At 39.6% G+C, this 57671-nt stretch carries 39 protein-coding genes and 2 tRNA genes (1 of these 41 running past the window's edge); 13 read left to right on the plus strand and 28 right to left on the minus strand.

Going from position 1 to position 57671, the window contains the following annotated elements; genetic code table 11:
• The first annotated feature begins 296 nt into the window (after positions 1-296).
• Both ZA05_RS00215 and ZA05_RS00220 read left to right on the plus strand, forming a co-directional pair.
• Positions 297-1292: a serine hydrolase gene (locus ZA05_RS00215; protein ID WP_082333624.1), complete on the plus strand. Its 996-nt coding sequence runs from the start codon at positions 297-299 to the stop codon at positions 1290-1292.
• Between the two features lie 2 nt (positions 1293-1294).
• Entirely contained in the window at positions 1295-4141 is a 2847-nt protein-coding gene (locus ZA05_RS00220; protein ID WP_053989857.1) for an Npt1/Npt2 family nucleotide transporter, read from the plus strand.
• Here the strand turns inward: ZA05_RS00220 and ZA05_RS00225 are convergent.
• Positions 4138-5388 carry a serine hydrolase gene (locus ZA05_RS00225; RefSeq protein ID WP_053989858.1) on the minus strand — a complete coding sequence of 417 codons (1251 nt, stop codon included), beginning with the start codon at positions 5386-5388 and terminating at the stop codon, positions 4138-4140. The genes ZA05_RS00220 and ZA05_RS00225 overlap by 4 nt on opposite strands.
• Before the next feature lie 3 nt (positions 5389-5391).
• A complete protein-coding gene (locus ZA05_RS00230; RefSeq protein ID WP_053989859.1) occupies positions 5392-8292 on the minus strand; it encodes a PEP/pyruvate-binding domain-containing protein in 2901 nt (966 codons plus the stop codon).
• 262 nt (positions 8293-8554) lie between these two features.
• Between ZA05_RS00230 and ZA05_RS00235 the strand changes: the two genes are divergently transcribed.
• Positions 8555-9304, plus strand: coding sequence for a cyclase family protein (locus tag ZA05_RS00235; protein ID WP_157514469.1), 750 nt, complete (start codon positions 8555-8557; stop codon positions 9302-9304).
• Here ZA05_RS00235 and ZA05_RS00240 read toward each other — a convergent pair.
• The 17 genes from ZA05_RS00240 to mutS form a co-directional block, all read right to left on the minus strand.
• A complete protein-coding gene (locus ZA05_RS00240; protein WP_082333625.1) occupies positions 9301-10131 on the minus strand; it encodes an endonuclease/exonuclease/phosphatase family protein in 831 nt (276 codons plus the stop codon). The genes ZA05_RS00235 and ZA05_RS00240 overlap by 4 nt on opposite strands.
• A complete protein-coding gene (locus ZA05_RS00245) occupies positions 10128-11978 on the minus strand; it encodes a family 43 glycosylhydrolase (protein WP_053989861.1) in 1851 nt (616 codons plus the stop codon). The genes ZA05_RS00240 and ZA05_RS00245 overlap by 4 nt, the downstream gene beginning before the upstream one ends.
• Positions 11979-11981: 3 nt before the next feature.
• Positions 11982-13673: a sulfatase gene (locus ZA05_RS00250; protein ID WP_053989862.1), complete on the minus strand. Its 1692-nt coding sequence runs from the start codon at positions 13671-13673 to the stop codon at positions 11982-11984.
• Entirely contained in the window at positions 13670-14557 is an 888-nt protein-coding gene (locus ZA05_RS00255) for an alpha/beta hydrolase (protein WP_053989863.1), read from the minus strand. The genes ZA05_RS00250 and ZA05_RS00255 overlap by 4 nt, the downstream gene beginning before the upstream one ends.
• Complete coding sequence (locus tag ZA05_RS00260; RefSeq protein ID WP_053989864.1) at positions 14558-17167, minus strand: glycoside hydrolase family 2; 2610 nt, start codon at positions 17165-17167, stop codon at positions 14558-14560.
• Positions 17168-17177: 10 nt separating this feature from the next.
• On the minus strand, positions 17178-19397 hold the full coding sequence (locus ZA05_RS00265) for a glycoside hydrolase family 3 N-terminal domain-containing protein (RefSeq protein WP_197276024.1): 2220 nt from the start codon (positions 19395-19397) through the stop codon (positions 17178-17180).
• 7 nt (positions 19398-19404) lie between these two features.
• Complete coding sequence (gene bglX, locus ZA05_RS00270; RefSeq protein WP_053989865.1) at positions 19405-21732, minus strand: beta-glucosidase BglX; 2328 nt, start codon at positions 21730-21732, stop codon at positions 19405-19407.
• Positions 21733-21734: 2 nt separating this feature from the next.
• Positions 21735-22523 (minus strand): prolyl oligopeptidase family serine peptidase, encoded by a 789-nt coding sequence (locus ZA05_RS00275; protein WP_053989866.1) that lies wholly within the window; start codon positions 22521-22523, stop codon positions 21735-21737.
• Between the two features lie 6 nt (positions 22524-22529).
• On the minus strand, positions 22530-23891 hold the full coding sequence (locus ZA05_RS00280) for a glucoamylase family protein (protein WP_053989867.1): 1362 nt from the start codon (positions 23889-23891) through the stop codon (positions 22530-22532).
• Position 23892: 1 nt separating this feature from the next.
• Complete coding sequence (locus ZA05_RS00285; protein ID WP_053989868.1) at positions 23893-25269, minus strand: glucoamylase family protein; 1377 nt, start codon at positions 25267-25269, stop codon at positions 23893-23895.
• A 129-nt stretch (positions 25270-25398) separates the two neighbouring features.
• Entirely contained in the window at positions 25399-27108 is a 1710-nt protein-coding gene (locus tag ZA05_RS00290) for a LamG domain-containing protein (RefSeq protein ID WP_053989902.1), read from the minus strand.
• Between the two features lie 22 nt (positions 27109-27130).
• Positions 27131-28669 (minus strand): RagB/SusD family nutrient uptake outer membrane protein, encoded by a 1539-nt coding sequence (locus ZA05_RS00295; protein WP_053989869.1) that lies wholly within the window; start codon positions 28667-28669, stop codon positions 27131-27133.
• 11 nt (positions 28670-28680) lie between these two features.
• Complete coding sequence (locus tag ZA05_RS00300) at positions 28681-31704, minus strand: SusC/RagA family TonB-linked outer membrane protein (protein WP_369793821.1); 3024 nt, start codon at positions 31702-31704, stop codon at positions 28681-28683.
• Between the two features lie 227 nt (positions 31705-31931).
• Positions 31932-34727: a LuxR C-terminal-related transcriptional regulator gene (locus tag ZA05_RS00305; protein WP_053989871.1), complete on the minus strand. Its 2796-nt coding sequence runs from the start codon at positions 34725-34727 to the stop codon at positions 31932-31934.
• Between the two features lie 218 nt (positions 34728-34945).
• A tRNA-Leu gene (locus ZA05_RS00310) sits at positions 34946-35029 on the minus strand.
• Between the two features lie 20 nt (positions 35030-35049).
• Positions 35050-35121 (minus strand) — tRNA-Gly (locus ZA05_RS00315).
• 105 nt (positions 35122-35226) lie between these two features.
• Positions 35227-37839, minus strand: a complete 2613-nt coding sequence (gene mutS, locus ZA05_RS00320) for a DNA mismatch repair protein MutS (RefSeq protein WP_053989872.1) — start codon at positions 37837-37839, stop codon at positions 35227-35229.
• A 191-nt stretch (positions 37840-38030) separates the two neighbouring features.
• Between mutS and ZA05_RS00325 the strand changes: the two genes are divergently transcribed.
• The gene (locus ZA05_RS00325; protein WP_053989873.1) at positions 38031-38567 is read left to right on the plus strand and encodes an RNA methyltransferase; all 537 of its coding nucleotides are present in this window, start codon (positions 38031-38033) and stop codon (positions 38565-38567) included.
• Between the two features lie 11 nt (positions 38568-38578).
• On the opposite strand, the gene ZA05_RS00330 is transcribed toward ZA05_RS00325, so the two are convergent.
• Together ZA05_RS00330 and folK are read right to left on the minus strand one after the other, a co-directional pair.
• Complete coding sequence (locus tag ZA05_RS00330) at positions 38579-39061, minus strand: GyrI-like domain-containing protein (protein WP_053989874.1); 483 nt, start codon at positions 39059-39061, stop codon at positions 38579-38581.
• Positions 39048-40181: a 2-amino-4-hydroxy-6-hydroxymethyldihydropteridine diphosphokinase gene (gene folK, locus ZA05_RS00335; RefSeq protein ID WP_053989875.1), complete on the minus strand. Its 1134-nt coding sequence runs from the start codon at positions 40179-40181 to the stop codon at positions 39048-39050. Before folK ends, ZA05_RS00330 begins: the two co-directional genes overlap by 14 nt.
• A gap of 73 nt (positions 40182-40254) precedes the next feature.
• Here folK and ZA05_RS00340 point away from each other — a divergent pair, with 73 nt between their 5' ends.
• The 3 genes from ZA05_RS00340 (at position 40255) to rpsU (ending at position 43999) form a co-directional block, all read left to right on the plus strand.
• The gene (locus ZA05_RS00340) at positions 40255-40959 is read left to right on the plus strand and encodes a queuosine precursor transporter (RefSeq protein WP_053989876.1); all 705 of its coding nucleotides are present in this window, start codon (positions 40255-40257) and stop codon (positions 40957-40959) included.
• A gap of 85 nt (positions 40960-41044) precedes the next feature.
• Positions 41045-43684 (plus strand): AsmA family protein, encoded by a 2640-nt coding sequence (locus ZA05_RS00345; RefSeq protein WP_053989877.1) that lies wholly within the window; start codon positions 41045-41047, stop codon positions 43682-43684.
• 120 nt (positions 43685-43804) lie between these two features.
• Positions 43805-43999, plus strand: coding sequence for a 30S ribosomal protein S21 (gene rpsU / locus ZA05_RS00350; protein WP_053978163.1), 195 nt, complete (start codon positions 43805-43807; stop codon positions 43997-43999).
• Between the two features lie 54 nt (positions 44000-44053).
• Here rpsU and ZA05_RS00355 read toward each other — a convergent pair whose 3' ends face one another.
• Complete coding sequence (locus ZA05_RS00355) at positions 44054-44848, minus strand: DUF2797 domain-containing protein (RefSeq protein WP_053989878.1); 795 nt, start codon at positions 44846-44848, stop codon at positions 44054-44056.
• 48 nt (positions 44849-44896) lie between these two features.
• Here ZA05_RS00355 and ZA05_RS00360 point away from each other — a divergent pair, with 48 nt between their 5' ends.
• Positions 44897-46411, plus strand: coding sequence for a GH3 auxin-responsive promoter family protein (locus ZA05_RS00360; RefSeq protein ID WP_053989879.1), 1515 nt, complete (start codon positions 44897-44899; stop codon positions 46409-46411).
• Between the two features lie 307 nt (positions 46412-46718).
• Here ZA05_RS00360 and clpX read toward each other — a convergent pair whose 3' ends face one another.
• From clpX to ZA05_RS00390, 6 genes are all read right to left on the minus strand, one after another.
• Entirely contained in the window at positions 46719-47951 is a 1233-nt protein-coding gene (gene clpX / locus ZA05_RS00365) for an ATP-dependent Clp protease ATP-binding subunit ClpX (protein WP_053989880.1), read from the minus strand.
• A gap of 36 nt (positions 47952-47987) precedes the next feature.
• Entirely contained in the window at positions 47988-48665 is a 678-nt protein-coding gene (gene clpP, locus ZA05_RS00370; RefSeq protein WP_053989881.1) for an ATP-dependent Clp endopeptidase proteolytic subunit ClpP, read from the minus strand.
• Positions 48666-48800: 135 nt separating this feature from the next.
• The gene (gene tig, locus ZA05_RS00375) at positions 48801-50123 is read right to left on the minus strand and encodes a trigger factor (protein ID WP_053989882.1); all 1323 of its coding nucleotides are present in this window, start codon (positions 50121-50123) and stop codon (positions 48801-48803) included.
• Between the two features lie 80 nt (positions 50124-50203).
• The gene (locus ZA05_RS00380; protein ID WP_053989883.1) at positions 50204-50551 is read right to left on the minus strand and encodes a phage holin family protein; all 348 of its coding nucleotides are present in this window, start codon (positions 50549-50551) and stop codon (positions 50204-50206) included.
• 30 nt (positions 50552-50581) lie between these two features.
• Positions 50582-51346, minus strand: a complete 765-nt coding sequence (locus tag ZA05_RS00385) for an alpha/beta fold hydrolase (protein ID WP_053989884.1) — start codon at positions 51344-51346, stop codon at positions 50582-50584.
• A 30-nt stretch (positions 51347-51376) separates the two neighbouring features.
• A complete protein-coding gene (locus ZA05_RS00390) occupies positions 51377-52090 on the minus strand; it encodes a pyridoxine 5'-phosphate synthase (RefSeq protein WP_053989885.1) in 714 nt (237 codons plus the stop codon).
• Positions 52091-52179: 89 nt separating this feature from the next.
• On the opposite strand from ZA05_RS00390, the gene ZA05_RS00395 reads away from it, so the two are divergent.
• The 5 genes from ZA05_RS00395 to bamA form a co-directional block, all read left to right on the plus strand.
• Positions 52180-52836 carry a CBS domain-containing protein gene (locus tag ZA05_RS00395; RefSeq protein ID WP_053989886.1) on the plus strand — a complete coding sequence of 219 codons (657 nt, stop codon included), beginning with the start codon at positions 52180-52182 and terminating at the stop codon, positions 52834-52836.
• Between the two features lie 3 nt (positions 52837-52839).
• A complete protein-coding gene (locus ZA05_RS00400; RefSeq protein WP_053989887.1) occupies positions 52840-53718 on the plus strand; it encodes an NAD kinase in 879 nt (292 codons plus the stop codon).
• Between the two features lie 99 nt (positions 53719-53817).
• Positions 53818-54507: a DUF6089 family protein gene (locus tag ZA05_RS00405; protein ID WP_053989888.1), complete on the plus strand. Its 690-nt coding sequence runs from the start codon at positions 53818-53820 to the stop codon at positions 54505-54507.
• Between the two features lies 1 nt (position 54508).
• Positions 54509-55249: an isoprenyl transferase gene (locus ZA05_RS00410; protein WP_053989903.1), complete on the plus strand. Its 741-nt coding sequence runs from the start codon at positions 54509-54511 to the stop codon at positions 55247-55249.
• A 10-nt stretch (positions 55250-55259) separates the two neighbouring features.
• Positions 55260-57671, plus strand: the 5' portion of a protein-coding gene (gene bamA, locus ZA05_RS00415) for an outer membrane protein assembly factor BamA (protein ID WP_369793822.1). It continues 156 nt past the right edge of the window; only the first 2412 of its 2568 coding nucleotides appear in the window; it begins with the start codon at positions 55260-55262; its stop codon lies beyond the right edge, outside the window.

A 57671-nucleotide genomic window follows, 5' to 3' on the forward strand; every position in this document is an offset into this window, starting at 1 on the left:
AAACATACCTATTCCAAACATATATTTTAGTGTAAAATTTAACTTTCAACTTAAAAATATCTGAAAGAAACTCCTTAAACGTTAATAATCAAAACTTAAGATTGTTAATAAAATTTCTATATTTTAAATTTTACCAATTATACATTTCCAGCTTCTACAGCCTCTCAATCTGAACAAATTTCATTATCTTAATTCTTGATTTTCAGTAAGCTAATAAACCTCAAAACTTAGTTAAAAAACATACTATTATATTCTTGCCTAAGTAACCTTGAGAGAATCGATAAGCAATAAAAACAATGGATAAATTTTATAACATTCGGCACTATGCAATTATCATTACATTAATTCTCACCATTATTTTAACAATAACATGCAAGCGTTCTGAGCCCGAAACCAATCCAAAACAACAAAAGACTGAAGCTTCTGTAATCCCTCTCTCTGAAACCTCCAACCCATCAGATTATTCCAAATTACCTATCAATATCCCAGAGGAAAAATTCAAACCTTTATTGGCTTTTTACAATCAAAAACTCATTGACAACCTCCAAAAGGAACTCTATAACAATCCACAATGGAAACGCCTTATTGAAAGCAAAAAGATGTCTGTTGGCTTAGTAGACCTCAACAATCCCGAAAAACCGCGTTTTGCCTTTCTTAATGGCGATTTAATGATGTATGCCGCTAGCCTTCCCAAGATTGCAGTGCTATTAGCCACCCAAGATGCCCTTGAAAAAGGGGAACTCGAAGAAACCGATGAGATTTTAAACGATATGCGCCTAATGATTAGCAAATCCAACAATCAGGCAACCACTAGACTTATTGACAAGTTGGGCTTTGACAAAATTGAAAGCGTAGTTCGTGGCCCCAAATACCAACTTTATCATGAAGACAAAGGTGGCGGACTTTGGGTAGGCAAACGTTATGCTGCGTCTGGCCCCACCAACAGAGATCCCTTAAAAAATCTGAGCCATGCAGCTTCCGTAACGCAGGTTTGCCGATTTTACTACATGTTGGTTAATGGGAAATTGGTAACTAGGGAACGATCCAAAAAAATGTTGGACATTATGGAAAACCCCGAATTACATCACAAATTTGTAAATACACTGGACAGAATTGCTCCCAATGCTCGCCTCTTTAGAAAATCGGGAACTTGGCAAAATTGGCACGCCGATTCTATTTTGGTTTGGGGTGAAGAAAGAAAATATATTTTAGTAGCTTTGGTAGAGAACAAATTTGGAGAACAGATTATTAGGGATTTAGTCGTTCCTATTGAAGCTGCCATAAAGATGTAATTATGCCCAATACCAAAGGACTCAAAGCCTACCTACTTCGGGTATTTGATATCAATGAAGACGAACTGCAAAAAACTCTGTTGTTGCAGCTCAACATATTTTTGATTGTTACTACACTTCTCATTGTAAAGCCTACCATTAACTCCATATTTTTATCAGAACTTACGGCCAAAGCACTTCCTATAGGCTATATTCTCACGGCCATATTCGCTGTTGTGGGCTCCTATTTTTATGACAAAGCCCTAGAAAACCTACCGCTTATAAAAATTATCACTCGTACCTTTTTGGGCTCTGTACTTACATTGATTTTGTTTGGGATAGCCTTAAATCTTCATCTAGGATTAAGTTACCTACTTTATATCCCCTATGTGTTTATTGCCATTTATGGGCTGTTAACCACCTCACAATTTTGGCTTTTTGCCAACATGCTGTACAATGCCAGAGAAGCCAAACGCGTTTTTGGGTTTATCGGTGCCGGTGCTATCGCTGGAGGAATTGCAGGAGGGTATATCACCTCCCTACTTTCCTTGTTCATGCCCTCGGAAGACCTTTTATTTGTAGCTGCTGGTTTACTATTTTGCTGTATCCCAATTACTCGCTACCTATGGCGCATTGAAATCATCAAACACCATAGCCGTTTTGTGACTCATAAAACTACCCAAAATGGACAGTCTCCCATAAAACTCATCAAGCAATCTCATTTATTATCTTTACTTGGAATAGTCATTGGTATTAGTGTTATTGTTGCCAAGTTGGTAGATTACCAATACAGTCACTATGCTTCGGAGCTCATTGAAGACCCCGAAGAACTCACTGCTTTTTTTGGATTTTGGCTTTCCACACTCAGTGTTATTTCATTAGTCATTCAATTGTTTTTCACCAAACATATTGTTGGAACTTTCGGCGTTGGAAAATCCCTGCTTTGGCTACCAATGGGCATTCTTTTTGGTTCTATATTATTAGTTTTTATTCCAGAGCTTTGGGTCATTGTCATCATAAAAATTGCCGATGGAAGTTTAAAGCAATCCGTCAACAAAGCTGCCACCGAACTCTTGGTCATCCCTATTCCTATTGACATCAAGAAAAAGACAAAAACCTTTATCGACGTGGTTATTGACAGTATCGCTACTGGGGTTGCAGGTTTTCTACTTATTTTCATTATCAACGGGTTACAATTACATCGTATTTATGTAAGCTTGCTCACCATTGCGTTTATTTGTACTTGGATTTATTTTATATTCAAGGTTCGCAAAGCCTATATTCGGGCCTTTCGAAACCTATTGGACACTTCGCATCCTAAAAGCAACAAAGAGGAAGAGCACAAACCAGAACTTCCCGTTACCTCCATTATCAATAGCATTAAACGGGTGTTTGAACAAGGTACGGAATCTCAGATTTTGCACATGCTGAACAGAACCTTGGAACAACCAGACGAACGATTCTTCACTGCAATTAAAGGCCTTCTTAGCCATTCCTCACCAAAAGTAAAGGCCTTGGCCATCGAGAATCTCTACTTTCTAAAAAAGGAAGACTTATCCTCAACCATTGAACCCTTAATGTATGATCCAGACCAAGAACTGACCACCAATGCCTTAAGATATATCATCCACAAAAACAGGAAGCACCCTAAAGCTGTGTTCGAAAAATATGTGAACAGCGAGGACGAATCCATTAAAAATGCATTATTGGTAAGCCTGTCCTTGGAATTCCAACACAAACAGAAACTCCTTCAAAAATTTGAATTTGAAACATGGCTCAACAAAGCCATTGAGGAACATCAAAACAGTAAGGATCCAGTTTACAAAAAAAACAAAATACTGTCTATCTTGGAAGCTATTGGACATTCCAAACTCAAGAAATATGATTATATCCTTAAAACTGAATTTGACAACGAAGATCCTGAAATTGCCAACGCGGCCATTACAAACTTAGGCAACTTCAAGTCCAGAGATTATATAGAAGCCATTGTATCACAATTATCAAGAAAGGACACTAGAACAACAGCCATGCAGGCTCTAAAGGATTATGGTCCCAATATCATTGAGGTTTTGGTTCAAAAAACACTACACAAAGATTTTTCCATAGACGACGCCCATTTTATTCCTCCAGTAATCGAGTCGTTTGCTTCCCAACAAGCTGTCGATGGGCTCATTGAACTTATTGACACCACCGAACATGCCGTGACCATTGCCGCCATCGAATCGTTACAACATTTGAAATGGAAATATCCTTCCCTAAAGATCAAGGATCAATTTGTGGTTGATAAAATTTTGGACGAATGCCATTTGTACCAAAGCACACTTTCTTCCATACACTCGCAAATCATTCTCGATTTTAAGGAAAAAAACAAGCAGAAAGACCACAGCGCTATTGATGATGCTAGACGTGGGCTTATGCGAATTTTGGAACAGCGCTTAGACCGCCAATTACATCGAATATTTAAATTTTTGGGCATTAAATACCCTCCACATGAAATTGAACCAATTCTGGACATTATCATTAACGGTGAAGAAGAACAGCGCACTAATGCTATTGAATTCTTAGACAATGTTTTGGACATGCACCTTAAAAGAGAATTGATTCCTATTGCCGAATCGGTTATCATTACGGATAAGATTTCAGAAGAAATGATTCAAAAACTCAATCTGACCGTTTACAGTGAATCTGAATGCTACAAGGTATTACTGCAAAGACACGACATTAAAATCAAACATGCTGTCCTCTATTTAATTGAAAAAATAAACCAGAAAAAATTCATTCCCTTAGTAGATATTGTATTGAACGACCAAAGTAAAACCGTACGACAGCAAGCTCAAAATATAAGGGAACAATTGCAAGCCCTTCCCTAATTCCGTATGAGAGCATCTATTTTGGAGGCCAACATCAAATGGTCGTAAGCCGAATTTTTGTTGAGCACATTAGACATCAAACAAACCGCATACCTCGAGCCATCGGGCTGCTCTACTATCGCTACCGAATTCATATAGTTATAGACATTACCTTCGTAATCGCCACAACCTGGATTTTTACTTCTGTCGCATTTATAAAAACTCCCCGATTTATAGTAAACTGCCGCACTGTCCAATTTTTTGGAAGCCGCATAGCGGATACGTCTATCCGTTAAATATAACAGGCGTTTCATCTCCAAACTGGAAGCTTTATCAATAAATGCTCCTTTTTCCAGAGCCACCATGTACTTCATCAAACCAATTGGCGTCCCTATACTCCCCCCAGTTCCCGGAATATAGTTTCCGGCTCCGTTGGTAAAAAATTTCCCCAAACGCCATTCATCTTCCGTGATTCCAATATCCCTCAAGGGTTGGTTGACAATTTTAATCGCTAATTCAGAAAGCTCCTTTTTGGGAGTTTCCTTAAAATAGGTTTCAGCTTCGTCAAACGTCAGTTCTGGATATTTATCTTCAAACACATGCATCAACAAGGCTTCACGCCACACCACACTAGCTGCTCCATTATTGCTCACAGACACCATATTATCCAACCACTCATAAAGGGTAAACACATCTTTTTCTGTCACCTTACGCTTTACCATTTTTTTGGTTTCCAGATTATACACAGGCACCGTATGATGATCATAAACCGCCCAACCGCCTCCTGTAATTTCCTTAGCCTTCATTAGGGCGAGCCGCTTTTCAAAATCGTTGGGGTAGACACGACAAAGTCCTTCAAAAAAAGATGCCAATACTACCAATTTCCCCACACTTCCGGGTTGATAGCCTACAGTTTCTCTATGTTGCGCATAACGAACTGGCTGCCCTTTGGTCATGTCCAGAACCGTCAAGGAATAGTTTTTATCCAAGCCTTTAAAAAGGAAATCGACTTTCTTTTGAAGGGTCGCATCCACCACCGGAACACCTAAAAATTCATCTTTCCGATCCAGTAAATTTAATTTAATAGAATCCATCGGATAAAAAGCCCCCGCAGGAATCCGGGTGCTTTCAATTTCTCCACTTTTTACCCGTTCCCAATACACCAAACGTTTAATTCCAGTACGATTATATCCATCAATGGGATAAAATGAAGACAACGAAAGTCCAACAACAATAATGAGAATACCAATGCCAAATCTTAATTTCATAATTTACAGTTTTGTATGGAGTGAAAGTGTTTTTTGCATATCTACATTAGGTGAAATAGACTCTAAATAAGTAGAGCTCTTGGCTCGTTTATTTTCCACGAATGGCCGCACCTGAAACAACCACAGTTTCCCATCCTTAAAACCCAGTTCAACATCGTACGGTCCTTCAATACCCTTGGCCTCCATTTGCTTTACAAGGGTTTTACTGAACCAATTCACCTGTCTTCGAGTTTCCGGATTTACAATGGGCATTTCAAAAGTGGTGACATGCTCCTCGGTTCCTCCAGTTTGTGGTAGCGATTTATAAAAAGGCTCACGCGAAGGAGCAATCAATCGAGAGCCGCCATTGGACTCAATTGCCCAAGTTTCGGCGGCTTGCCCATCCACAGCTCCACCAACCCCCCTACTAAAAGCCACAGTAATCTCATCGGTTTTTCCAGAAGTGACGCCTTTGGTAATCATTACCCCTGAAAAGTCATTATCCACCCCAGGAATCACTACGATAGAAGGATATACATTTTCCGGATTGGTCAAATATTTTTGGCGCCATTTAAAGCTACGTTCTGTGTAAGGCGACGCCCAAACGGTCTTGATTCCTTGAATGATTTTTTCCTTTTCAAGAACATTGAATAAGGTCAAGTTCAAACCTGCACCCGTAAAACTTTTAAGGTCCTCCATATTGGTATCACTTCTCAAGAACACAGGTACACTGCCCAATTCACCTCCCAAAATAGAAGTAAACGAAGTTTCCAAATTATCCACAAAGCTATCCGTCAAGGGCATTTCTATGATCAAGCTTCTCAGTTGGGCCAATTCCTTCAACTGATACGCTTCAACAACTTTGGCCGATTCCCCCTGCTTGCTCATTTCTCGAGCATTTTCAAAAATACTATTCAAATAGTCCCAGTAGGTCTGATCTTTCCCTGGAATGGTCTGTTTCATATGTTCCAAAAACACCCCAAAAGGAATCACAAATCCATTGACCACATGGTCTGGAAAATTTTGTTTCAGCTCCCCCAAATTGGCTGCTTTCGGCCCACAATAAATTCCAGATGATGTGGCATCCACTTCACTTAAACTCATAGTTGTATTCCGATCCAACTTGATTTTTTCCACAGGCACCGTAATCATTTCATGGCTTTGTTCTGTTTTACTAAACAGCTTTCGTTCATCTTCGGTCATGTCACTTTCCGATTTCATGATCACCGTTCCGGAATTGGAAACCGCGTAAAATACTTTTTCGCCTGCATGTTTCTTAAACGAGGCCACATTGGCACTGGAAACTGCAGCATTGGGAATCCCTAAATTTCTAGCCAATAACTGTACATGAGACACGAGGTTCCCTTCGGAAACATTTAAAATTCCCGCCACTGGTTTTAAATCGGATGGTGGCCTTCCAAACACATAAATATTATTGGGATTGACTTCCATATTTTCAGCAGAACCTTCTACTACCACCAATTCCCCAAAGGCATACCCAGGATTCAATCCATGAATATGACTTTGATTGTTAAGATCCAAAACGCGATTGCTCAAAGAGGAAGCTTCGGTGATAAAATTCCCCAACTTTCCAATACTGTTCCCTAAGTACAAAGCCACTGAACCTCTAATCCGGTCGTCCAAAAATCCATGAGCCAAAGGTTCGAACCCTTCGTAAAGCGACACTACGGGCCCAAATACTGCTGCATTCTTTCCCGTTCCCCATTCCAACTGTTGTCTAGCCGCTACCATAAGATCCTGCAACGCTTCCAAAGTGGCTTCATTATTACTTTTTTCAGAAAGAGATACCTGAAGCTGGTCCCATTCCCACAATTCTGTATAACCCGAAGCAGCCGAAGCCATACTGAGATAACAGATTTTATCGGTCAAGGATTTTAAATCTTCCTCTGGATATTCGGCAATTTGTTTGGTGATCAACAATTCCAATTTTAGGGACAAATCGAATAAGGCCAAACGCCCTTGAGCCGAGGATTCTTCCAATATATGTTCCCTAATGTACCACATGGCATCGGCCGAAGCTTCTATAGTTTCGGCAAAGGGAGCAGCGGCATAACCTTCAATAAAGCCATTGAGATATGAGGCAATATCCTTGTTGGTCACCTCTTGTAAATAGGCTGACAAGGAGGCCACCTGCACCGGTTCAAAAAAACGCTGCATGGTCACAAGCAATTCATCCAAATCTTTTTCTAGACTTGGACTAAGCTTGCTTCCCTGACTCTTTTTGAATGCTTCAACCTTTGCGATATCCGACACTTCTGGCTGACCGTGAATTTTGATTCTTAAATTCATAAAAGGCTCATAAGCATCTGCAACCGCCTTGGATTGACTGCGCATAAGTTGCGCCACATTATCATCGCCGGCATGCGGTACATCTTTTATGGCCTGACGCAAAAAGTAAAAATGCTTTTCAATATAACTATCATTGGCGAGCAGCTCATTAAAAAAAGCCTTTCCCCAAGCCTCTTCATCTTCCGCCTGAATAGCACCTCTATAAAATTGCGCCTTTCGATGGATCCATCCATCATCTACAGATTTCAAGTATTTCTCCAGCATATATTGTTTGATTCTGGAATGGTAATTCTCCTTGTCCCAAAAAGCTCCAACATCGGTAGACGCCAAAATCTGTCCCAAATACACATGGCTTTGCTCTCCCAGAGCCACCACCTCTTCTTTGTATCTAGCATGTTGCACGCCTTCTCCCTCACAAGGCTCCTTAGGCATATTGATGGTGCCATCGTCACAAAACCAACGAATATCCCGATATGGCCCTCTAGCGTCAGCTTTGTAAGCCGAAATCATCGATTTGATTTTGGCATTGTCGACAGAGGAAGTGCTAGAATGCTGAGAAAAACTAAAAATGGGAACACAAAGTAAGAAGAAAAGGAGGGCTTTGAACGGCTTCATAGTGTTTCAATTTGATTTACAACTAATTTAGAAAAAATTTACCATAACTACCTGACACTCTTATAAAAAACAAAATCTTTATATCATCGTTTCTTAAAATCCAACCAACTGAAAATATCACTACCTTTAAGACTCCCCTCCTCGCACCACAACTTAAAAGAACCTCCAAAATGAATTTCAAATGAAAACCCTTTTTTTATTAATGTGTTGCCCTATACTATTTTTTACCTGTAAAAAACAACCGTCAAATGAAATTTCGTCTATGAAAACTGTCACCAAAAGTGATTTCACTCACAAAACCATCGTAGATTTATCACACGACTTTTCGAGGGAAACAGTGTATTGGGTGACTGCTAAGGAATTTGAAAAAGATACGGTGTTTATGGGGCCTACCGACAAGGGATATTTCTATTCCGCTTTCAACATAAGTACCGCTGAACATGGTGGCACCCATATTGACGCTCCCATCCATTTCTCAAAAAGCGGCCAATCGGTGGAAGAATTGCCTTTGGAACACCTTATAGGACCCGCCATTAAAATTGATGTTTCTTCCAAAGCACTTCAAAACCCAGATTATCTAATCAGCATTGAAGACCTGACTGATTGGGAAACCAAAGAAGGGAAGTACATCCCTGACGGCAGCATTGTTCTGCTACAAACAGGATTTTCTAAATATTACCCCAACAAACTGCAGTATTTAGGCACCGAAGAACGTGGCGAAGCCGCGGTTGCCAAACTACATTTCCCCGGACTTTCCCCCGAAGCGGCCGAGTGGTTGGTAACCAACAGAAACATTCACGCCATAGGTATTGACACACCTAGCATCGATTACGGGCAATCTCAATATTTTAAAAGCCATGTCATATTGCTCTCCAAAAACATTCCCGCTTTTGAAAACCTCACCAATTTGAATTTACTCCCTTCACAGGGATTTGAAATCATTGCACTCCCAATGAAAATTAAAGGCGGTAGTGGCGCGCCTTTACGAATTGTAGCGCTTTTGAATCCTTAAGGCAACAACATCTGAACCAATACAGGAAAGTGATCTGAAGGATATTGCAGGTTCCAATTATCACTCAAAACCGCATATTTTTCAACAGTGATATTTTTACTGGTAAAAATAAAATCGATACGCTTGGTCACCGGTTCCTCAAAATGGAATCCATTAAAGGTCCCTTCAGGTCCAAAAGCGACCGTAGCGACAGCTTTGGAATCATTCAAACTTTTTGTAATGTATTGAACACTCTCATGTTCTGATTCCATGTTGAAGTCCCCTGATAGAACTACAGGATAATTGTTTTTATTGAGTTCCTTGATTTTTTCAAGAATCAAAATCGCACTGTTTTTTCTGGCCATTTCCCCAACATGATCAAAATGGGTATTGAACATCCAAAACTTCTGTTTGGTGGTTTTGTTTTCAAATAAAGCGTAAGTGCACACACGATTACACACGGCATCCCATCCCATAGAAACTTTGTCTGGCGTTTGGGACAACCAAAATGTGGAGGATTCCAAGACCTTCAATTTGTCTTTTTTATAGAAAATAGCTGAATATTCACCTTCATCCTTACCGTCATCACGACCAACTCCCACATGATTATAGCCCGGCAACAGGCTTTCCATATCTTTCATTTGATTAGGCATCGCTTCCTGAACTCCTAATACGTCTGGCTCATAAAACTTAAGCTGATTGATAAAAAATGGTTTTCGGTTGGCCCAACTATTTTTGCCTTCTTTAGGATAATCCAACTTAATATTATAGCTCATCACTTTTAAGTCTTGTGCCTGTGCAAAAGTCAGGATGAGTAATCCTAATGCGGTAACTATTTTCTTCATCATTCCACAAATATAACATCTGTTTTTTCTGAAATCCCATTTTCATTAAATGCTTCAATACAGAAATAATAAGGGGTATCACGATCTAAGTTTCTCATAAAATGTTTATTGGTATCGTAAACCAACCATGACTGATACAGCTTATCCGGAGCAATTCCCCAACGGATGTTATAACCTTGTGCACCTTCTACAGGATTCCAAGAAAATGCAGCGTCTCTTCTATCCTTTTCACGCTTTACGGTAAATCCATCTACCTTTTTTGGCGACCCTCCTAATCCCAAACCAAATACCCGAAACTCCGACATTGCGAAATTTGCTCCAGGCACTTCCACATTTTTATAACGTACATACTTTGCCGCAACAGGAGTATCCAATACGATATAAGCGTTGGGCGCATCTATATTGCTATTGCTTCTATTTACAACAGTTTGCCATGTTTCACCATCTTCAGAGACTTCAATACTGAAGCGATGTCTCAGCCCCTCTACACGCGTATAAATACCTGTTTCATAGTCATGGAAATTCAGTTGAAGGGCATAAATTTTCCCTGAGTGCAACATCTCTATTTCTATCCATTGCTGATCATCATTGGCTTCGGCTACCCAAAATGTTTTAGGGTTTTCATCGGTTAGTACTTTGGAAAGAATTGCTTGGTTCGCATTTTTTTCCAGTGCTAATTCCGTTACGGTCACCTCATCATCATTTGAGGTGAATTTCATGATTTGCTTCAAAGACGAGGACACTGTTACGTTTCCTTTATACGACAGTAACATCCAACCATTATGTTGCCCTGCTTTTGTAGGATGATTAGGTGCAAACCTTGGGTAGTCTCCATATTCTGTATTGGAATACATCAACCCTTCATCATCAAAATAAGTTGGAAACATACACAAACGGCGTTCCCATTGGGCATTGGAAGCTAGTGCCATGGTTGCAAAATGCCAGTATTGCCCATTAGTTTGCTTAACAGTAATACCATGCCCTGCTCCATTTGTAAAACCACCAGGTTTAAAACTCATAGGGTTATTCTTCATATAAGTAAATGGGCCAAGCGGTGTATCTCCAATATACACACCATCCGCATAGACATTAAACTGCGTTCCGGGTGCGGCATACTGCAAATAGTATTTTCCGTTGTGTTTGGTCATGGAGGCACCCTCCATATACCCTTCTTTCAAGGTTGGATGAAAATTGTTTTCACCAAAACGTTCCCAACCATGCTCTTCTTCAACCAGGTTGATCAAATCCTTTTTCACTCCCGTTTCCAAAAAACGATCATCCTTGTTCAACATTTTCACATGAAGCGGATACACGTTGGAAGACCCCCAATACAAATAGGTTTTACCATCATCATCGATGAACAATTCCGAATCCTGAATGTTATTGGAAATAGAAGGTGTAGGCGTCCAAGTGCCTTTTTTAGGATCGTCTGTATACAGGATACTGCCGTAACCTGCTGGATCACCTGCAAAATACACCAAGGAATCTTTATAATTAAAGGCAGTTGGCGCATTGCAACCTTCAAAGAACCACTGTTGCGGCTTGATGAAATCCCAATTCACCAAATCCTTGGAATGCCAATACCCAAATGATCGCGTTACGAACATATAGTATTCGCCACGAAATTCAATCACCGCAGGATCGGCTCCAGAACGATAGGATAAATTTCTACTGGAATTGTAAACCATATAGGTATAGTCAATATCCAAGGGATTGCAATAGGTTTGACTTTCTCCCTTTTGTTCATTTTTTTCAATTGGCACAGCTTCCTGAACGGTTTCTTGTTTCTTTTCAGAATTACAGGATACCAACAGCATCAAGGCCAATAACAGTATTCCAATATGTTTCATAGCTTATAATTTTGTATCTTTTTCTGTTATAGGGTCATAGGAAATTCCTGTATTACCTCGTAAACGCTCGAATTGTTTGTAAGCACGCTCCACCTTCTCTTTTGGAGCTTGCTCCAACTCCTTTTCCGTTACTTGATATTGTGCTTCCAATTCCGCTAGGCGCTTTCTTAATTGGGATTCAATGTCGTCGTATTCAGGGTTCTCAATTTGATTGTGAATTTCCTTAGGATCCTCTTCCAAATCATATAATTCCCATGTATCGATATCATCATAAAAATGCATCAGCTTATACCGATTGGTTCGGATGCCATAATGCTTTTTCACCATGTGAAATGCTGGATAATCGTAATAATGATAATAAACAGCATCTCTAAATTCGGTATCTGCTATGGTATTTTCCAATAATGGGCGAAGTGATTTCCCTTGCATATCTTCAGGGATGTCTACCCCTGCATAATCCAAAAATGTCTCGGCAAAATCCAAGTTTTGAGTCAAGGCAGTTATTTCACTCCCTTCCTTAATATGGTCTGGATATTTTACCAATAAGGGCATTGCTAGCGATTCCTCATACATGTAACGCTTATCAAACCAGCCTTTTTCTCCTAGATAAAACCCTTGATCTGTAGTGTAAATCACGATGGTATTTTTATCAAACCCCGTTTCCTTTAAATAATCCAACACACGACCCACACCTTCATCCACGGATGCTATGGTTGCCAAATACTCCTGAAGATAGCGTTGTCCTTTCCATTCAGCCAAGTCTCTTCCCGATAAATGAGCATCGTGAAAAGCATCATTTTTTGCTTGATAAGCCTTATCCCATGCAGCACGTTGCTCTGCTGTCATTCTATCAAAATCTGCCGTCCAAGGGTTCCATGCCAATTCTGGACTTCCCTTTTCCTTGGTCATTTTTAGGTCATGACCTTCATACATATCCTTATAAATGGTTTGCAATTGCAGCTTGGACCCCAAGGAGCCTTCGTGAGCTGTAAAATAGGTGTCGGGCAATGGAAATTGAACAGAATCAAACTTATTGGCATGTCGCAGGGCAGGCATCCAGTTTCGGTGGGGTGCCTTATGTTGCAACATGAGCATAAACGGTTGATTGCTGGCCTTCATTCTGTTTAAATATGCCAAACCTTCTTCGGTGATAATATCTGTGGCATAGCCTTGAATCCTTGTCGTATCAACCCTTTTGGTGTTTTTATTGACTGAAATAAAATCAGGGTTGTAGTAATTGCCTTGATCTGTTAAAATATTCCAATAGTCAAATCCCTCAGGATTCCCGTGCAAATGCCACTTTCCAATAACTGCTGTATTATAACCAGCCTTTTGCAATAGTTTAGGAAATGTTTGTTGGCCGCCATCAAACTGCTCGCCGTTCATTCTGAAACCATTGACATGACTGAATTTCCCTGTCAACACCACTGCCCTACTAGGTCCACAAATGGAATTGGTACAAAAGTTATTTTTAAACAATACCCCCTCTTCGGCAATACGATCGATGTTAGGCGTTGGCGCCAATTGGCTTATGGGATGCCCATACGCACTTATGGCTTGCTCCGCATGATCATCGGCCATGATGTATACAATATTGGGTCTTTTATCTTCTTGGATAAATTCATTTTGCTCTTCCTTTTCCTTACAAGATTGCAGCACGAAAAGAACACAAGCTATATATGTTAAATATCTCATGGTGTTTTGGTTTTAATAATTGTTGTTTGAATGACTTCGTTATTCAAAACTGTACTTTCAAAAAAGGAAAAGACCTTATCGAGATCCTCAAATGGAATGGCGGATATCTCATGCCTTCCGCCTTTAACTATATTGAAATAAAAAGGCGTTTCTAAAGTTTCTAACTTTTCCACAATCACTTCAGCCCCATCCAATAATAGATAGCCAGGTTGTTCAGGAGCGCAATAATGATGTGGCGCAGATGAAAAAGGAACCAAATCGTCATCGGTTCCATGATAAAACACACTGGGAACTGCATTTGATTTTGTGATATACTCAGCATTCATCACAGCGCCCGCACAGGAAAACATCCCTGCAAAAGTGACTGCTTTATAATTTTCCAATCCGTCCGTAAAATACTCTCGCATAAACACTGCATTCAAGGTGGCTTCCGCGCCCGCACTACTGCCCCCGGAAATAATATAATTGGTATTCACATGCAATTTCTCAGCATGATCCACCACATATTTAGCCGCATCGAGATAATCGATAGCCGCCTGTTTGAATACGTTCATTTTCTCCTCTTTAGGACAATCGCAGCCAAACCCTATTTTGGTACCTTTTCTTAACAATCTATAGGAAATGGAAATACCTATGTAGCCATTTTGAGCTGCGTATTCACAAAGCTGGGCATCGTCCTTAAAATCACGCGCGCCACCTACAAAACCTCCCCCATGCATCCATAACAAAGTTGGAAGTTTATCTCCAGATTTGATATTTTTTGGTGTATAAACATCCATTTTTAAAGTATCGTCTCCTTTTATGGCATAGGTATAAGTGTTTTTTACCTGAGCCGAAAACGGTAAAGCGAGCAATAAAAAACAGAATGTGATAAAATGTTTCATTTAGTTTATTTTTTCAATTAACACACCACTAATAACAGGCGTCCCTTCCACAGGATTCAAAGAAACCGTCAAGCCTTGATTATTGTTGATTTCCAAAGTCGAGGTCAATGTAATACCATATTTTTCAGGATAGGTTTGAGCCATATTAAATCCTTTTTCTATTAATTCATCATTTAAATACACATCAAAAACGCGTTGTTGTTTTTGGGTTTCTTCCCTTGATTTCGATAAATTATAAATGTTTTCCGAAGGTTTAATTTGGGGTTCAACAAAGAATAATTTCACTCTGTAATTGCCATTTGAAAGATCCACTTTATAAGAAGAACACCCCTCCAACATAGTTTGAAACAAAGGTTCGGAAGTCGTGTTTCGGATGTTGTGCGGCATACCTTGATTTTTGTCTTTGGTCATCCCATAGGCCTTTCCGTCTACATAACCATATTCACCATTTACATATTCCTGATCAGGAACAAAAGTGATTTGTTGTGCTTCGTCTGTAAAGAAAAAATGAGCTCCCATATTGATTCCAAAACGATCGAAACCTTCAAAATTCAACGAGCTTGCTTTCACCACTTCAATACATTCCACTTCTTCTCTATTTTCTGAAACAACCATTATGCAATTCGTTCCATTTACAAAAGGCATTTCCATGTCAGCAATACCATCCGCAAAAGCAAAATCTTTAAGTTTTTTGTCATTGAGATATACTGTTGCATTTGATTGGTTGCCATATATTTTTACTGGATAGGTGTTTTCTCCAATTAAGGTCAAACCAGATAAATTGGTTGCCGCAATATGTAGAAACGGTTCGGCATCATCTAGCACAGACTTATACCAATAAAAAATATCCTTAGGTGTTCTGTCATACTGTACCAATCCTTTTTGGTTGACATGTGGAATGGCATCACCTCGAAACTCGGAGCCAAAATCGGAAAAATTCCATGCCGTCATCCCTGTCATAAAAGGTCGCTTTTTTATTTGCTGCACATAAGATTGGTGCAATTTCAACTGATAATCTATTGAAAAATCAAACTTTTTTGGGGTCTGTGTGTAAATCCGAACATCGGCTCCTGGACCGTATTCAGACAATAACATGGAGCGCTTTGGAAATCTTCGTTGCTGGTTATCCAAAAAAGTACCTAACCCTTCAATTTCGGCATCGTACCATCCAAAATATAGATTCCAACCCAGAATCATTGGCAAGTCGGCAATACCAGTTTCATTATATACTTCATTCAAATGACAGGCCATAACCGTAAGGTGATTGGGAGCCATATCTCTCGTTAAGTTTTCCAATTGCTGAGCCAGATCCAACGTGATTTTTTTTAGTTGGTTCTTTTCTTCTTCCGAAGATTTTCCGTCGAAAGCCAATCTCAAAAAGATCTCATTCATATACCCAAACATCACTACCGAAGGGAAATTGTAATACTGTTTGATATGCTCCTTTTGCATACTGATAGACGTTTCAAAAAACGCTTTGGAATCCGTAACTTTATTCACAATAGGAATTTCCGTCCAGACCAAAATCCCAAGTTTGTCACACATTTCATATAATTCTCGACTATGAGGATAATGGGCAAACCTAATGACATTTGCCCCCATATTTTTAATGAGCTCGATGTCCTTTTTCTGAAGTTCTAAAGGAACCGCATTTCCATAACCTTTATAATCCTGATGACGATTAACTCCTATAAGTTTGATGGGTTTGCCGTTTAAAAAGAATCCTTTTTCAGAATCTACAGAAACCCAACGAAACCCCACATTGGTCCACTTATAATCCAAGACATTTTCCTGCTCGTCCAATAATGTTAATTTCAAACGGTACAAATACGGAATTTCTGGAGACCACAATTTGGGATTAAAGATCTCGGGCAGTTTTATTTTGAATTCGTTGGAAGTTCCCGAATGCAACTTTAAAGATTCTGTTCTCGACTTAAGATTATTGCCTTCTGAATCCAAAAGTTCCAATTTTAGTTGAACCTGCGTTTTGGCAGTAGCTAAGTTTTCCAAAATAGCGGTTACTTCAATCCCCGCCTTTTCTTCCGAAACATGCTTATAATTCACATAAAATCCATCCGAAGCAAAATCCGTGACACTAAAATGTTGCTTGGGTAACGTAATGAGTTCTACGTCCCTGTAAATACCACCATAAAACGTAAAGTCGGCATCCAAAGGCGGAATGTTTTCATTGTGGGAATTATCAACAACAACTTCAATCAAGTTGTAAGCATCGTAATTTAGAAAGGAGGTAATATTGAAACTAAAGGCTGTATACCCTCCTTTGTGATTGCCTACATTTTTTCCATTCACATATACCGTTGCCTCTTGGTTGACTGCATTAAATTTTAAGTAATGAATCTTTTCATTGTCTTCCGAAGCAATAAAAACCTGCTTTTTATAGTACCCCAAACCTCTTCGGTAGCCAGGCTGGTCATCAAACGCATCCTCCAAATTCCAGGTGTGCGGAATGTTTACCGATTGCCACTCAACCTTATCTTCGGAATATTGCCAACCGCTATTTATCGTTTTGGTTTGCCCAAGAATTTCAACACTACTTCCTATGAGAAAAACCAGAAAAAGAATAATCTTATTTTTAATTGGGATGGGCATGAATCTACTTTCAATCAATTAGTTCAAACTCGTTTTCAAATTTAAAATCCGAGCTCGGGGCAATGGCTATTTCAAACGCTCCAGGCTCCACACCATAAACCATGCCGCTGTTATAAAACTTTAAATCGTCTGTTGAAATCGTAAACGAAACAGTTTGGCTTTCTCCCTTTTTCAAAAAGATTTTTTGAAACCCTTTGAGCTCTTTTACAGGCCTGGTCACGCTTCCTACTTTGTCATGGACATACAATTGTACTATTTCATGACCATCTTTCTTTCCTGTATTTGTAACCATTACCGAAGCCGTAATATTCCCTGAATTGATCAATTTATTGGAACTCAATTTGAAATTGGAATACGTAAACGTTGTATAGCTCAAACCATGTCCAAAAACGAACAAAGGCGAATTTGGAGCATCGATGTAATTACTTTTATAATCTTCGCCCGGGTTGCTTTCGGGAATTGGTCTTCCCGTATTTTTCATGTTGTAGTAAATAGGTACTTGTCCAACATTTCTGGGAAAAGTCACCGTTAATTTTCCCGATGGGTTATAGGTTCCAAACAACACATCTGCTATTCCAGCGCCGCCCATGGTTCCTGGAAACCAAACTTCCAAAATGGCATCCACCAAATCCACTTCATCTGAGAGGTTTATTGGTCTTCCATTCATCAACACCAAAGTGATTTTCTTATTGGGATTGGCTTCTCTGATTTTTCGAATGAGCTGAGGCTGAATTCCAGGAATTTTCAAATTGGTCCTTGAAGCGGCTTCCCCACTCATGTGGTGTCCTTCCCCCATCACCAACACAACTTCATCTGCCTTTTTGGAAACTGAAACTGCCTCTTCAAAACCAGAAGTATCTGCTTTTAAAATCTCACAGCCTTTGGCATACAAAATTTGATTCGGTTTCAAATACTCCGAAATCCCTTCAAAGACACTTACCGCTTTTCCCTGCCTATCACCTTTGGCGGCCCAATTGCCAAGAATATCGTATTCATCCTTTACCAACGGACCTATAAAAGCAATCTTCTTTGTGCTTGTTGAAAGTGGCAAGGCACTATTTTTATTCTGAAGCAACACCGATGAAGCCGCTGCAATTTCTCTGGCTTTGTTTAAAAATTCTGGTTTGTACTTAGTAGTTTCCTCTCGTTGTTCATCAATATATAGATAAGGATCGTCAAAAAGCCCCAATTTAAATTTGGCCAACAAAATACGTCGACACGCATCGTCTATATAAGCTTCGGACACTTTTCCTTCTTCTACCAATTCCTTTAAATAATCCTTATAAACACCTCCCATCATGTCCATATCTACGCCTGCGTTCATACCAATTCTGGCCGCATCCTTATCATCTTTAGCAAATCCATGAGGAACCATTTCGTTGATGGAAGTATAATCGGAAACCACAAAACCTTTAAAGTCCCACTCTCCCCTAAGAATGTCCCTTAAGGTGAATTTATTTCCGGAAGTTGGCACCCCGTTTAATTCGTTGAATGCCGACATAAAGGTTTCAACACCTGCATCTACAGTTGCCTTAAATGGAGGAAGGAACACGTTACGCAACTCCCCTTCTCCCATATTCACCGTATGGTAATCCCGGCCTGCTTGGGCAGCGCCATAGGCCACATAATGCTTGGCACAAGCCAAAATGGTATTGGATTTAGATAAGTCGTCACCTTGATATCCCTTGACATAGGCTTTCGCTATTTCACTTCCCAAAAAGACATCTTCTCCTGCTCCTTCAGAAATGCGCCCCCAACGCGGCTCTCTGGACACATCAACCATAGGCGAAAAAGTCCAATGCAAACCTTCCGCCGAAGCTTCTTCAGCAGCAATACGACAACTTTCTTCAATCAAGTTTAAATCCCAGGTCGCCGACATACCTAAATTAATTGGAAAAATGGTGCGATGCCCATGAATGACATCATAACCAAACAATAATGGAATCCCCAAACGGGATTCTTCCACCGCAACTTTTTGAAGGTCGCGAGTGCCCTTTACTGTAAAAGCATTCAGCATACCGCCCAAGTTACCTTCCCGAATCAACTTCCCATTATCCGTACCAACAATAGGACCTGTTTGGTCCCAACTTCCACCGTACATTACCGTTTGACCTATCTTTTCCTGAAGCGTCATAAGCTTCATTAAGGAGTCTACTTGAGCCTCGTAATTTTGAGAAAAAGCCAAACAAGGCACCATGAACCATGCAATAAACTGTATCTTAAATATCATCTATAAATTATTTTGCCAGTTCAAATTCCTTCATCATCTCTGTTGTTGAATCCGTGCCAACAAACACTTGGAAAGTTCCCGGTTCGGCCACAAAATCCAAATCCGAATTATAGAATTTCAAATCCTCTACAGTTAGTTTGAAGTTTACTGTTTTGGTTTCTCCCTTTTTCAGCTCAATCTTTTGGAAGCCTTTCAATTCCTTAACCGGTCTTGTTACAGACCCAACCAAATCACGGATGTAAAGCTGCACTACTTCCTTTCCATCATAATCTCCAGAGTTGGTTACGTCTACCGAAACGTTCAAAGTTCCATCCATTGCCAGACTTGTTGCACTTATGTTGAAATTACTGTAGTCAAACTTGGTATAACTTAAACCGTAACCAAAAGGATACAATGGTTCATTGCGAACATCTAAATAGTTACTGCGGAATTTTTCAAATTTCCCTTCTTTATTGCTTAAAGGTCGTCCCGTATTTTTATGGTTGTAGAAAATTGGCACCTGACCAACATTCATTGGGAAAGTCGCCGTTAACTTACCTGAAGGGTTCACATCTCCAAACAACACGTCGGAAATTGCCAATCCTGCTTCACTACCAGGGAACCATACATTCAAGATTGCAGGCACTTTTTCATTTTCTTCAACAATTGCCAACGGACGCCCCGTAAAAAGCACCATAACCACAGGCTTTCCTGTTTGCAATAAGGCATCCAACAAATCTCTTTGCACCTGCGGAATTTGAAGGTTCGTCACGCTACTGCTTTCCCCACTCAATTCGGCAGACTCCCCTATAGCAGCCACAATAACATCGGCTTTGGCCGCTACCGCCAGAGCTTCATTTAATAATTCCTTGTCACTTCTATTATCTCGAGGAATTTCCTTCCCAAACATGGTAATGCGTTTTTCATAGTCCACATCATAATCTACATTACTTCCTTTGGCATAGAGAATATTGGCTTGGTCACCAACCACGGTTTTCAGCCCCTCCAAAACGGGATTGGATTTGTCCTGTTTGGTTGCCACACTCCAAGTTCCCGCCATATTAACAGCGGTATTGGCCAAAGGCCCGATAAGGGCAATTGTTCCCGATTTTTTCAGAGGCAATACATTATTGTCGTTTTTAAGGAGTACCATTGATTCGGCAGATACCTTCCTGGCAAAAGCTCTGTTTTGATTGGTGAACACGTCTTTTTTAGGGCGTTCCAAATCGCAATATTTATAGGGATCATCAAACAAACCAAGTTTGAACTTAGCCGTCAAGATGCGCTTTACTGCAGTGTCAATATCTTCCATAGACACTTTCCCTTCATCCAAGGATTTTTTTAGCGTTCCCGATAAGCCTTCACCCACCATATCCATATCGATACCTGCTTTGAGTGCCAAAGCCGAAACTTGCTGTAAATTTCCCATACCATGATCTATCATTTCAGGAATTCCTGTATAATCGGTTACAACAAAACCATTAAAACCCCAATCGTGTCGCAATAAATCGGTCATCAACCACTTATTCCCAGTGGCAGGAATGCCATCAACTTCATTGAATGAAGCCATCACCGACCCTACACCGGCATCTACAGCCGCCTTATAAGGCGGAAAATACTCGTTGTACATGCGAATATGGCTCATATCTACCGTATTGTAATCCCGACCTGCTTCTGGCGCTCCATACAAGGCAAAGTGTTTCACACAGGCCATCATGGTATTGTTCGAAGTTAAATCATCTCCTTGGTACCCTTCTACCATGGCTTTTGCAATTTCACTAGCCAAATAAGGATCTTCTCCATTTCCTTCGGAAACCCTCCCCCAACGTGGATCTCTCGAAATATCCACCATAGGCGAAAAAGTCCAGTTAATCCCATCTGCTGTGGCTTCCTGAGCCGCCATTTGAGCCGTTTTTTTGATCATGTCCATATCCCAAGAGGCTGATAATCCCAATGGAATTGGAAACGTAGTTTCGTAACCGTGAATCACATCCATTCCAAAAATCAACGGGATTTTCAAACGGCTTTTTTCAACCGCAATACGTTGGACTTCCCTTATTTTTTCAACGGACTTAATGTTGAATAAACCTCCGACTTGGCCTTGTTCTATCTTTTGAGCGATATTGGAACTTTGGGCCTGACCCGTGGTAATATCTCCAGAGGAAGGCAAGTTCAATTGCCCTAGTTTTTCTTCCAAGGTCATTAACCCCAAAACAGAATCCACTTGGAATTCAAAAGGGTTCTTCTGGGAGGCATTGAAACTATTTTTAGTTTTAGCTTCCTGTTCGCAACTTAGTAATGACACTACAAAAACTCCCGTCGCAATTGCTTTTAGTGTGGTTGATAATGTTTTCATGGTTAAAGTTTAGATTGAGAAAAAAGCCAAGGCAACAATCCCGGTTCTGCAAATGTGGAATCCCAGCTGTTGTGATTGTCTTTGGCATATAAATTAAAATTAGGTTTGCCGCCATAATTTAAAATGGCGCTCACCATGTCTACTGATAAATGTGGCCTGACCACATCGTCATTGGCCCCGTGAAAAATCCACATAGGCACTTTGGTGGCATAGTATTGAGCCAACTCTGTATTGCCACCACCACAAATGGCAATGGCACCGGCAAACATGTCCGGTTTTCTGGAGAGGATTTCAAAAGTCCCCATTCCACCCATGGAGAGACCTCCTACATAAACCTGTTCTTTTTTGACAAAAGATTTTGAAGTGAATTCATCCATAAGATTTATTACCAAATCCATAGCAGGAGTTGGAGGCGCATCTTTTGGGAATTTTAAACTGATAGGGTACGAACTCCTATCCACATCGGCATTGGCCCAATAACTTTCTTTTGGGCACTGCGGAAAAATGACAATAGCCGGAAAATCTTCTCTATTCTTTTCATTAGCAAACAAAGCACTCCCATGCACCAATTGGGATGTATTGTCACTTCCCCGTTCCCCGGCACCATGTAAAAAAAGCAGCAAAGGATATTGCTTACTTTCCGAAAAATCTTTGGGGTACATGATCCGGTATTTTAAAGTATCATCTCCACGGATAAACAATTGTTTTTGATATAATTCCTGCTGTGCCAATAGGCTTCCTGCAGATAGCAACAAACATAGAAACGCATATACTTTTAATCGATTCTTCATTATATTTTAATAACTAAAGCCCAAAATATTGAGCCCATTTTGTACATCTTCATTTTGCATAAACAAGTCCCAAAGCAAGCCTGTTCTATAATTTTCAATCATGATTATTTGGGGACCTTGGTCTATGGCCAAATACCTCTCGGTTACCCAATTATTGAATTGCGGACTAAAGGCATCATAAAATCCTGCAGGACCAAGTAAATCGTTGGCATAGAAATATTGCATGGCTGCCAGGGATTCCTCTGGAGTATAGGGAATAGAACTTACTGCCGCCGTAGGCGAAATAACACCTGTATCATTTTCTGGATCATGAGCATTATAACCTACAGAACCGTCGGTATTTCTTGAATAACTAGCCGTTAATCCCCAACAATCTGGACCATACTCAGCATAATTACCGGGATTGTCCACACAATGCTCGTAATTTATCAAGCTATGATTGGTATTTAAAGCCCAGTAATTGGCGTACTGATCGGAAAGGTTTCTAGGATCCAAGCCCAAATAGGAATAATGTGCCCAAAATAAGGGTCCCGTTCCCGAACCCACATGATCCAATACGAGAGGAATTCCATAATCAGTCTCAGAAGATACAATAGCCCCATTATTGGCCCAACCTTGGTGGTACACCTCCGCTGAAATAGGATGATCTGGTGAAGCGGCTCCCAATATACAGGCAATTAAAGTTTCGTTATAGCCTACCAATTCCAAGTTGATAGCGAAGTTATGGTTTGGACTCCAATGCCAGTACAAGGCATTCTGTTCCTGAGTGTACCAATCCCACTCTACTCCCTTCCACAAAGCATCTGCCTGATTGGCCAAATTGATTTCTTCTTCAGAACCAGTTTTGAAATACTCCTTGACACAGATTAATCCCTGTACCAAAAAAGCAGTTTCCACGATATCGCCTCCATCGTCCAAACTACTAAAAGGCAAGACATTGCCATTCGTCCCATTAATCCAATGCGACCAGGCTCCGTGAAATCTGTCGGCGGTTTCAAAAAAGTTTAGGATTTGCGTCAATCTTTCAACCCCTTCAGCTCTTGTAATATATCCTCTTTCAATCCCCACCAAAATAGCCATCAAACCAAAGCCACTGCCTCCACTGGTGACGGTATTTTGATCGTTGCCAGGATCGTTGGGATGGTAACGTTCTCTAGCTGCCCCAGAATTACTTTCGGCATAATCCCAAAAATATTTAAAGGTGCGTTCTTGCACCAAATCCAATAACTCATTTTCAGGCAACGGATCTATCACAACGGGATCATCATCTGTGGGATCGTAAGGCTCTTGATAGCCCGGCCCATCATCATTTCCACAGGAAACAATTACCATAAATAGAGTAAATATTTGTAGATAGTATTTGGTCATATCAATGTCCTTCAACGGTAAATTCCAATTTTTTCAAGCCATTTTGGACATCCTTATTCTGCATAAACAATTTCCAAAACAGTCCTGTTCTATAGTTTTCTATCATTACTGGAATAGGGCCTTGGTCTATCGCCAAATACCTTGGCAAATACCAATTATTATCTAAACTGAATGCATCATACGGACCGTATCTCCCGATCAAAGAATCTTGATGCTTGTACATATACCTAAGCATTTTCATACAGGCTTCCGGTGTATATGGAAACGATGACAAAGCTGCGGTTGGTGCGATAACACCCAAGTCGTTACCTGGCCTATGTCCTGCATAACCCTTCATGGAATAACTGGAGGTCAAACCCCACAAGCTATCCCCGTAGCCTTTAAAATTCTTCGGGTTTTCCTTGGCATATTCATGGTGAATAATAGCATGGTTCCGTGTCAATTCCCAATAATCGGCGTATTGATCTTTAAGTCCTCGAGGATCCAGTCCTAAATAAGAATAATGCGCCCAAAATAATGGTCCGATGGCATGGTCATCATGTTCGTAATAGTCAAGCACCAAAGCACGATTGTACATCGAGTCCTTAGAAGTAATGGCTCCACTTCTTGCCCACCCTTTATCATAAACCGATTTGGAAACAGGGTGTGTTGGTGAGGCCGCAGCCAAAACATACATAATCAAACATTCATTATAGCCTCCCACAGGAAAATTCATATCCCAACCAAAATTTGGAGACCAATGCCAGTATAGCACCTCTTCTCCTCCTTTGGTATACCAATCCCATTCCACAGTTCGCCACAAATTGTCAATTTTTGAGGCCAGTTCCTTTTCGCTTTCATTGCCGCCTTTGAAATACTCCGATACTGTGAGCAAACCCTGCACCAAAAAGGCCGTTTCCACCAAATCTCCACCATCATCCTTTTTACTGAACGGTACTACTTTACCCGTTTCACCATTCAACCAATGCGGCCAAGCGCCATGAAAACGATCTGCCTCACTAAGAAAATCAACAATTTTATGATAGCGTTCCAAGGCTTCTTGTCTTGAAATAAATCCACGTTCCACTCCAACCAGTATGGCCATAACTCCAAATCCGCTACCACCAATAGTCACTGTATTTTTTGGAGATGTTGGGTACACATCATCCATATGCAGACGCTCCCTAGCCATTCCAGAATTAGGTTCTGCTCCTTCCCAAAAATATTCAAAGGTTTGCTTTTGAATAGTATCCAAAAGGGCATCATCAGATAAGGCTACTGAAATTTCAGCAGGTTTCTCCTTTGATTCCTCTTTAGTTTCTTTAGCCTCTTTACAATTGAAGACAAGTAGGACAATTGTCAACAACAAAGGTATTTTGATAAACTTTTTTGATTTCATTTTTGTAAACGTTGATTAAGAATTTTAGCGGCATTTTGTTTAGGATTAAAATGCCGCTAAAACCAACTAAACTAACTCAAATAACATGGTCTGATTACAAATTAACCAGAGTGATCAGCTATGATTAATTTAGAGCATACTTTGAATTTCTTCTTGGGACAATTCTTTATCGTAAATTCTCAATTCATCCATTACACTGGTGTCTCCCCAGTGGTCCCAATAACTAAAGGTTGGGCCACCTGCTCCAATATTAAGCTCGGTACAACCAGTCCAGTCCACAGGAGAAGAGAACGTGCTTGTCAATTGTAATTCTCCATTGAAATAAATCTTACTTTCCGTAGGAGAAACGGTAAAGGCAACGTGCACCCATGCTCCATCAGCAACGGCAATGACCCCGCCGTCGTTCCAACTTTCTCCAGACCCAATGCCGACATTCAACTTGATGCGCTGTTCTACATCATTACCTTCTCTAAACAATCTAAATCCTTGCAAACGGTCATCGGCATTTGCCCCCACGGTCAAAATACCAGACCTAGTTGCTGTAGCACTTACTTTATACCAGAAAGTTCCACTGAAAGAGTCTCCAAGTCCAAGCCCCTCAAATGGTACAGCAAGATAACTGTCTTCCATAGTGGTAGTGGCTGCCTGAAAGGCATTGATTCCTTCATAAGATTCTCCAGCGAATCCCGGTGCTCCAACTTCGGTGGCCGTGACATCGCTAACAACATCATTAAAACTTCCATCAAATGGCATATACAATACTTGATCGCTTTGAGCAATCATTGCTATGATTTCATTTTGGGACAACGCCGAACTGAACAATCTCAATTCGTCCATAGCACTGGTATCACCTAAATGATCCCAATAGCTAAATGTTGGACCTCCGGCCCCAATATTAAGCTCGGTACAACCGGTCCAATCTATAGGAGCCGACAAAGTACTTGTTAACTGTAGCACGCCATTAAAGTAAATTTTACTTTCCGTTTCTGAAATGGTAAAGGCTACGTGCACCCATTCTTCATCGGCTACTGCAATCACCCCTCCATCATTCCAACTTTCTCCAGTTCCAGTTCCAACGTTTAATTTAATGCGCTGCTCTACGTCATTACCTTCTCTAAACAATCTAAATCCTTGGAAACGATCATCGGCATTGGCTCCAATGGTCAAAATCCCTGATCTTGTAGCGGTGGCATCCACCTTATACCAAAAAGCTCCACTCATAGTTGTGGACAACTCTAGATCTGCTATTGGAAATGACACGTAATTGTCTTGTGCCGCTGAAGTGGCTGCTTGAAGCGCATCCAAGCCTGCAAAAGACTCTCCCGCAAAACCAGGATCTCCAGTTTCAGTTGCTGCGGTTGAAGACACCAACTCGGTGTAATCACCATCAAAAGGCATATAAAAAATTTCAGTGGCATATATTGGCACGTAAGGAGGTTCCTTTGAAAAATTATGGGTCTGGGTAAAAACATTCCCCACAATGTCGGTGGCAGATACTTCTAAAGTATGCTCGCCTACCTCCACATTATCGTAAACCAATTCTCTGCTCACAATTCTATAATCCGTAAAACTGTCATAAGAGGCTATTTGGCTTCCATCAATGGCAACAGTAATCAAGACTATTTCAATATCATCTTCTGCTACAAACTCAATATCCAAAGAGGAAATTGGCTCAGGATCTGAAATTGAAAATCCATCGGCCGGTTTTACTATAGTCACGGTTGGGGCTCCGGTATCCTCTCCTGGATCTACTTGTGTGATTGGATCAATACCATCGTAACAAGAGAACACCATAAGTATGGCTAATAGCCCTAGGGTATATTTTAGTATTTTTTTCATTGTAAATTCGTTTAAAGTCATTTTAGTTTCCGTTTCCTAATGGTAAGGCATCTACTTGCGCTTGTGGGTAAGGCAATAGTTCCTTATCTGCCGAAAAAGTTCTTCCATCGTAACTCAACTCAGAGTAGTTATCGAGCCTAATCATATCGTAGTAACGGATGCCCCATTCCATAGCTAGTTCAGCAAATTTCTCATCCATAACATCTTGGGATATCACTCCTGACAGAGAAGACAATCCGGCTCTTTCCCTTACTAAATTAACAGCTTGATCTGCAGTCATTCCGTTGCCACTCGCTCCTCTAGTGAGTGCTTCTGCATACATCAACAGCACTTCAGCATATCTGATACAAATCATGTTTTTACCGGCTCCATAACTATTTCTACCTTCAGTTAACTGAACTGATGGCAAATAATGCTTCCCACTGGAAAACAAGGCTCTCGAAAAATCATTAATAACATCTCCGTCTGGCGTTGTATTGGAAATCCAGCTAGGCAAAGTGGCATAGTTGGGATCTTCCATCAGCTCATCCAATCCTCTATCTGTAAACAGCACACTGGTTTGCAAACGCACCTCTTCACCTCTATCCAACATAAATTTGATAAACTTCATACTAGGCTCATAAAATCCCCAACCACTTTCAGCATTCTCTCTTGCCGGGGTCCAGTTTTGTGGGCCAAATGGGGCATACAGGTGATAGGAGGTATCCCCGGTCCCAGAACCATAATCTGAAAACTGCATTTCCAAAAGGCTTTCATCGCTTAACTCCCCAGGTATTTTAAACAACTGATAAAAATCTGGGTACAATGAAAATTTATTGGAATTAATAATTTCACCACAGGCATTAGCAACCTCTTGGTAATTTTCCATTTCCAGATTGGCAATGGCCTTTATGGCATAAGCGGTATATTTTGTTACTCCTCCCTGCACATCATTGCGTTCGTTAGGTCTCATATCTGGCAAAAATGGAATGGCCTCGTCCATCATATCCGAAATGTATTGCATCACCTCTTCTTTAGTCGCCACCCCTTGGGCAATTTCTCCATCAGGCTGAGAAGTGTTGATAATAAATATATCTCCCCATACCTTGGCCAAATTAAGATGGAGCCATCCTCGTAGAACTCTTGTCTCTGCCATATATTGATCCGCTTCATCATAATAACTTTCATCCGCGAAATCTTTATAATTTTGGATCAATTCCGAAGCATTGTTAACACTGGCAATGTCTGAATAATGAAGATTCCAAAGGGAGTTATACATCCAATAGTCTTTGTTATAATTGAAGAGATCAGTCTCTGCAAAATCCTGTTGATCTCCCAAGCCTCCTGCATTCACATCGTCTCCTCGAACAGAAAACAATAAAGGTTCTTCCCAACCTCTGGAATAAAATGCTTGATAAGCTCCAATTAAGGGCAGGATCATATCACTTGAATTTGTGTAATCGACATCCCCTGTATTAAGCTGACCTTCCTGTTCGTCAAGCTTACTGTTACAGCCCTGAAAACCGAACAAGACCAATAGTGCCAAGGCACCTTTTGTTATTAATCCTTTTATATTTTTCATAATGCGATTTTTTAAATTTTTATGTTAAGTCCAATTGTATAGACGGCTGGTATAGGATAGGTCTGTCTGTCCACACCATTGGGTACTTCTGGATCAAAACCATTGTACTTAAAGAATGTAAATGGTCTTTCGGCCGTAAAGGTGATTCTTGTTTCAGGCATGTTTTTGCCCGCCAATTTTTCACCTAATATTGTATATGACAATTGAATATTTTGTATTCTGAAGAAATCCCCGTCCTCTACCCAAAAATTGCTCAGCTTTTGATTCCAGCCTTTTCGCAATCCTTTTGATGATGGATAAGAATTACTGGTACCTTCACCATGCCATCTGTTGATGGCGAGGTCGGCATCCATATTGGTATCCTGGGTAAAGATGATTTCACCTCTTTTACGGTTCAATATCTTATTACCTGTTTGCCCATAGACAGCTACCGACAAATCAAAACCTTTATAGGACACTCCAATATCTCCACCATACATAAAAGACGGTAAGAAAGAGCCAAGAACCACTCGGTCATCATCATCGATAACGCCATTGTTATCCACATCTCGGTAAATTAAGTCTCCTGGTTCCAAGTTATTTTCAACGGCTATTGGATCCGCATCGATCTGTGCCTGATTTTGGTACACCCCAACGGTTTCATAACCAAAAAAGGCCTGAATTGGTTCCCCTACCATAGTTCTTTGACGGAATTCGGCCGATCCCGAATCGATATAGGGATCTGTTAAGCTTCTAGCTTCATTTTTCAACGTAGTGAAATTGGTCCCCACATGAAAACTAAAATCATCATTTACCGCTTGGTCCCAATTCAATGCAATTTCAAACCCTTGGTTTCTAATTACCCCTGAATTTCTCAAAACGTTGGCATTAATAATGGGAACAAATACCGGCATAATGGCATTTTTGGTATCCCTGATATAATAATCGGCATCGAGCGTCAATCTATTATCAAAGGTTCTCAGGTTAATCCCGAAGTTAGTTTCTTCAATAACTTCCCAAGTATTGTTGGTGAAAGTAGAAGTTGAAGTAATACCGGGGGTTTGTACATCGCCAATTGGAATGGAAATATTGGTAATTGTATTAGATCCTGAACTTGCCGCTACATTATCGTTACCAAGTTCTCCCCAACTAGCTCTTAATTTTAAATAGTCAAAAACACCACTATCATTCATAAAGTCCTCTCCAGAAATAACCCATCCTACCCCAATTGAAGGGAAATACCCCCAAGGGTCTTTAGTAAACTTAGAGGATCCATCAGCCCTCATGGTTCCGTATATCAAATATTTGTGTTTGTAGTTATACGCCGCTCTGGCAAAATAAGACACCCCATAAAGTCGTCTCCCTATATCACCATCATCGCCATCTCCGGCCAACACGATAGAACCGTCTTCAGCAAAATTTAAGTACCATGAAGATTCGTATCCAATACCTGTGATATTTTGACCTCTTACATTTAATTTATGACTCGCCTCATCCCTATAAGACGTCCCTGCCATAAGCGTTAAATTATGCTCACCAAAACTATCGTCATAGGTCAAGATATTATCCCAAATTTGATTTGAATAGGTTAATTGGTTTTGCCTAATTGAAGACATGATCTGTACATTGTTACCAAGAGTATATGGTAAATCCACATAGCGTTCATCTAAGGCAGAGAAATCGTGGCTATAACTAGTCTTAAAAGTCAATTTATCTGGTACTATTTCGTATTCGAAATACATATTAGTCAACAACTTTCTAATCTTTAGCTGATTGTTATTGTATCTCATATCCGGAAATGGATTCTGGGTACCGCGATAACCTAACAACTGAGCATTGGCATATCTAGTAGGTGTTGCCTCAGTGTTCTGTTCATCATAAACCGGTAAGATAGGTACTGCAAAATACGCTTTAAACCAAGCCCCATTTTCTGCATTAAATTTAGTGGCATTACTAAAAATAGTGTTTACACCAGTTCTAAAACGGTCTGTAATATTAATGTCCACTTTGGATCTAATATTAAAACGCTCATATTCGTTTTTCATATCCAAGATCCCTTCTTGGGCAAAATAGTTGGTCCCTACGGAATAGGTCACATTTTCGCCACCTCCGCTTACACCAATACTATGGCTGGAAATGGTAGCTGGCCTTAAAATTTCCTTATACCAATCGGTATTGACATTTGGAATGTTAGGGTTGACCCTACTACGACCAAAGCGCTCCATAGCATTCAGAACAAAATCCACATCTGCTTCAGATCCCGATTCGTAAGCCATCGTCACAAACTGTTCGGCATTGGCCATCTTAACCACATTCCTGGCATATTGCACCCCAGTATACCCATCGTATTCAAACTGAGGCTTTCTTTCCTTCACTCCAGATTTGGTAGTAATAATAACCACCCCATTTGCAGCCCTAACCCCATAGATAGCAGACGATGACGCATCCTTTAACACGGTTAAGCTTTCAATATCTTTTGAGTTTAAGAAGTCAATATTACTATAAAACATCCCGTCCACTACATATAAGGGATTGGCATTATTACTGTCGTAACTACCAAGTCCACGTAAACGGATGGTTGGAGAGTCCCCCGGTGAACCGGCACTTACCACCTGTACACCGGCCACCTTTCCCTGCATGGATTGCATCACATTGGCTGCAGGCGTCTTTTCAATTTCTTCCGATTTAACCGTTGATATCGATCCCGTTAAATCAGATTTTTGTTGAGTACCATACCCAACCACAACTACTTCGCTTAGCGACTCTATATCTTCTTCCATAACCACATTAACAACGGTAGCGTCGCCAACAGTTATGGTTATAGTTTTCAGTCCTAGGGAAGAAAATTCAAGTTGTTCGCCTTTTGAGACGTTAATAGTATAGTTTCCATCAAAATCTGTAGTAGCACCTCTAGTAGTTCCCTTAACAATGATGTTAACCCCTATGAGCGGCATCCCATCTTCGGCACTAGTAATTGTACCACTAACCGTGATTTCTTGACAGAAAACTTCAAAAGAAAACAACAAAAAAGTTAGTAGAATAATTTTTGCTTTCATATGCATTTGAATTAGAATTATTAGTTGATTCCAAGGTAAAATGTATTGGGATGATTTATTAAAAACCATTTACATTTTAAATACGTCATTTGGTAGTAGCTAGGGAAGAAATCTTGTTTGACGTATTCTAAATGTACAAATTACTCTTAAAGTTTACTTACGAAAACGTTAAATGAAGTAGTAATGACGTATAAAAAAAGTGCGATTAACGTAATTTAAAGTATGGATTATTTGAAATTCTGTAAAAAATGAGTCAACGAAGTGTCATTCTCTAAATTTAATTTCTTCTTAAGGCGATATCTATGTGTTTCTACGCCCCTTACAGAAATGTTCATTAATGGCGCAATCTCTTTATTGGTTAAATTCATTTTGATGTACGCCGAAAGTTTTAAATCCTTATGTGTAAGCTTTGGGAATTTTGATTTTAATCCATTGAAAAACTCCTCGTGCACCTGATTGAAATTATATTCAAAAATTTTCCATTCATCTTTATGCTCGATTGAATTATCAACCTTTGTAACAATCTTTTTATAAGCGTAATAATTATCAAAGTTCTCCTTATTTTTGGAGAGCTCTTTTTTAATTTCCTGCAGCGTTTCGTTCTTTTTCACTAAAGCCATGGCCGTATTGGCCAATTGCTTGCTTTTCAATTTCAACTCGTTTTGCAGCGACTCATTTTTAAGGTATACAATTTGCTTTTCATTTTCAAGGCTCTTTTTCCTGAGCATCTCTTCCTGTTCCTTTTCAAATTTCAATTGAAGTAATGCTTGCTCCTTTTCGATTTTATTCCTGTGAAGCAAATAAAAAATTACAAGCAGCACCCCAACAAGCAAGGCATATAACACAAACCCCGGAACATCCTTATACCAGGGAGGAAGTATATGCACTTCCAAAACACGAATGGGGGAAGTCTCTTGAAATGCGTTACTGGCCCTTATACCGAGTTTATAGTTTCCATTGGAAAGATTTGACAACTCTAGGATATGACTTTCGATCTTATACCATTTTGAAGCATCCAAATTGAGAAAGGAATATTCAAAAAAATGATTTTCAGACTTTGGCGAAGACACTGTTATAGCAAGATTTTTGTTAAATCCTATTTCAAGAGGCGCAGAAAAATCTACCTCAAGGGCATCCTTATCCACTTCCACACTTTCAATCTGGGGCTGTACCAATTCCCTTCCCACATCAAGCGCATCATCAATCAACATAAAGCCACCATCCAAATTCAGGGCATAGCTAGAATCCGTAATCCTGGAAATATTTTCATGCCCTACTATCAGTCGGTTTTTAAAATAACTACTACTCAAAAACCTATCATCAACCTCATCGTTAAATGACACAAACCTGATGACATCATTTTTGGTTTTTAAAACTAATTTATTGACATCGTCCTCGGAAATTATATAAGCATCTGTCCCAAATCGATCATTCAACAATTTGTAGGGCACAATACTGTCCAATAATGGCTCATATTTCTGCCATCCATCATTGGTCTTAAAACAGATATCATTCTTAATTTTATAAACCCTTACATTGTAATTGGATAAAATCCCTTTACTTTCGTAATTTTCAATAGACGTAATGGTATCATAATCAGCGTCAAACTTCACCTTATACAATCCCTTGTAAGCATGCGCCGCCCAAGCCGTATGCTCATCCTCAAAAACCAAAAACCTGATGGGCATCGTAGTCCTGCCCAAATGTTTAACCTTCCACTGTCCAGATTCCAATCGATACCTTACCAATCCCGTATAAGTACCTTGAATATAATCAGCTTCAGATTCAGGGATTCTTTTTAACCCATAACCTCCTGTAAAATTAGAAACAGGAAGCAATTTCTTATTTTTTACTATGAAGGTCCCTTCATTATGGCCGCAAAAAAGCGCCCCATCCAATTCTTCCAAATCCCAAACCTGACCTTGTGAGCCCTCCACAAACTGCAACTTGTTGTGAGCATCTAAATAAAATAAGCCAGTATTGCTGCCTATATAAATAACATCTTGATAATTTATAACATCATACACACTTCCAAGCCTTCCGGAAACATCATTGAAAAAATAATTGTGACTGCTTAAATCCACCGAAGCCAAGCCACTATCCAATCCTAACCAAAGGATACCCTCTTTATCCAAATGCTGCCTCAAAATGGTGTTATTCTGCAAACCATTTTCCTTATTAATATGAAAAAGGACACGCCCATTGGCATCGGTCATATACACTCCATCCTTAATAGTCCCAAACACCATTCTACCATCCGGTAAGCTATTAAAATCATTTAATTGATGCTGAATAATCGTTTCATTAATGGCAAAGGAGGTTTTAAACAGATGTTTGTTTCGATATAGAAAACAGCCTTTCAATGAAGTCGCAATCAAGAAACCATTTTTATAGGCCTCAATTGTTATGATTTTAGTATCAACCAGCCTTTCATCCTTTAAAAACAGCTTGAGTTCATTATTCTCTAGTACAAAAATCCCATCATTAAGTGTTGCCACAAAAAGTTGACCGTTTACCTCACTGCAGGAAATGACAATAGAGCTAGGATTAATTTTATGGATGGTTCCATCCAATTGAAGAATGTATAAATTCTGAAAGGATTTAAATATTATTTTTCCTTTAAAGGCTACAATTTGCCAGAATTCCTCATTACGTGATATTTGGCCTTTAATTTGATTTGATAAAGAGGTATAAACCAACTGTCCTTTCCCATTAGGCTTCCAATAACCAAATTCCTCATAAGATCCAGTATAAACAACACCCTCATGGGCCAACACCGAACGCACCATGGTTTTATTGGGCAGCTCATTAAGGTTCCACCTAAGGCCATCAAATTCCAAAAGCCCATTATTATTAGCCACATATACCTTTCCTCCTTCGGCTCTGGACACATCCCAATTCTGGTTACCTGCCTTATATTCTGCCAATGAAAAGTTTTGAAAATAGGGCGCATACTGCGCAAAAGAAGAAGTCATAGCCATCCATAAAAACAGCAGACCAAGCTTAAAACAACGTGATTTCATAAAATTCAAAATGACACAAAAAATCACTCAATTTTTAAATAATTCTCAAAAATAAAGTGTTTGCATGCAAGGTAGAAAAAAATTACCGATTTGAATTATCACTTTGCTAATACCAACTTTGAAGGCTCTTTTTGGGGATAACATTCAACTGTAGTACATTTCTAAAAACAAAAAATCCGCAACTTCTTGACAAACAAGCATGTTACGGATTTTTGCAGTACTGAAGGCGGGACTTGAACCCGCACGAACTAATGTTCATTGGATTTTAAGTCCAACGTGTCTACCAATTCCACCACTTCAGCGTAATACCATTATAGTTCAGAGCGAAAGACGGGATTTGAACCCGCGACCCTCACCTTGGCAAGGTGATGCTCTACCCCTGAGCTACTTTCGCAATAAAGCAATTTATTTAAAAGAACGTCTATCTCAATTGCGAGGGCAAATTTAATACAATTCTTAGAATTGCAAAGCCTTTTTCAATAAAAATATTTATTTTTTTTTACGCCTGTTTCTTTTTCAACAACATACGTTTTATATCATTAAGCTTCATCAGGGCTTCTACCGGTGTTAAGGTGTCAATATCGGTGGTTACAATCTCTTCCCTGATCTGCTCCAACAAGGGATCGTCAAGATTAAAAAAGCTCAATTGCATCTCGTCATTGAGGTTTTTCACCTTGTCTGTTAGCTCTTCACTGGAATGGGATTTCTCCAATTGTTTCAGAATTTTATTGGCTCGATGAATGACCTGCTGAGGCATCCCCGCCATTTTAGCTACATGGATTCCGAAACTGTGGGCACTCCCGCCTTCTACAAGCTTTCTCAAGAATAGGACATTATCCTTTAATTCCTTTACAGAAACGTTGAAGTTTTTAATGCGTTCGAAGGTTTCTGCCATTTCATTCAGTTCGTGATAATGGGTAGCGAATAAGGTCTTGGCTCGACTTGGGTGTTCGTGCAAATACTCACTGATGGCCCACGCAATGGAAATACCGTCGTAGGTACTGGTACCGCGCCCAATTTCATCCAACAGCACTAAACTACGATCGGACACATTGTTCAAAATAGAAGCGGTTTCGTTCATCTCTACCATAAAGGTCGATTCCCCCATAGAAATGTTATCACTGGCGCCTACCCTAGTAAAAATCTTATCTGTAAGACCAATATTAGCCGCTTCCGCCGGCACAAAACTTCCTATTTGCGCTAACAGTACAATGAGGGCTGTTTGCCTTAAAATTGCCGACTTACCGGACATGTTTGGCCCCGTAATCATAATAATCTGTTGTTGATCTCGATCCAACAACACATCATTAGCAATATAGGCTTCTCCCGGCGGCAATTGCTGCTCGATAACTGGGTGCCTTCCATTTTTAATATCCAATACATGAGTATCATTCACCTCTGGACGTGTATAGTTGCGCTCCAAAGCCAATTGGGCAAATCCGCACAAGCAATCCAATTGGGCAATCAATGAGGCATTCTTTTGGACAGGCTGAATAAACAAACCAATCCAACTTACGAGTTCCGCAAACAACTGCTGTTCTATGGCCAAAATGCGTTCTTCGGCACCTAAAATTTTAGCTTCGTATTCTTTGAGTTCCTCTGTAATGTAACGCTCGGCATTAACCAAAGTTTGCTTTCTAATCCACTCGGCAGGAACTTTATCTTTATGCGTATTTCTTACTTCGATATAATAGCCAAACACATTGTTGGAAGCAATTTTCAAGGACGTAATCCCAGTACGTTCACTTTCGCGTTCCAACATATTATCCAAATAATCCTTCCCGGAAGTGGACAACTCTCGCAGCTCTTTCAATTCCGCTGAATAATCAGAGGAAATGGAATTTCCCTTCAAAATATTCACAGGTGCTTCTTCATTTAAAGTCGCCTTAATACGTTGACGCAACTCTTCACACATCTGCAAAGCACTACCCAGCTTTTCAAGGGCTGCATTACTGCTTCCTGAAAGCATGGCCCTAATAGGAACAATAGCTTCCAAAGCATTTTTTAGTTGAATGACCTCACGGGGATTGATCTTACCAGTAGCTACTTTGGAAATCAAACGCTCCAAATCGCCAATATGCTTAATATGTCCTTGAACTTTCCCAAGCAACACCGATTCGTCTTTAAGGTGTTCCACCACCTCATGACGTTCCTGTATTTTTCCCAAATCCACCAACGGCAATGCCAACCAGCGTTTGAGTAAGCGCCCTCCCATTGGGGAAATGGTTTTGTCAATCACCTCAACCAAGGTCACCGCATTTTGGTTCGTGGAATGGTAGAGTTCCAGATTCTTAATGGTAAATCGATCCATCCATACATGTTCCTTTTGTGTCACACGCTGAATGGAGGTGATATGCTGTAATTTATGGTGTTGGGTTTCTCCCAAATAATGCAAAATCGCACCCGAAGCCACAATTCCTTCATAGAGATCTTCCACTCCAAACCCTTTTAAGGATTTTGTATTGAAATGTTTCAACAGGGTTTCATTGGCATAATCATCCTTAAACACCCAATCCTCCAAATAGAACGTATGGAAATCTTCTCCAAACACGCTTTTGAATTCGTTGCGTTTTGGCTTGGACACCAATACCTCACTCGGACTAAAATTTTGAAGCAACTTATCTACATACTCGGCATTTCCTTGCGAAATCAGAAACTCTCCCGTAGACACATCCAAAAAGGACACGCCCGTTACATTTCTACCAAAACACACCGCCGCCAAAAAGTTATTGGTTTTGGAATGCAAAATATCATCGTTAAGGGCCACTCCGGGCGTTACCAGTTCGGTAACACCACGTTTTACAATAGTCTTGGTTTGCTTGGGATCTTCCAATTGGTCACAGATGGCCACGCGTTCCCCTGCCTTTACCAATTTGGGCAAATAGGTATTCATGGAATGGTGCGGAAATCCTGCTAGCTCCGTTTCACTTTCACTTCCCGCTCCACGTTTGGTCAAAATAATGTCCAAAATTTTAGCCGCCTTTACGGCATCTTCCCCGAAGGTCTCATAAAAATCTCCAACTCTAAACAACAACAAAGCATCAGGGTATTTGGCCTTGATACTGTTGTACTGCTTCATTAACGGGGTTTCTTTTTTAGCTTTTTTTGCCAAGGGTAAATTGATTTATAAGTATTATTTTTGCCTCATCTGTAAGATTGCTAATTTAGGTATTCTTAAAAGGTTTTTAAAATGGAACCCTTAGAAGTTATTTACATCCTGTTGATAATTTCCATGCGACAAACCCTGCTTGGAACCTAAATAAAACAGCCTTATCCATAGAATTTTGACCCTAAAGTAAGCACATGCGAAAGTTAAAAAATAGCGAATTGGATCGCTTGAGTGTTGAAGAATTCAAAACCTCAGAAAAAACACCACTCATTATCATCTTGGACAACATCAGAAGTTTGAACAACATTGGTTCGGTATTTAGAACCAGTGATGCCTTTTTGGTTGAAAAAATTTACCTCTGCGGCATTACGGCCACACCTCCCCATAAGGACATTCACAAAACAGCTTTGGGTAGTACCGATACAGTAACCTGGGAATATACCAAAGACACTATGGAAGTCGTGGAAAAACTACAAGCTGAAAACGTGAAAGTGGTTTCCATAGAACAAGCTGAAAATGCTGTGATGCTGAATGATTTCACCCCCGAAGCTAATACAAGATATGCTTTGGTATTTGGAAACGAAGTAAAAGGAGTTGCTCAAAAAGTGGTTTCTGCCAGCGACATGGTATTGGAAATTCCGCAGTATGGCACTAAACATTCCTTGAATATTTCCGTGAGTTGTGGTGTAGTGGTTTGGGATGTGTTTAGTAAGTTGAAAGCACTGAAATAAGCGCAAGAAAACTATCCAATAGGAATCCAAATTTCCTCTTCATTTACCTCTTGTCTCGGATTATAAGATGGCGGCAATTTTTCAAAATGCGGCCGGTCATCCACGGCATATCCCAATTGGGGCAGCCATTTTTCAAACACCGATGTCCAAACGGGCGGGTAATTGGCAAGGCTTCCTTTGTAGTGGAACACAAAGTATTTGCCTCCCTTAATTACTAAAGATTCCAAGCCTTCTGGAACGCTATCAAAACTTTCCACCTCAACACCAATCCATTTGTCAAATTGGGTTTGAGGCCTCAGGGTTTCAAAATTAAAATCATTATACACTTGAACCGAAAACGTGGAATCTCCCATTCGGGATGAAATTTCAGCTAGCCTTGGCATCAACAGCCTGCCTAACCTGGCGGTTTCCTGCCCCATGGTTTCAAAGGACACCTTGGTACGCATCCCTACCAACTTCAGGTCCGGTTGTTGTACAATTTTAAATACCATCATTTATTTCTTTTAACAACCAAAGATAATCTTCTCTATTAGCTACAAAATCCCGATCGGTGATATCAATGATCTTAACGTTGAGTTCATTTTGATTCCGCAGAAACTCCAAATACCCCGCATTGATTTTCTCCAAGTATGCATCCTCTATCTGCTGCTCGTAATCACGGCCACGTTTGCGAATATTTTGCTGAAGTCTGTCTATTTTTTGATACAAATAGACATACAGTTCAGGCTTGGCAATATCCTTATACATCAAGTAAAAAAGCTTTCGGTACAGCTTAAATTCATCCTCTACCAAAGTCACTTTTGAAAATATCAAGGATTTAAATACATCATAATCGCTCACAACAAAATCCCGAAACAAATCCAACTGCGACAAATCATCACTGATCTGCTGATAGCGGTCGGCCAAAAACGACATCTCCAAGGCAAAGGCATAGCGCTGTGGTTCTTTGTAAAATTTTGGCAAAAACGGATTGTCTGCAAAGCGTTCCAAAATAAGCTTCGCATTAAAATCTTCAGAGATCATGGTTGCCAAACTGGTTTTACCGGCCCCTATATTTCCTTCAATAGCAATATAGTTTTTAGACGAAAAACCATAAGCCTCCATCGGATTTTGCAAAACAGCGTCAATAGGCTGTACGTCACTATCATCTTCACACAAACCAGTCAAAACCCCAACACTTTGTTGCAAAACTGGATGGATTACTTCCGAAGCAATATCATTCAAGGGTTGCAATACAAATTGACGTAACTGCATGCGCGGATGTGGAATGATCAAACTTTCCGAATCCAATACCAAATCATCAATTAAAATCACATCCAAATCTATCGGCCTGGATGCATACCCCGATTGCCCAGAACGGGTGCGCCCCAACTCTTTTTCAATACTCAATAATTCTTGCATGACCTCCTCTGGAGCCATCTTCGACACCACCGAAATACAGGTATTCAAAAAATCGTCTCCTTCAAATCCCAAAGCAGTTGTATTGTACACTTTAGCAATGCGGTCTACCCTTCCAACACGCTCAAAAATGACATTAATAGCCTTTTGAAGATGTTGAAAACGGTCTCCGGTATTGCTGCCCAATGCAATGTAAAATGTGTGCGCTTTATCCATAATCAGGGTCAAAGTAACTAAAAGAAATATTAATCCTTTATATTTACAAAACGTATTTATCCACAAATAAAATATGACTTTAAAAGACAAACTCGCGGCACAACGCATTTATCTGATATTGGCAGCTTTATTTATCACGTCATTGGTAGTTTCCAACCTCATTTTTCAAAAGTTTTTTTATTGGTACCCACTCAATATCGAGGTGCTCAATACTAAACTTTTTGAAGTATCGGTTGGTATTCTTCCCTACCCAATCACCTTTTTGATTACCGACTTGATCAGCGAGATTTATGGCAAAAAAAGAGCCAACCAAGTGGTACTTACAGGAATTTTTGCGTCGGTATTTTCGTTACTGATTATTTTGGTAGCCAATGCCGTGCCCGCCACGTCATGGTCGCATGTAAATGATGACACGTTTGCCCATGTGTTTGGGAATTCGGCCATTGCCGTTTGCGCTAGTATGCTCGCCTATTTATTTGCCCAATTTATTGACATTCAGGTATACCATTTTTGGAAACGACTTACCAAAGGGAAACACCTTTGGTTGCGCAATAATTTTTCAACTTGGTTTTCGCAGTTCATAGACACCTTCACCATTGTATTTTTGTTGTGCTCGTTCCACATTATTGAATGGAGCAATTTTACAGGCCTGCTGGTGTCAGGCGTTTTGTTCAAAGTCATTGTTGCCTTTTGCGATACACCGCTTTTGTATTTAGGTGTGTACATTATGAAAAAAAGGTTCCAACTTGAGCTAAACGAAGAACTCCAACTGATCTAAACTCCTAAAGTTTTATTAAACATTTCAATCCCCAACCAATCTATAAGCAGATACGTATATATTTACACAAACCTACTCAACACCTATGAAAAAAACATTTAAAATTATTGGAATTACCATTGCTGTAATTATAGCCCTGCTGGTGGCCATCCCATTTTTGTTTCAGTCCCAAATCAAGGACATGATCAAAACTACTTTGAACGACAACCTGAATGCCAAGGTTGAATTTGAAGATGTTAACTTGAGTCTTATTAGTAACTTTCCCAAGGCCCATGTTACTATCGACAACCTTTCCATTACCAATTTGGCACCGTTTGAAGGGGAAACCTTAGCTTCGGTAAAATCTATTGCCTTGAACATGTCCATCATGGAACTTTTTAAGGATTTCGAAACCGAGCCACTTGCCATAAGCAGTTTTAGTATTGATGAGGCTTTAGTAAATATCCTAACCGATAAAGATGGGAACAGCAATTACGACATTGCCAAACCAAGCGACACGCCTTCAACCGAAAACGCTTCCACAGAAAGCAGCGGAAATTTCACTATCGACATACAAGACTACAGTATTGGTAATACCAATTTAAACTATGTGGATGCCTCTTCAAACATGGAAGTAAGCGTAGCCAACCTTAACCACTCGGGAAAAGGACAGTTCTCTGCAGAACGCTCACAATTGGATACTAATACAGACTTATTCATCAACTTCGCTATGGACAGTACCCAATATCTGTCTAACATACACTTGAAACTTGATGCTGTGATTGGTTTGGATTTAGAACAGAACATGTACACGTTTGAAGACAACAAAGGCTACATCAACGCTCTGCCATTGCATTTTGACGGCTATGTAAAACTACTGGAAAACGCACAGGAATTGGATATTACTTTTGAAAATCCAGGATCTTCCTTCAAGGATTTGTTGGCTTTGGTTCCAGAAGCCTATGGTAAAGACTTAAACGGTGTAGAAACCAATGGAGATTTCAAATTATCAGGAATTGTAAAAGGTCAGCTTTCCGAAACCACGATTCCAACCTTGGATATTACCATGATTTCCAACAATGCGTCCTTTAAATATCCTGACCTACCAAAAAGGGTTGAAAACATTCAAATAAATACCACCGTTAAAAACAGTACAGGTAATCCAGACGACACGTATGTTGCCATCGATGCGTTGAATTTTAAGATTGACCAAGACATCTTCAAATCGTCGGCTACCATTAAAAACTTGACCAAAAACATGGCAGTAAACGCCAAGGTAGACGGCACCTTAAACTTAGGAAACCTCTCTAAAGCCTACCCACTGCAATTGGAAGAAGAATTAAGTGGTATCCTAAAAGCCAACATCCAAACGGCTTTCGATATGAATGCTTTGGAAACAAATGCCTACGAACGCATTAAGGCCAATGGAAACTTAAATATTACAGATGTTGTATTTTCTTCGGAAAGCATGCTGAACCCTGTAGAAATTGCAAAGGCAGACCTGTCATTTTCTCCTCAAAGTGTTTCCTTAAATACCTTTGATGCCAAGACCGGCAACTCCGATTTCAAGGCCTCCGGAACTCTTAATAATTTTATGGGCTTTGTATTTAGCGATAAGACACTTCAAGGGAATTTCAATTTGAGCTCCAACAAATTTGTGGTGAACGATTTTATGACGGAAGACACTTCTGTTGAAACGGAAACCCAAACAAAATCACAAACTACCGAAACCTTAAAAATTCCAGACTTTTTGGATTGTAAAATTTCTGCACAGGCCAATACTGTAGTGTATGACAACCTGAACCTTAAAAACGTTAAAGGAACCTTGACCATTAAAGACCAACAGGCGATTTTGTCTGATATGAGCAGTGATATTTTCCAGGGTAAATTGGCAATTGACGGAACGGTCTCTACCAAAGCGGAGACACCAACCTTCGATTTCAAATTGGGCGCTTCCAATTTTGATATTGCACAATCCTTTAATGATCTACAATTGTTTCAGGCATTGGCTCCAATTGCAAAAGCATTACAAGGCCAGATGAATTCCAGCATCAATCTTTCTGGAGCGCTTAACAGCGACTTGGCTCCAGACTTGAATTCCGTAAGGGGAAATGCCGCCATGGAACTTTTGACCTCTAAAATAGAACCAAAAGAAGGCCCTGTGATGAACAAGTTGAAAGATGAAATGTCCTTTATAGATTTCGACAAATTGGATTTAAAGGATCTTAAGACCAAATTGGAGTTTGCAGATGGAAAAGTAAACGTAAAACCTTTCCATATTAAATATGAAGACATTGACATTGAAGTTTCCGGATCACACGGATTTGACATGTCTTTAGCCTACAACACGGTCTTTAATGTCCCTGCGAAATATTTGGGAAGCGATGTGAACAAACTACTTGCCAAAATGGACTACAAGGATGTTAAAAACATGACCGTTCCTGTTTCGGCCAATATTGGAGGGACTTATGCAAATCCAAAAATCTCAACGGATTTGACGAGTGCTGCTTCCAATTTGACTCAACAGTTAATTGAAATGCAAAAGAACAAACTCATCAATTCAGGATCCGATCAAGTAAAAGACCTATTAGGCGGTTTGATGGGAGGCAATTCCAAAGAAGAAACTCCAGATAGTTCCAGTAATGCTACAGGCGACAGCAGCAAAACAGAGGAAGCCATTTCCGAAGGGATTAAGGATGTTCTAGGAGGATTGTTTGGTAAGAAAAAAGACAAAGATAGCAACTAACAAAATCGCTGATTTTAAACTATTTAAATTATTCTCAATATAAATTACATAAAGTTTCACATTTTTATTTGCATAGTTCAATTAAAAAATTACATTGTGGGTTAATAAATTTAAATATCTATGATAAAAATTGTAATTAAAGAAGGCGAAAGTATTGAACGTGCATTGAAGCGATACAAGCGTAAGCACAGAAATGTCAAGGTGATGCAAAACTTAAGAGAGGGGCAATTTTTCACAAAACCGTCTGTAAGAAGACGACGTGAAATTCAAAAAGCTTCTTATATCCAAAACTTAAGAGACCAAGAAGATATTTAATATATAAAGGGCTACCATATGGTAGCCCTTATATTTTCACTTAATTTCTTTCGGTTACTTTATAGTGATATCCACAACAAGCCCTTCATTAGCACGGACATTAAACACGGTTTGATCTTCAAAAATGAGGTATTGGCCCTTAATTCCTAAAAGTTTTCCCGTGTAGGAAGGCGTTTTTCCCAAATTCAAGCTTTTAGGCTTTAACGGATATTGCACCACAGGAAACTCAAGTTCTGTTTCTGTATTGGATTCTATAATATACTCTCTTGCTTCTTCAGGAACAAAAGGCAACAAGCGTTCGCGCCATTCTACCAAGTTTTCATCCACCACCTCATTTTTAAGCATCGTACGCCAATTGGTTTTATCGGACACATGATCCTTTAAGGCAACTTCTGTAATTCCTGCCAAATATCTATTGGGCACTTCCACAATTTCAATAGCCTCATGTGCCCCCTGGTCGATCCATCTTGTAGGCACTTGTGTCTTACGAGTCACTCCCACTTTAACACTGCTGGAGTTGGCCAAATACACAATATGAGGTTGCAGCTGAACTTTCTTTTCATATTCCAAATCACGGTCCTCTTTATCCAAATGCGCCGTACTCAATTCTGGCCTCATTATCCAATCTGCCGCTTGGGGTACTTCAAAAAAGCAACTTTTACAAAATCCCTGTCTATAAATTGGCTTATCCAAGCCACAATTTAAACATTCATATTTCACAAACTGAATGCTTATCGTTCTATTTAGCAGCTGGTTTAGGTTTAAAAAGTCATTTTTAAACACCAAATAATATTGTATGGGATGGCCATACTCGGTCTCCATTTTTGTGAGAACTCCTTGGTAGGTCATAAAAAAAAATGTTATTTTTAGTTACTTTTTTTTAAAGATACTGCAAATATGCCAATTCCTTTAGTAAATTCCATTGCCTCGTGGTTTTTAAAAAAACGATTTCATCAAATTGAGCTGTTTTTAAAATATCCCAACGAGGTACAAAACGAATTGTTATTGGATCTTATTACCATTGCCAAAGACACTGAATTTGGCAAAAAATATGATTTCGACTCCATAAAAAGCTATCAAACATTTGCTGATAGAATTCCCATTTCATGTTATGAAGATTATCAAAACGTGATCGAACGTTCCCGTTTGGGCGAACACAATATATTCTGGCCCAGCCCAATCAAATGGTTTGCGAAGTCTAGTGGTACCACCAACGCCAAAAGCAAATTCATTCCTGTAAGTTATGAATCCTTGGAAGATTGTCATTATGCCGCCAGCAAGGACTTGTTGTGCATGTACCTCAACAACAATGAAGACTCTCAATTGTTTACAGGGAAAAGCCTCCGCTTAGGCGGCAGCAAGGAACTTTACAAGGAAAACGGCACTGTGTTTGGAGACCTATCGGCCATTTTGATTGACAATATGCCCTTTTGGGCCGAATTCAGTAGCACCCCAAGCAGCAAAGTATCCCTTATGAGTGACTGGGAACATAAAATGCAGGCCATTGTTGACGAAACCATCAACGAGAACGTCACAAGTCTGGCCGGTGTCCCCTCATGGATGCTCGTGCTTTTAAATAATGTGCTAGATACCACCGGAAAGAAAAGCATTACCGATGTGTGGCCGAACTTGGAAGTATATTTTCACGGAGGTGTGAGCTTTGTGCCTTATGTAGACCAATACCAAGCTATCTTACCTAAAAAAGACTTTAGGTATTATGAAATCTACAATGCTTCGGAAGGCTTTTTTGCCATTCAAGACCAAAACAATTCCAACGAATTATTGCTCATGTTGGATTACGGTATTTTCTATGAGTTTATTCCCATGGACACTTACGGCACTCCCAAAGAAAAAGTCATTCCTTTAAGTGAAGTTGAGAAAGATAAAAATTATGCGGTTATCATTACCACCAATGCTGGATTGTGGCGCTATAAAATTGGGGATACTATTAGATTTACCTCACTGCATCCCTACCGTGTAAAGGTATCAGGACGCACCAAGCATCATATCAATGTGTTTGGGGAAGAGTTGATTATTGAAAATGCCGAAGATGCCCTTAAGGATGTATGCAGAAAAACAGCTTCTGAAATTGTGGAATATACAGCAGCACCAATATTCATGAACGGTCACGAAAAGGGCTCACATGAATGGTTGATAGAATTTAAAACACCCCCGAAAGATCTACATCGATTTGGAGAGCTTTTTGACAGCGCCCTAAAGTCATTGAATTCCGATTACGAAGCCAAACGTTACAACAATATGACCCTAAACATGCCCAAAATTAACATTGCCAGGGAACATTTATTTTACGATTGGCTAAAACAGCACAACAAATTGGGAGGCCAGCATAAGGTACCAAGGTTATCCAACAACAGGGAGTATATGGATGAATTGTTGAAATTGAATTTTTAAAAATTAAAACCTGCTTAAAAATCCGATTAACGCCATGCCAAAAATCCGCATAACGAATATTTAAATGCATTTGTCCAATAATCCCTTACGTCATTTTTATCTTACACAAATGCCACTATATTTACATTAATAATGTTGACAATTCTCCCTTAAAATTGTCTTTATTCCAATGCAATTTTAGAACTCACAAAAGGGCGAACCTTTTTTAAAAAATAGTATTGCAGAATATTAATTATTGATCCAAATAGCAAAAAAGGTCACTCAATATGAGTGACCTTTTTTATTTTATTTACATTGGATAAAGCCTTTAAGAAACCGCCTTAAGCTTTTTAAGTGCTGTTTTATTCAACTTATCCTCAGCATAACTTTTGGTTACATTCAACTTGTTATCCTCACTACTAGGCATCTCAAACATAGCATCAGTTAGGATCTCTTCGCATAAGGAACGTAATCCTCTAGCTCCTAATTTGTACTCTATAGCCTTCTCTACAATATAATCTAAAGCACCGTCAGTAATGGTAAATTCAATATCATCCATTTCAAACAATTTTTTATACTGCTTGATAATGGCATTTTTAGGTTGCGTTAAAATAGCACGCAAGGTTGCCGCATCCAATGGATCCATATAAGTAAGCACTGGTAAACGCCCAATGATTTCTGGAATCAAACCAAAATCCTTCAAGTCCTTTGGAATTATATATTGAAGTAAATTATTGGTATCTACTTGAGCATCTTCATGAGCCGCTTTATAACCAATGGCTGCCATGTTAAGACGTTTTGAAATAATGCGCTCAATCCCATCAAAAGCACCTCCAGCTATAAACAAGATATGCTCCGTATTTACTTCTATAAATTTTTGGTCTGGGTGTTTACGCCCTCCTTTTGGCGGCACATTTACCACAGTACCTTCCAATAATTTCAACAAGGCCTGTTGCACACCTTCACCAGAAACATCTCTGGTAATTGATGGGTTATCACTTTTTCTGGCAATCTTATCTATTTCATCAATAAACACGATGCCCTTTTCAGCCTTCTCCAAATTGTAATCGGCCGCCTGCAATAAACGTGTCAAGATGCTTTCTACATCCTCCCCAACATATCCTGCCTCAGTCAATACGGTAGCATCCACAATGGCCAGCGGCACATTGAGCATTTTAGCGATGGTTTTGGCCATCAAGGTTTTTCCAGTACCTGTTTGCCCCACCATGATGATATTACTTTTTTGGATTTCGATATCATCTTCACTAGCTGGTTGCAACAAACGCTTATAGTGGTTGTACACTGCAACAGACATTACCTTTTTGGTATATTCCTGCCCAATGATATACTCGTCCAAAAAGCCTTTGATTTGCTGAGGCTTTCGCAACATTAACTCTGTCGATAATTCGGAATTGTCACTTTGCTTAGACTCCTCCAATACAATACCATGCGCCTGTTCGATACAACGGTCACAGATATGGGCATCCAAACCTGCTATGAGCAGGTTGGTTTCTGGCTTTTTCCTACCACAAAACGAGCATTCTAATTCTTCCTTTGCCATAAATTCAAAAATTCAATTTAAATATCAATGAGATATTTATACGTTACGGGCCAAAACCTCATCAATCATTCCATACTCCAAAGCTTTATCTGCCTTCATCCAGTAATCTCTATCACTGTCGGCATACACTTTGTCGTAGTCCTGTCCCGAATGTTTACTAATTATTTTATAAAGTTCCTCTTTCAAGGTTAAAATTTCACGAGCAGTGATTTCGATATCACTTGCCTGTCCTTGCGCCCCTCCTAAAGGTTGGTGGATCATAACTCTGGAGTGTGTCAATCCGCTACGTTTCCCTTTAGCACCAGCACACAACAATACAGCCGCCATTGACGCCGCCATACCAGTACAGATGGTTGCCACATCTGGCTTGATCAACTGCATGGTATCGTAAATCCCCAATCCAGCATACACGCTACCTCCCGGAGAATTGATATATATTTGAATGTCCTTGGAAGCATCAGTACTTTCCAAAAACAACAACTGCGCCTGTATGATATTTGCCACCTGATCATTGATGCCTGTCCCCATAAAAATGATGCGATCCATCATTAAACGTGAGAACACGTCCATAGCCACGGCATTCATTTGGCGCTCTTCAATAATATTTGGGGTTAAGTTTGTGGGGTACATACTACTGATAATTTGGTTGTAATACGTACTGCTAACTCCTTGATCTTTTATCGCAAATTTTTCAAATTCTTTTCCGAAATTCATATGTCTAATTGTTGTTAATAATTGATAAAACCTGAGGCTTTACAGGCAGAAAATGACCTTGATTTTTAACGGTCAAAAAAAAGCGTAAAACCTCTCAGTTTTACGCTCTAAATATAATCATTTATTCTGTAACAATTAAGAGTAAAACTCTTTTACAAAATCGTCATAAGTAATCTCTTTTACTTTAAGATTTCCTTCTGCTTTGTACAAATCCAATAGCTTTTGGCTCATCAATTGCTCAGACAAACGTTTTACTTCATCCTGATTAGACAAAATTCTAGCTGCAATGCTTTCCAACTCTTCATCTGCAGGATCCATTTGTCCAAATTGTGCCATCTGCCCCTTGATCATTTCTTTAGCGTGCGCTTTCAAATCTTCAAAAGTTACCTGAAGGTTGTGATCTTGGATCAATTTACCTTCGATCAATTGGTAACGCATGCTCTTTTCAGATTTCTCATACTCTTCTTTAGCTTGGTCTGCATCCAATTGCTCTTCTCCAGCTGTTTGGATCCACTTTTGCAAGAATGCTGAAGGCAAATCGAACTTAGTGTTCTCTACAAGGTACTCAGTAACATCGTTCAACAATTTTTGGTCGCCTTGTTGCGCAAACTGCTTTTCAGAATCTACTTTGATTTTTTCTTTCAACTCAGTCACAGAAGTTACCACTCCCTTACCAAACAATTTATCGAACAGCTCTTGATCTAAGTCTGCCAACTCTCTCGTGTTGATTTCAGAAACCGTAAATGTCACTTCAACATCCAAATCATGGGCATCATCGTGAGACACTTTCAAGAAGTGCATCAAATCGTGATCGTCATTGAACAATCCTTTTGTTTTCAAGGTAATTACATCACCAACTTTAGCACCAACAAATTTCTTCTCGTTAGTTTTACCTTTAATTTTATCTAAAGTAATAGTTGCCGTGTTGTTGATCTCTTTTTCTTCGTTAGCGAAAACACCAGTAATTTCATCATCTTTTGATGCTGCTTCCTGAGACACCAATTTACCGTACTGCTTACGGATGTGCTCTACTTGGTTATCCAACATCTTCTCATCGGCAACAATTTGGTATTGCGTAATTGCTTTTTTCGATTTCAACTCTACGTCAAATTCAGGTGCCAAACCTAATTCGAATTCAAAAGAAAAATTATCGGCACCCCAATCCAAATCATCCTGTGGCTTTGGCAATGGGTTTCCTAAAACATCTAGCTTCTCTTCCGTAAGGTATTTGTTCAATGCATCTTGCAACAACTTGTTTACCTCATCCACCAAGACAGCTTTACCATATTGTCTCTTTACCATGGTCATTGGCACATGTCCTTTTCTAAAACCAGGAATGTTAGCCGACTTACGGTAATCTGAAAGGATTTTCTCCACTTTATCGCTGTAGTCCTCTTTTGAGATATCTACTTTTACAACAGCATTTAATGCGTCAATGTTTTCTCTTGTAATATTCATTATCGAATCGTATAAAAATTGGGTTGCAAAAGTACATATTTTTTGCAACTCGGCAAAGTTTTAATATACTGAAATTCAGACTATTTTTTATCCTCTTTTAAAACAGAGTACAATATAGATTCCAGTATCGAGAGCAGAATACTAAATAAAACAGCCGTCCAGATACTACTCACCCCAAAACCATCAATAAAACTGCTCGCCATAAGCACAATCAAGGCATTGATTATCAACAAAAACAAACCAAGCGTAACAATGGTGATGGGCAAGGTTAAAATTACCAGAATAGGTTTTACTATGGCATTGAGCAACGCCAATACAATGGCAACAATAATTGCAGAAGTGAAGCCAACAACCTCAACTCCCGGCAATAATTTTGCTAAAATAACAACGGCAACAGCCGACAATAAAATTCTGAGAACTAGTTTCATAAGATCGTATTTTAAATAAAAATACGAATTTTATGCTAGGAATTTTATGACATCCTCAAAAAACTCTTTTGGGTTTTCGGCATGCAGCCAATGCCCGGCGTTGGACACCGTTTCTATCTGAGCTTTTGGAAAATGCGTCCTGATCAAAGCTTCGTCCTGAAGTGAAATATATTCCGATCGATCACCCCTTAAAAACAAAGTGTCTTTTTCAAATTTTGCATGCACTGACAGGGCTTCCCCTACTTCTCCAACATTAGCTTTCAAGGCTTGCAAATTCAATCTCAAGGCCAACTGCCCTTTTTCTTTCCAATATAGGTTTTTCAGCAAAAACTGACGTATTCCAAAATCTGTTAGATAACGTGCTAAAGCCTCATCGGCTTCTCCCCTATTTGAAATCTCGGAAAAATCCAATTGGCTCAAACCTTCCAAAATGGTGTCGTGATGTACTGGATAAAACCGTGGAGAAATATCGGCAACAATCAATTTAGATACCAATTCTGGATATTTTGAGGCAAACATCATGGCTGTTTTCCCTCCCATCGAATGTCCTAACAAAACAACCTCAGATAGCTCATGAGAGGTGATGTATGCTTTCAAATCCTCAGTGAGCACTTCATAATCGAACTCCTCAGCATGAGGACTGCGACCATGGTTGCGCTGATCCACTAGGTGTACTTCATAACCTTCTTCGCTAAATTTCTTACCTAGAGTTTTCCAGTTATCGCCCATTCCCAAAAAACCATGTAAGATGATAAAGGGCGAACCGCTACCTATAATATTTGAATGTAACTGCATTATAAATTTTATTGAACTAGTATTTGGCAATTATTTTAAGCGCTGTAAATACATTTGAATCACGTTTTCAACACCTAAATACAAACTCTCCGAAATTAGGGCATGACCAATAGACACCTCCAATAGTCCTGGAATATTTTCCTTAAAGAACTTTATATTATCCAACGACAAATCGTGACCGGCATTAATGCCTAAACCAAGTTCATGGGCCAATATCGCACATTCATTATAAGGTTGTACAGCTTCTTTGTTGCCCAGTCCATATTGATGGGCATAAGCTTCGGTGTAAAGCTCTATCCTATCAGTCCCTGTAGCCTTGGCGCCTTCAATTTGCGCCATTACAGGATCCACAAATATGGAAGTCCTAATTCCGTTCCGTTGGAATTCAGAAATGATATCCACTAAAAAATCCTTGTGCTTTAATGTATCCCAACCGGCATTGGACGTGATGGCATCTTCGGCATCTGGTACCAAAGTCACTTGGTTTGGTTTTACTTCCAAAACCATGTCCATAAACTCTTTGATGGGATTTCCTTCAATATTGTATTCCGTATAAACTACAGGCTTTAAATCATACACATCCTGATAGCGAATATGGCGCTCATCCGGTCGCGGATGTATAGTCACACCTTGAGCCCCAAACTCCTGTACATCTTTTGCAAATTGGACAACATTGGGCACATCACCACCTCTAGAATTTCGCAAAGTGGCTATCTTATTTATGTTTACGCTTAGTTTTGTCATCTACTTTTCATTTGACCAACAAAAATACAAAGTCCTTAACGCTTTTTGTAGTTATTTTTAATTAATTTGCAATAGTATAATTTGAAGTTATGCCTTTGGAACAGTACATAATCAATGATATTAAACCGTTAAGTCTTAATGATAAGATCAGTGATCTGAAATTATTATTTAATGAACTTACGTATTCCCATATTCCTATTGAGGACAACACTGTATATTTAGGCTGTATATCCGAAACAGACGCGCATTGTTTTGAAGGTTCCAAATTGATTTCCGAAGTTAAATATGCCATTGAAGGCTTTTTTGTTCGTTCTCATACCAATTGGCTCGACGTACTTGAGGTTTTCGCCCAAAACGACTGCAATATTATGCCGGTACTGAACGAAAACAATACGTATCTGGGCTATTACGAACTGAACGACATCATCAACCTGTTTAACGAAACTCCATTTTTCTCGGAGGCTGGAGGCATTTTAATTGTCGAAAAGGGCATCCAAGACTATTCTTTCAGTGAAATTAGCCAGATTGTTGAATCCAACGATTCAAGGCTCCTGGGCGCTTTCATCTCCAAAATGGACAACGACATGGTTCAGATAACCCTTAAAGTTGGCTATGGCAACCTTCTCGATATTATGCACACCTTTAGAAGGTACAGTTACAATATTATCTCAGGACACGAAGAAGACTCCTATCTTGAAAACCTTAAGGAACGTTCTGAATACCTAAATAAATACCTTAACATTTAAGGCATGAAAATAGCCATTTACGGTCAGTTTTATAACAGCAACAGCTCGTTTTGCATCTCTACCTTACTTGATTTTTTAAAGAAACAGAAAGCTGAAGTATATGTAGAACAGCGCTTTTTTGACCTACTGCGTGACGAACACAATATAGACATCAATGGTTTTGCCACCTTTTCAAAATTAGATCCAAGCTATAATCTGCTAATTAGCATTGGTGGAGACGGCACCATTTTAAGAGCCATTACCCATGTAAGGGACTGCAATATCCCAATTGTAGGGATAAATACGGGTAGATTAGGTTTTTTGGCGACCATACAAACTGATGAAATCGAACAGGCGCTAACCGATATTTTTAAATGCAACTATAAAATTTCCGAACGTATCTTACTTAGTGTCACCACCAAGCCTGAAAATAGCGATTTGGTAGAAACCAATTTCGCCTTAAACGAAGTGGCCATTAGCCGCAAGAATACCACCTCCATGATTACGGTGGAAACCCACTTAAACAACGAGTACCTTACCTCCTATTGGTCTGATGGATTGATAATTTCCACACCCACTGGATCTACAGGTTACTCCCTTAGTTGTGGCGGCCCTGTCATCATGCCTGGAGCACACAACTTAGTGATTACCCCTATCGCGCCACACAACCTTAATGCCAGGCCATTTGTAATCCCAGACGACACGGACATTCAACTGAAAGTTGACGGACGGGAAGAACACTACTTAATTTCATTGGATTCGCGCATTACCACTTTGCATAATTCTACAGTGGTTACCATTAAAAAGGCGCCCTTCACCATTAAAATGGTAGAGCTTGTACATGAAAGCTTTATAGACACCTTGAGGAAAAAATTACTTTGGGGTGAAGACAAAAGAAATTAGGCAATAAATCCCCCTAAATACTGTTTAACTGTAAGACAATTTGTTTCAAATTGTTATAGGCTAATCATATTTATTATATTTGCAAACTTTGAAAAACCTATGAGGTATTTAATTCTCTTTTTTTTAAGCATGTTACTTTCACAATCCCTAAGTGCTCAAATCTATGAGGTTGGGGTATTTGCGGGAGGCAGCAACTTTATTGGCGATGTTGGCGCAACCAATTATATATCACCAAATTCACCTGCTTTTGGAGGTATTTTAAAGTGGAACAGAAGCCCCAGACATTCCTTTAGACTATCGTTAATTTATACCGATCTTGAGGCCGAGGACAGAAAATCAGACGACCCAAGACGTCAAGAAAGAGGCTTCGCCTTTTCCAATGGTCTATTGGAAATAGCCGGAGGTATGGAATTCACCTTTTTCGACTTCAACCTGCATGACAGCGGCACACAATTTACGCCCTATCTATACACAGGGATAAGCGTGGCAAAACACGACAACTTTTATTTCTTGTCCAATGGCGACATTATTGAAGAAGGTACCAGCAGTTGGGCCTTTGGAATTCCTATGACCCTTGGTGTAAAAACCAACATAAGCAGTAGGCTTGTTTTGGCTTTGGAAGTTGGCGTCCGTTATACTTTTTCGGACGAATTGGACGGTAGCGTCCCAGACTTTGACAACGACAGCAGTCTAGGCTTTGGAAATACAAACAGTAACGATTGGTATGTATTTTCGGGCTTAACCCTTACCTATACATTTGGGCAAAAACCTTGTTATTGTAATTTTTAAAATGAGTAGTAAAGACCAAATAAACACCAACAAACTTCCCAAACATGTGGCTATTATCATGGATGGTAATGGCCGATGGGCTAAACAACAAGGATTTTTAAGAGTGGTTGGCCACGAAAATGGTACCAAATCTGTACGTGAGATCGTAGAGGCAAGTGCCGAACTTGGCATTGAAAACCTTACCCTATATGCCTTTTCAACTGAAAATTGGAACCGGCCAAAACTGGAAGTACAAACCTTGATGAAACTTTTGGTAAAATCCCTTAAAAAGGAAATCAAGACGCTTCAAAACAACAATATTCGTTTAAATGCCATAGGCAACTTAAATGATCTTCCAGACAATGCCAGGACTGAACTTTTGGAAGTTATAGACAAAACCAAGGATAATTCCAGAATGACCCTTACATTGGCTTTAAGCTACGGCTCCAGGGAAGAATTGGTAAGTGTGGTAAAAAAAATAGCAGATAACGTTAAAAATAATATAATTTCTCCCGAAACTATTGACGAATCAATTATAAATAAGCATCTTTACACGCAAAATTTACCTGATGTAGACCTGCTTATTAGAACCAGTGGGGAGCAGCGAATAAGCAATTTTCTGTTATGGCAAATCGCTTATGCCGAATTATATTTTACGGATATACTATGGCCTGATTTCAGAAAGGAAAATTTATATGACGCTTTGATCAACTATCAAAACAGAGAACGACGATTTGGAAAAACCAGTGAACAACTTAGCTAAGAAACTACTTTTGAAAACATACCTACATTCAATTTTTATTGCACTATTTCTTTTCTGTTCAAGTGTAAATACAGCTCAAAACAACAACTACAACACTGGTACTCCTTACATTATTGAAGACATTACCGTAACTGGCGATACCAATTTTAGTGCCAATACCGTAATCTCCTATTCTGGTTTAAGAAAAGGCGAAGAAGTTACCATTCCAGGTGAAAGCATTAGTAAAGCCATTAAAAAACTTTGGGACTCCAATCTCTTTAGTACTATCGATATTTATTTGGTAAAAACCGAAGGTAATTTGGCCTTTTTAGAAATCCATTTAGTCGATTTGCCAGAACTTAACGACGTTGTCATCAACGGTGTTAAGAAATCAAAGAAAGAAGAAATTATTACCGAAAATAAGCTTACCAAAGGTGTAAAGGTTACTGAAAACCTTATCACCACTACTCGCAACTACCTTACTTCCAAATACAAAAAGGATGGATATCTAAACACCAAGGTAAACGTAATCACCAAGGAGGTTGTAGACTCCATGCAAAAAAGCCGTGTGGATATGGCCGTTAACATAGACAAGGGCCAAAAAGTAAAGGTTAAAAGCATTGAGTTTACCGGCAATGAAAAGATAGCCGATGAGAAGCTTAGAAAAGCTATGAAAAACACCAAACAAAAGAATTTTGTTAGGGTTTTAAAACGTTCAAAATATATTGAAGCAGACTATAAGGAAGACCTTGTAAGCGTCATTGACAAGTACAAGGAAAACGGTTATAGAGATGCCAGAATCATCTCGGATTCCATCATTTACAACAACGACAAAACTATTTCTGTGTTAATTGATTTGGAAGAAGGTGAGCAATACAAGTTTGGTAAAATCACCTTTGTAGGTAACAGTGTTTATACCGATGAGCAATTACAAAGCATCCTTAGAATTAAGGAGGGTGACACCTATAACGGCGTAGAACTTAGAAAGCGAATTGCAGACGACACCAAGCCTGACGCCATAGATTTAACAAACCAGTACCAGAACAATGGGTATTTGTTCTCGACCATCAACCCTGTAGAAGTGAGTGCCGATGGTAACATTATTGATATGGAAATAAGAATTTCCGAAGGAAAACCTGCTTATTTCAACGAAGTGTCGGTATCTGGAAACGACAGAACAAACGACCGAGTAATCTATAGAGAATTACGCACCAAACCTGGGCAATTGTACAGTAAGGAAAATGTAATTAGAACCATTCGTGAACTTGGGCAATTGGGCTTTTTCGATGCACAACAGATCACCCCAAACATGAAAAATTTCAATACTGTAGATGGTACTGTGGATATTGAATACCAAGTTGTAGAAAAAGGATCTAGCCAAATAGAGCTTCAAGGAGGTTATGGTGGCGGTGGTTTCATTGGAACCTTAGGACTTTCTTTCAACAACTTCTCCATGAGAAACATCTTTAACAAAGATGCCTATAAGCCTGTACCTATGGGAGATGGTCAAAGTCTAGCTTTGCGTTTACAAGCCAGTAGATTTTACCAAACCTACAGCTTTTCTTTTTCTGAGCCTTGGTTAGGAGGAAAACGCCCATTACAGTTATCAACCTCTATCTCGCATACCAAGCAATTCTTGTACAACTACGAAACAAGAGATGCCGATAAAAACAAAAGGTTTAATATTACAGGGGTGTCCGTTGGACTTTCCAAACGTTTAACCGTTCCAGATGACTTTTTCTACTTGTCTCAGGCAATTAGTTACCAACATTACAACTTAAAGAACTACAATACTGGTTTATTCACCTTTGGAGATGGGTATTCAAACAGTTTTGCTTACACCATTGGTTTAACAAGAAACAATACCTATAACGATCCAATTTACCCTATGGGAGGTTCTAACTTCTCTATCTCGGCTAAATTGTCTCCACCTTATTCGTTGTTTAACAATGTAGACTATGCAGCCCTTAAAGATGAACGTGACGCCTTGGATGCAACCGATGCAGACGACGCTGCACGTATTGCAGAAATAGACCAACAACGTTTCAACTGGTTGGAATATTATAAAATCAAACTTAAAGGAGATTGGTACACTCGTATTGTCGATAAATTAGTATTACGCTCTGGTATAGAATTTGGGTTCTTGGGAGCCTACAACCAGGATAGAGGAATCATTCCTTTTGAGCGTTTCTTCCTTGGTGGTGATGGTTTAGGAAACTATTCGTTGGATGGTAGAGAAATTGTGCAGTTAAGAGGATATCCAAACCAATCTATCAGACCGGTTGAAGAAGACGGTTCCATTACAGATGATGGAGCTTCTATCTATAACAAGTTTTCTTTGGAATTACGTTACCCAATTACCTTAGGTGCACAAGCAAAAATCTTTGCCCTTATGTTTGCCGAAGGTGGTGCAGCGTTTAGCGAATTCCAAAGTTACAACCCA

Source organism: Mangrovimonas sp. TPBH4, assembly GCF_001280505.1.
Taxonomy (GTDB): domain Bacteria; phylum Bacteroidota; class Bacteroidia; order Flavobacteriales; family Flavobacteriaceae; genus Mangrovimonas_A.

What these genes read in the sequence shown, in the direction of transcription:
- ZA05_RS00215 (WP_082333624.1), top strand. Translation starts at nt 297, where the DNA reads ATGGATAAATTTTATAACATTCGGCACTATGCAATTATCATTACATTA.
- ZA05_RS00220 (WP_053989857.1), top strand. Translation starts at nt 1,295, where the DNA reads ATGCCCAATACCAAAGGACTCAAAGCCTACCTACTTCGGGTATTTGAT.
- ZA05_RS00225 (WP_053989858.1), bottom strand. Translation starts at nt 5,388, where the DNA reads ATGAAATTAAGATTTGGCATTGGTATTCTCATTATTGTTGTTGGACTT.
- ZA05_RS00230 (WP_053989859.1), bottom strand. Translation starts at nt 8,292, where the DNA reads ATGAAGCCGTTCAAAGCCCTCCTTTTCTTCTTACTTTGTGTTCCCATT.
- ZA05_RS00235 (WP_157514469.1), top strand. Translation starts at nt 8,555, where the DNA reads ATGAAAACTGTCACCAAAAGTGATTTCACTCACAAAACCATCGTAGAT.
- ZA05_RS00240 (WP_082333625.1), bottom strand. Translation starts at nt 10,131, where the DNA reads ATGATGAAGAAAATAGTTACCGCATTAGGATTACTCATCCTGACTTTT.
- ZA05_RS00245 (WP_053989861.1), bottom strand. Translation starts at nt 11,978, where the DNA reads ATGAAACATATTGGAATACTGTTATTGGCCTTGATGCTGTTGGTATCC.
- ZA05_RS00250 (WP_053989862.1), bottom strand. Translation starts at nt 13,673, where the DNA reads ATGAGATATTTAACATATATAGCTTGTGTTCTTTTCGTGCTGCAATCT.
- ZA05_RS00255 (WP_053989863.1), bottom strand. Translation starts at nt 14,557, where the DNA reads ATGAAACATTTTATCACATTCTGTTTTTTATTGCTCGCTTTACCGTTT.
- ZA05_RS00260 (WP_053989864.1), bottom strand. Translation starts at nt 17,167, where the DNA reads ATGCCCATCCCAATTAAAAATAAGATTATTCTTTTTCTGGTTTTTCTC.
- ZA05_RS00265 (WP_197276024.1), bottom strand. Translation starts at nt 19,397, where the DNA reads ATGATATTTAAGATACAGTTTATTGCATGGTTCATGGTGCCTTGTTTG.
- bglX (WP_053989865.1), bottom strand. Translation starts at nt 21,732, where the DNA reads ATGAAAACATTATCAACCACACTAAAAGCAATTGCGACGGGAGTTTTT.
- ZA05_RS00275 (WP_053989866.1), bottom strand. Translation starts at nt 22,523, where the DNA reads ATGAAGAATCGATTAAAAGTATATGCGTTTCTATGTTTGTTGCTATCT.
- ZA05_RS00280 (WP_053989867.1), bottom strand. Translation starts at nt 23,891, where the DNA reads ATGACCAAATACTATCTACAAATATTTACTCTATTTATGGTAATTGTT.
- ZA05_RS00285 (WP_053989868.1), bottom strand. Translation starts at nt 25,269, where the DNA reads ATGAAATCAAAAAAGTTTATCAAAATACCTTTGTTGTTGACAATTGTC.
- ZA05_RS00290 (WP_053989902.1), bottom strand. Translation starts at nt 27,108, where the DNA reads ATGAAAAAAATACTAAAATATACCCTAGGGCTATTAGCCATACTTATG.
- ZA05_RS00295 (WP_053989869.1), bottom strand. Translation starts at nt 28,669, where the DNA reads ATGAAAAATATAAAAGGATTAATAACAAAAGGTGCCTTGGCACTATTG.
- ZA05_RS00300 (WP_369793821.1), bottom strand. Translation starts at nt 31,704, where the DNA reads ATGAAAGCAAAAATTATTCTACTAACTTTTTTGTTGTTTTCTTTTGAA.
- ZA05_RS00305 (WP_053989871.1), bottom strand. Translation starts at nt 34,727, where the DNA reads ATGAAATCACGTTGTTTTAAGCTTGGTCTGCTGTTTTTATGGATGGCT.
- ZA05_RS00325 (WP_053989873.1), top strand. Translation starts at nt 38,031, where the DNA reads ATGCGAAAGTTAAAAAATAGCGAATTGGATCGCTTGAGTGTTGAAGAA.
- ZA05_RS00330 (WP_053989874.1), bottom strand. Translation starts at nt 39,061, where the DNA reads ATGATGGTATTTAAAATTGTACAACAACCGGACCTGAAGTTGGTAGGG.
- folK (WP_053989875.1), bottom strand. Translation starts at nt 40,181, where the DNA reads ATGGATAAAGCGCACACATTTTACATTGCATTGGGCAGCAATACCGGA.
- ZA05_RS00340 (WP_053989876.1), top strand. Translation starts at nt 40,255, where the DNA reads ATGACTTTAAAAGACAAACTCGCGGCACAACGCATTTATCTGATATTG.
- ZA05_RS00345 (WP_053989877.1), top strand. Translation starts at nt 41,045, where the DNA reads ATGAAAAAAACATTTAAAATTATTGGAATTACCATTGCTGTAATTATA.
- rpsU (WP_053978163.1), top strand. Translation starts at nt 43,805, where the DNA reads ATGATAAAAATTGTAATTAAAGAAGGCGAAAGTATTGAACGTGCATTG.
- ZA05_RS00355 (WP_053989878.1), bottom strand. Translation starts at nt 44,848, where the DNA reads ATGACCTACCAAGGAGTTCTCACAAAAATGGAGACCGAGTATGGCCAT.
- ZA05_RS00360 (WP_053989879.1), top strand. Translation starts at nt 44,897, where the DNA reads ATGCCAATTCCTTTAGTAAATTCCATTGCCTCGTGGTTTTTAAAAAAA.
- clpX (WP_053989880.1), bottom strand. Translation starts at nt 47,951, where the DNA reads ATGGCAAAGGAAGAATTAGAATGCTCGTTTTGTGGTAGGAAAAAGCCA.
- clpP (WP_053989881.1), bottom strand. Translation starts at nt 48,665, where the DNA reads ATGAATTTCGGAAAAGAATTTGAAAAATTTGCGATAAAAGATCAAGGA.
- tig (WP_053989882.1), bottom strand. Translation starts at nt 50,123, where the DNA reads ATGAATATTACAAGAGAAAACATTGACGCATTAAATGCTGTTGTAAAA.
- ZA05_RS00380 (WP_053989883.1), bottom strand. Translation starts at nt 50,551, where the DNA reads ATGAAACTAGTTCTCAGAATTTTATTGTCGGCTGTTGCCGTTGTTATT.
- ZA05_RS00385 (WP_053989884.1), bottom strand. Translation starts at nt 51,346, where the DNA reads ATGCAGTTACATTCAAATATTATAGGTAGCGGTTCGCCCTTTATCATC.
- ZA05_RS00390 (WP_053989885.1), bottom strand. Translation starts at nt 52,090, where the DNA reads ATGACAAAACTAAGCGTAAACATAAATAAGATAGCCACTTTGCGAAAT.
- ZA05_RS00395 (WP_053989886.1), top strand. Translation starts at nt 52,180, where the DNA reads ATGCCTTTGGAACAGTACATAATCAATGATATTAAACCGTTAAGTCTT.
- ZA05_RS00400 (WP_053989887.1), top strand. Translation starts at nt 52,840, where the DNA reads ATGAAAATAGCCATTTACGGTCAGTTTTATAACAGCAACAGCTCGTTT.
- ZA05_RS00405 (WP_053989888.1), top strand. Translation starts at nt 53,818, where the DNA reads ATGAGGTATTTAATTCTCTTTTTTTTAAGCATGTTACTTTCACAATCC.
- ZA05_RS00410 (WP_053989903.1), top strand. Translation starts at nt 54,509, where the DNA reads ATGAGTAGTAAAGACCAAATAAACACCAACAAACTTCCCAAACATGTG.